Raw genomic sequence first — 57671 nt, 5'->3', positions numbered from 1 at the left:
GGGTAACGTCAGTTTTGCGACAACTATCTTCTCGACCGGTTCTAGCCGGTTAGATGATGCCAACATTCAAGGCATCACGAGTTCAACGAATCAAAACACTCTGATTTTACTCAGCAAAGGAACGTTAACAATCAATCGTGTCAATAAGTTTTCCGCACCTAAAACAACCGCACCGGACATGAATGCCTTTCTTTACAGTGATTCGCCTACCTTGAATCGCATTTATTCAGTTGGGTCGACGATGAACTTACAAGGTGGAATCTTCACAAAAGGACAGCTTGAGGTTAATGCGTATCGCGGGACGCTGGACTTACCGGAAGCGCTCTACCCGGCAGACGTCACCGCGTTGACCACTTTGATGAACACGAAAAAATCTGCTGACGCGGTACAATCTCGTCTCCGCCTGAAATATGATGCGAGTGTCCTGAAAAATCCGACGTCGATGCTTCCACTCAGTCGGGCTGTCAAAATGTATGTTGAGACTCCGAAACGAACAACTCCTTGACGCAAAAAACCCCTCGACATTGATGGATGTCGAGGGGTTTTTCATTGAAATGTTGTCGCACCATACGCTCGTGCCAACTTTTTGACTTTTGTCTTCTTGACTTCTGCACCTTGTTTTACCAACAACTGATAAATATCCTGTCGGTCTTGTTTGACTGCTTCATAAATCGGCTGATGCTTTCCGACGTTCGGATTTGCTCCTGCTGCCAGTAACTGCTTAATCACAGTCTCATTTTGATCGACCGTCGCATAGTAGAGAGGCGAATTTCCAGCTTTATCGAGCGCATTGATATTTTTTCGTGTAGCTTCTTTAATCAATAAAGCATAAGCATCCGCAGGTTGGTTCACGCTCGTCGCAACATGCAGGACTGTCTGTTGTTGCTCATTCGTTTGCTCGACGGAAGCCCCTCTAGCAAGCCATTGCTTGACTACAGAAGCTGGTCCGAACCGGGCGACATAAAACCAGTTAACTTGATTTTTAACACTCGTGTCGTCCAGCAAAACGAGTGCTTTGTCATAGTCGAGTGCTTCTTGGAACTGCTGAATGTACTGATTCCGGTCTTTTGTCGATAAAGAAACGTGTTCGACTGCTGACGCAAATGCGTTAACATCTGACGTATCGATACTCTTTTCAAACGCTTGCTGGTTTCGCTGTTCGATCAACAAGTAGGTCGTTGCTCCAATTCCGATTAGAAACAGGAGAACGACGCTAATGATTTGCTTTTTCTTCACGTCATTTCCCCCGTCACTTAATAGACATCCGTATCTGGTGAAGTGTTCGAACCTTCAGAAGAAATCGTCACTTTAAAGGTCGCCGTCAACGGTTGTTTCTCCGTCGCACCGGTTTTGATGACTTCAAGGATCGATTGATCTGCTTTTAATGCCGTCACTTTGACACGTGCGACACCTGGGCGAATCGGTTTTAAGGCTTGTGCCGATGAATCAATCTTCACATACTCTTTTCCCTGAAGCACTTCCAACCGATAAAAACGCTCTGTCGCCGTCACGGGTAACCAGTTCAAGACAGGCTGCTTTTGAACATCCTGCATGGAAAGTGTTAAATCGTTCGCCGTCAAATCAGTTGGATTTTCACGTACCATGATTTTCGTGATGGCTTGTGTCGCTGTAAAATCTCGAAGTTTCAATAAGGCGTCGACTGGACCAGCCGGTGTCCCCGTTATTCCCTTGACTGTGTAACCAGCCGCCGTTTGAATGAGTTCGATTGCCGGACTAGACGTCGAAACGGTGAACGGTAATCGAATACTCGGTGTAAAGGTCGCCGTGACATCTTGTGTCGTGTTGACCCATAACTCTAGGTTATTCGGTGTTACGGCTAGTTCCGGTAATTTAACTTCAATCGTATAGACTTGCGACTGTGCTAAATAGGTCGTGCTGCCGCTCGATGCCGGAACAACGGCTTGAACGGTCATTGTGCCTGTTTTTTTTCCTGTTAGCGATAACTCATCTGTTGTCAGACCGGTAGCCTCGACTAAATCGTTGTTCGTGACAAGCCATTTAATCGGTGCATCCGTCCCGGACAACATGGCTGCTTCGCCCGTCATCGCTTTCGTCTGTCCGACGTATAACTCGCTTGGTACACCACGGACGATCAATCCACCAAAGACATCGTTAATCGTCAACTTCGAAGTCGCGACTAACTCACGTCCATTCGCGACGGGGACAATCAATTTAATTTCCGTCGTTCCGATTTTCTTCGGTTCGATGATGCCTTGATCGTTAATCTTCGCAATGCTCGTATCTTCAATCGACCATCTCAATGTGCCGTACTGGCTACCTGCCGGATTGATTTCTGGCAATACCTTATAAGACGGCGTGTTGATATCCATCCGGACAGCTGGAATTTTAGCTTCCGTCGCAAAGCGGGTCGATAAGGCATATCCTAGTCTCGGGAACGACTGGACATCGTTCGCAAGTGAAGTCGATTTATCGACGCCATTTTTTTTATCACGGTAAATGGTCTTCGTTGAAACAATTGTATTCTCTTTTTCATCGAAGACATGAACACCTGCCGCATCCTTCGCTCGTACTTTTACGGTAAAAGTCAGTTCCGACGGCTTTGCAATCCATAATCCTTTGTGGAGCCCTTCAATCGCTTCATCATATTCGATGTCCGGTACATTCCCCGTCAATGTTTGATTGACGATTTTCGCACCGTTAAGACCTGTTGCTGAGACGACTTCGACATTACTCGGGAAGTTTTCTGTAAACAAAATATCTTCCATCGTTACTGAAAATTGTCCCATGATGTAGCCGTTGTTACCGATTGCATCTTTTTGAAGCATCGGGCTTGTTTTGACCGTATACGTAATCGTTGCTGTTTCCCCTTGCGGAATCGTTGCCGGATCGATTGACCGTGATAACGTGAACGGAGATGAAGCGGATGGCTGAACGATTTGGACGGTACGTGTCTCAATCGTTTTCGCCCCCCGTTGATCCTCTGCTTCGATCCGGATTGTCGCGGTTGTTTTCCCTGTCAACTTAGCATCGAAGCTTTGGCTGACAAACGAATTGTTTTTTAGTTTATTATTTTCATACACTTTTTCATTGTCGATGTAGATTCGTGTCTTCAATTCCCGATCGCGTAAGTCATAGTCATTAACCTTATAAGATACCGTGATTGGTTCATTGTCTAAATAACTCGCTTGATTGGCTGGCAGGATATTTTTAATGAGCGGTTTATGATTCGCCCCGATAAAGGCGCGGTACATCGTGTTCGAGAACAGTTCTTTTTCCTGTTGTTGGTTGAACGTCGAGGTATGTCCTGCACCAGAATACGTCACATTGCCTTTTGTATACATGTAGTAATGGTTACGGGCATCGCCGATTGTGCGTCCGGCTGACTGATTCGAATCAGCCGTACTATTTTCCCGAATGTTGTACCACGGAATTAAATCGGGTTGTTCTAAATCAAGACCAAAGTATTGGTCATGGGTTGTTGCGATTGAGACTTCATCCGCTAACGTAAACGGATACGACGTCATGACACCGTCATTTTGTTTGACCGCCTTCCCTGACGTCCGCTGTGCTCCGTACCCCATGTTCGTGAAGTTCTTTTGTCCGGCAAGTCCGGCAAATTTCTTTTCCCAGAACAGTTCCGGATTCGCTGACTGACTTGGACGGAAAATCGTATCGTGGGACAACATCAGTCCTTGCCCGGTGTTCGTGAAATCAAGGATTGCATTCGAGGCCGCATCATTCAGCGACGCCGCTCCGTACGAATCTTGAAATCCAAAGATTAACATGTCGTACGTCGTATTTAAGTTTCGTGATGCGTACGTACTGTTAAATGTATCTGCCGTAATGACTTCGACGTTAAAATCATAGTACCCGGTTTCTTTCAATAACGTACCGGTGTTCATGAAGCCATTGATTGAACCCGTCGATCCACTGCGCGTCACCTGTAAGATTTTTGCTTCTGCGACTTGGTCCTTCATTAAGAAACTACCTGTTTTGTAGTCGGTCAGTCCGTCGCTACTCGACACACGGATCATCCAGTTCCGCGGTCCCGTGTAACTCGGGGCATCGAAATTATAGCTCAATGCCCCCGTTTTGGTAGCCGGCTTCTCATCAACCTTTTCCGACTCTTCAAATTGGTCATTGCTATCAAAGTCGATATACAGTTGCGCTAACTGATTCGTGTTCTCGAGCGTCGTCGTGTACATGAAGTCGATTGGAACGTTCGGAACAGCTGACTTCCCTTTATCAATTCCTGTTAATGACACACCGTTTTGTTTGACGGAAACACCTTCTAGCCGCGGACGGATGACCTTTTGAGTCTTTAACTTCGTCATGACTGTCTGAATATCCGTATATCGCATCAATGCATTTGATTTAAGATCTTTAAAGATGGCATTAAAATTGCTTGACGTATGTGTCAAGACATCTTGATGTAGAAAAACCGGCAGCCCTTTATTGACGAAGGCACTGACGATTTCATTTCCTTTTAACTTCGTGATGTCGTTCTCAATCTTACTCGTATTATGTGCTTTCTTCGTATCCGAGATTGTCATTGAATAACGGTCGGTTCCTGTGAAGACGGATGGATCAAAGACAACAGCATCAAACGCACCATCTAACGGAAAACGAGAAGCGTTCAATTCTTTGACCGTCATCATTTCAATCTCATAGCGGGTCGAATCGAGCCCGTTGAGCAATGAGGTGATTGTCGTATTTGGATCAATCCGGTTCGTCGTCGACCATGCATCCCGGATTTCAAGAATTTTCAACTTATCTGCCGCAGCAGCCTTCGTATGTGGTTCCTGTATATAATTAAAACTCGTAAAGATCAGTACACTGACTAAAAACAGACGTAACCACCGTTTCATCTTCCATCGTCTCCTCGTCGTAAGATCATAAAATATAGGACTATATTACCCCAACCTTAGTATACAAGGACTTTTAGCGTTTTCCCTTTTTTGTAAAACGTTGTCGCAGTATTTTTTCACGAACGACACTGATGAAGTAAAGAGAACCTGTTACGATGAGTGTTTGATTGGTTCCTTCGTATTCAGCAAGAAACGAATCGAGTTCTATGACATTTTCCCCATCCGCAGTCAGCTCTTCTAGCGACCGGGCTCGCGAAAAATCAAACGTCGTCTCCATAATCGTCGGTGTCACTTCCTGAAATTGTTTAATCATCGCAAGGCGATCTTTATCCCGCAAAATGGAACAGAGGATGACGATTGGCATTGTTTCCTGTTTTAGACGGTCGACGAGCGCTTTAACACCTTCCGGATTATGAGCCCCGTCTAAGATGATGCGCGGCTCGCGCGAAATCGTCTCAAACCGTCCCGGATGTTTGGCGTTTCGGAGACCACGACGAATTGCCGTCTTCGACCAACCGAGTTTCTTTGCACAGATGACGGCGTTCGCTGCATTTTCGACTTGATGGTGCCCTTCGAGTCCAAGTCGTGTTTCGGGAATTCCTTCATACGTCGCCCATGTTCCGGTCGCATTCAGTCGGTACGAGACGATGGCTTCCTGACTCCACTTCAACGTCGCTGCCCGGTCGCCACAATAGGCCATCAACGGGACCGTCAATTCCTCTTGCAGTTTCCCGGCAATGACCGATGTTCCCCGTTTGATGATGCCGAACTTTTGAAGGGCAATCTCTTGGAGCGTATCTCCGAGAATCGCTTGATGATCGTGACCAATCGAGGTGATGATGGCAGCAATCGGTTGCTTCAGTACGTTCGTCGAGTCATAAAGCCCTCCGAGTCCGACCTCGTAAATGACGAAGTCTGGCCGAACTTGATTGAAATGATAGAAAGCAAGTGCCGTCAACGCTTCAAATTCCGTCACTGTACCAATCGTCGGCTCAAGCTCGGTCATCGCTTGCTTCACTGCATTTGCTGCCTTAACGAGATCCGCTTCAGCAATCGGCACTCCGTTCAGCATGATCCGTTCCTCGAACTGAATGATGTATGGGGATGTAAACGTCCCGATGTGTAACCCTTCCGCCATTCCCATCTCCCGTAAGAAGGCGACGGTCGACCCTTTCCCGTTCGTCCCCGCGACATGGATCGTCGGAACAGCATCCGGATCAATCTTTAGTTCTTCTAGTAACGCTTCCATCCGACTTAGTCCCGGTTTGATACCGAATGCCAGTAACCGTGACAACCACTCTAATACGTCTTCTCTCGTCTCCACTCTGTCCCCGCTCCTTTAAAAAAAGTGGCTCAAGGAAACTTGAGCCACTGTTGAAATTATTGAGATAGTTCGTTGATCCGCGCTTCGACTGCCGCACGTTTTTCGTTATAATCCTGTGCTTTTGCCTGTTCTTCTTCGATGACATGTGCCGGTGCTTTTCCGACGAAACCTGGGTTGTTGAGTTTTTTCTCGACCCGTTCGACTTCCTTCGTATACTTGACGAGTTCTTTGTTCAAGCGGGCGATTTCTTCTTCGATGTTGATTAAGTCAGCCAACGGAATGAACAATTCTGCGCCGGTCACGATGGCACTGAGTGCTTTTTCCGGTGCCGCCATGCTGCGTTCGACAAGTAATTCGGAAGCATTCGTAAACTTCTTCAAGTACGAGACGTTCGTCTCTAAGTCATGCTGTACTTGGTCGTCACTCGTCGAAATCATCAACTGGATTTGTTTTGACATCGGTGCGTTCACTTCGGCACGAATGTTCCGGACCGACCGGATAACATTTTGGACAGCTTCGAATGCCGGCACTGCTTGCGGGAAGTCGAGTGTCTCATTACGTGTCGGCCAAGCCGCACGCGTGATCGTTTCTCCTTGATGCGGCAAGTGTTGCCAAATCTCTTCCGTGATGAACGGCATGAACGGGTGCATCAGACGCATGATTTGGTCGAGCGTGTACGCAAGAATCGAACGCGTCGTCAATTTAGCGGCCTCATCTTCACCGTTCAGCGGTAACTTCGCCATCTCGATGTACCAGTTACAGAAATCTTCCCAGATGAAGTGGTAGAGGACTCGACCGGCTTCACCGAACTCATACTTATCGGATAATCGTGTCACATCAGCAATCGTCGTGTTCAGACGTGTCAAAATCCACTGATCGGCTAATGATTTTTCGCCCGTCAGATCGATTTCTTCATACGTCAGACCATCCATGTTCATCAGTGCGAAACGGCTTGCGTTCCACAATTTATTCGAGAAGTTCCATGTCGCTTCGATTTTTTCCCAATAGAAACGTAGGTCGTTTCCTGGCGTCGAACCTGTCGTTAAGAACCAACGGAGTGAATCGGCACCATATTTTTCGATGACGTCCATTGGATCGATTCCGTTCCCGAGTGATTTCGACATCTTCCGTCCGTCCGAGTCACGAATCAGACCGTGAATCAACACATCGTTGAATGGACGTTCGCCTGTGAATTCATACGATTGGAAAATCATCCGCGATACCCAGAAGGCGATGATGTCGTACCCCGTAACGAGTGTCGACGTCGGGAAGTATTTTTGGTAGTCCGCAGCATCCGTATTCGGCCAACCCATCGTCGAGAACGGCCAGAGCGCTGACGAGAACCACGTATCGAGGACATCGTTGTCCTGCTCCCAGTTTTCGATGTCGGCAGGTGCTTCTTTCCCAACGAACACTTCACCTGTTTCTTTATGATACCAGGCTGGAATACGGTGTCCCCACCAGAGTTGACGGCTGACACACCAGTCACGGATATTCTCCATCCAGCGGACGTAGGTGTTTTCGAACCGTTGTGGGACGAAGTTGATTTTATCCTCGCCCTGTTGTTCAGCAAGTGCTTTTTCAGCGAGTGGCTCCATCTTGACGAACCATTGCAGCGACAAGTACGGTTCAACGACTGCATCCGACCGTTCCGAGTGACCAACCGAGTGCAGGTGCGGCTCGACTTTAATCAAGACGCCCGAGGCTTTCAAATCTTCGACAATTTGTTTGCGGCACTCGAAGCGATCCATACCCTCGTATTTACCGGCGTTTTCGTTCATCGTTCCGTCTTCGTTCATGACGAGGACACGTGGTAAGTCATGACGGTTCCCCACTTCAAAGTCATTCGGGTCATGGGCAGGCGTGATTTTAACGACACCTGTTCCGAATTCCATATCGACATATTCGTCAGCGACGATCGGAATTTCTCGTTCGACGATCGGGAGCGTGATCGTTTTACCGACGAGGTGAGCGTAACGCTCATCTTTCGGATTGACGGCGATTGCCGTATCCCCAAGCATCGTCTCCGGGCGCGTCGTCGCGAGTTCAACGTGACCTGTTCCGTCCGTCAACGGATAGCTGAGGTGGTAGAACGCACCTTCGATATCTTTATAGATGACTTCGATATCGGAAATCGCAGTTTTCGTCGCCGGGTCCCAGTTGACGATGTATTCGCCACGATAGATCAAACCTTTTTCATACAGCTTAACGAATACTTCCTGGACCGCTTCAGATAAACCCTCGTCGAGCGTAAAGCGCTCGCGTGAGTAATCCAGACCAAGTCCGAGTTTCGCCCATTGCGCACGAATCGTTGACGCATATTCTTCTTTCCATGCCCATGATTGTTCGAGGAATTTCTCACGTCCCATTTCTAAGCGCGATTGTCCTTCTGCCCGCAATTTTTGTTCGACTTTCGCTTGCGTCGCGATTCCCGCGTGGTCCATTCCCGGCAAATACAGGACGTCGAACCCTTGCATCCGTTTCATTCGTGTCAGCATGTCTTGCAGTGTCGTATCCCAAGCATGACCGAGGTGTAGTTTCCCTGTCACGTTCGGTGGGGGGATGACGATCGTGTACGGTGCTTTCTCCGGATCTTGATCGGCTTTGAAATATTCCCCTTCCAACCAAAAATCGTACCATTTTTCTTCCGTCGCCTGCGGATCATATTTCGTCGGCATTGATAATTCCTGCATCTAAATCGCTCCTTTTATCCATAATAAAAACGGCTACTCTCGTCCTCATCTAAGGACGAAAGAAGCCGTTGCTCTTCCGCGATACCACCTTAGTTCACCCCGAAAACGGGAGTGCCCTCTAGCCCGCGTAACGTGCGGAATCCGGATATCGCTCGCTCGCGCTTACGATACCAGCTCGTGGGGTGACCTTCGTCAGGACACACTGTCACATCTCTCAGCCGGTGGATGTGTTCTCTCTTACAGTCTGTTGTCTGACTACTCTTCCCGTCAACGCTGTTTCCAAATTATTCTTTCCTTATTTTATCCGAGACGTCCATCACCCGTCAAGAACTCCTTAACGGCTAAATTCGACCTGGAGTTCTTTGAACGTCAGTTCAACGGCTTCAATCGTCCGTTTGATATCATCATCCGAGTGGACGGTCGATAAGAAGAGTCCCTCGAATTGTGACGGTGGGAGGAAGATTCCGCGCGCCGCCATCTTTTGATAGTACGAACGGAACATCTCGAGGTTCGATGTTTTCGCTTGTTCGAAATTTGTCACGGGTTGATTAGTGAAGAAGACACCGAACATTGCTCCGGCCCGGTTCGTCGTCAACGGAATGTTATATTTCGCAGCAGCCTGTAAATAGCCTTCTGCTAGACGATTTGCTTTTTGGTCAAATTCTTCATAGTGCTCCGGTTTTAATTGCGTTAAGGTCGCAAGCCCCGCTGCCATCGCAAGCGGATTCCCCGACAGGGTACCTGCCTGATAGATTGGACCTTGCGGCGCGATTTGCTCCATGATGTCACGGCGTCCACCGTAGGCACCGACGGGCATACCACCACCGATGACTTTACCGAGACATGTGATGTCTGGCGTGACACCGAAGTATCCTTGGGCACAGTTGAAACCGACACGGAAACCCGTCATGACTTCGTCGAAAATTAATAACGTACCGTGTGCTTCCGTGATTTCACGAAGCCCTTCGAGGAATCCGGCTGCCGGCGGGACGAAGCCCATGTTCCCTGCTGCCGGTTCAACGATGACACCTGCGATATCGTCACCATGTTTTTCAAAGGCAGTCCGGACAGCGTCCATGTCGTTATACGGAACCGTCAACGTCATGCTGGCGATTTGTGCCGGAACTCCCGGTGAATCGGGAAGACCGAGCGTCGCGACGCCTGAACCGGCTTTAATCAACAACGAATCGCCGTGTCCGTGGTAACATCCTTCAAATTTCAGGATTTTCGTTTTGCCTGTAAACCCACGCGCGAGACGTAATGCCGCCATCGTTGCTTCCGTCCCCGAGTTGACCATCCGGACGACCTCGACGGACGGGACACGACTGATGACGAGTTCTGCCATCGCTGACTCGATTTCAGTTGGTGTCCCGTAACTCCAACCGCGTGTTGCCTGTTCTTGAATCGCCGCCGTGACGATCGGATCGGCGTGACCTAAAATCATCGGTCCCCATGATAAAACGTAATCGATGTATTCTTTCCCATCGATATCGTATAATTTTGAACCACTTGCCCGTTCGGCAAAGATTGGTGTCATACCAACTGATTTATAGGCACGGACTGGACTGTTCACGCCACCAGGCATGAGTGGTAATGCCCGCTCAAAGGCAGCTTTTGATTTTGAGTTCTGATTGGTTAAGCTCATTTCGATCCCTCCAAGTAACGACAGATGTCTTTCGCGAAATACGTGATGATTAAATCTGCTCCAGCACGTTTAAAGCCAAGCATCGTCTCCATGACGATTCGTTCTTCATCAATCCAACCGTTGAGTGCCGCTGCTTTGACCATGGCATATTCCCCTGAGACGTTGTAGGCGACGATTGGTAAATCAATCCGCTCGCGCACGTCCCGAATGATGTCCATGAAGGCAAGCGCTGGTTTGACAATCATGAAGTCTGCCCCTTGTTCTACGTCAGACGTTGCTTCCCGGAATGCTTCACGGCGGTTCGCCGGATCCATTTGATATCCTTTACGATCACCTTCACCCGGTGCTGAATTGGCTGCGTCACGGAATGGCCCATAATAGGCAGAAGCGTACTTAACGCCATAACTCATGACCGGAATATGGCTGAACCCATTCTCATCAAGCCCTTGACGGATCGCAGCAACAAAACCGTCCATCATCGAGGACGGAGCAATGATGTCTGCACCAGCGCGTGCTTGTGAGACGGCTGTTTGGACGTGCAATGGAAGTGATGCATCATTATCGACCGTGCCGTCCGCGACGATACCGCAATGCCCTGTCGATGTATATTCACAGAGACACGTATCCGCGATGACTGTCAACTGTGGTGCGAGTTTTTTGACGAGACGTGTGGCTTCTTGAACAATTCCGTGATCATGGAATGCTCCTGTGCCTTGTTCATCTTTTAAGTGATCATGCGGGACACCGAACAGAATGATGGATTCGATGCCAAGCGCAACGATCTCGTTGATTTCTGCTTCGAGATGGTCAAGTGACAAGTTGAACACACCAGGCATCGAACTGACTTCACGCTTAATGTCTTCTCCTTCTGCGATAAACAGTGGATAAATCAAGTCTGATTTATGCAAATGATTTTCTCGTACGAGCGAGCGAAGTGAAGCCGTATTTCGTAAACGGCGGTGGCGTGCGAATTCTAATGTGTTCATTCCAGTTCCTCCTCTAAAATGCAGTCAATCAATCCGTCGAGCGTAAACGTCTTTGCGCTACGTAGAGGTCTCAGTCCTGCTCGTTGTGCAGCTTGTTCTGTGACGGGACCAATCGCGATATACGTCGCATGCGTTTGAAGAGCTAACGAAGCCAGTGCTTCGACGGCAGATGGACTTTGTAATCCGATATAAGTTGCGCCAGACAAACGTTCTCTCGGAATCTGTCGGATGTTCGTTTCATACGTCACGACTTCGGAGACGTCAGCTGAGACGAATTGTTTTAAGCGTTCGAGTGGTTCTTGGCGCGACCGATTCCCACGGGCAAAACAGATCCGTTGCTTCGCCAATAGTTGATGTTGTAACTCGTCGACGAGCACATCACCCGTAAAAGCAGATGGAATGAAATCCGCGCTTCGACCTGCCTGTTCAAGAGCCTGTGCCGTTTTTGTACCAACAACAGCAATTTTCGTTTTTTGTAATCGTGGTAAATCGGCCTCGATTCGTTCGACGCCTGTCGGGCTCGTCACGACCAACCAATCAAGTGCCGGCGGCAATTCGAATGCAACCGGTACCGTCTCGATACTTGGTTCGTGAATGACTTCAATCTGTCGTTCCGCTAAACGCTGCACTTGCTGCGAGTTCGGTGGCCGACTCCCGGTCAGGACAAGCCGTTTATAAGTCATCCGGCAACGATGCAAGAATTTCGCGACCGCCGGCATCGAGTAACCGATCCGCGACGAGTTGACCGAGTTGCATCGGGTCAAGCGAAGTTTCGCGTTCGAGCAAGATTTGTGTCCCATCGACTGAACCGATGAAACCGACGAGTGTCGTCGATAAATCTTCGTTGATCGTCGCAAAACCACCAACCGGGACGTGACAGCTTCCTTCGATCGCGGATAAGAATGACCGCTCGGCAAAGGCCACTTTTTCAGTCATTTGATCATGAATTAAATTTAAAAGATCACGGATTTCCTGGTCTTGTTCACGGCATTCGATTGCCAAGATACCTTGACCGACAGCAGGAATCATCTCGTCCGTCGAAATGTATTCCGAGACGATTTCATCTGACCACCCCATCCGTTGCAGACCAGCTGCCGCAAGTAAAATCCCGTCGAATGGTCCTGTCTTCAACTTTTCGAGACGTGTATCAATGTTTCCGCGAATCGATTCAATCTTCAAATCCGGACGAAGTTTAAGCAATTGTGAGCCGCGGCGTAAACTGCTCGTCCCGACCGTAGCACCTTCAGGCAGGGTCGCAAGTCCGCCGCCTGTTGTTGTGATGAGCGCATCCCGTGCATCGACACGTGCAGGTGTTGATCCGATGATAAGACCTGCCGGAAGTTCTGACGGAAGATCTTTCATGCTATGGACAGCGAAGTCGATTTCTTCATCCAGCATCTGTTGTTCGATTTCCTTGACGAACAATCCTTTCCCGCCGACTTTAGACAATGTCACATCAAGGATGCGGTCCCCTTTAGTGATAATGTTTTTGATTTCGAATTCATATGGAGCACCCGCTTGTTTCAATTGCTCGATGACCCATTTCGTCTGTGTCATCGCTAGTTTCGAACTGCGTGAACCTACTATGATTTTTCGCATGCTAAAATCCCCCTGTACAATAATAAAGGGGCGGCACAAGTCCGCCCCATGCTTTTCTATTGTAACACAATTACAGCTTTGTTCACCGATTCACAGCTTTGCGTGGTTCAGAAGTTTCGTCTTGTAACACGACGTCTTCGACCGACGAATCAAACAGTTCTTCATCGAGTGCAAAGGTGTCCATGAACTGTGCAATGCGTTGTTCTGCATCTGGTTTTGCCGCGGCATCTTTAATGTATGAGAGCGGTTCACGTAATAATTGATTGATAATTGATTTCATGTGTTTTCCGATGACGGCTTTTTCACGGGCCGACATGTCCGGCAGTTTCCGTTCGAGGCTTTGCATCGTCTCTTGCTGAATTTTAAGCGATTGATCGCGCAGTTCCGTAATGATTGGAACGACACCAAGCGTCGTCATCCATCCTTCAAACTCAGCGATGGCAGCTTCAATCCGTAACTCGATTTTAGCCGCTTCTTTCATCCGTTCCGCCATGTTCTGTTGGACGATTGATGTTAAATCATCGACGTCATATAAATGAACACCAGGTAAGTCACCCGCTGTCGGCTCGATATCACGTGGTACCGCGATGTCGATCAACAGGAAGGGACGGTCACTGCGGAACAGTTGAGCAGCGGCGATATCTTCCCGCTTGATGATCGCCCGTTTGGCACCGGTAGAAGAAATGACGATATCAGCGCGAAGAAGACCACATTGCATTTCGTTAATCGAATGTGCAGACCCTTCGAAACGATTCGCAACTTCTTCTGCTTTCGCAAGCGTTCGGTTAAAGACCGTGATATCTCGCGCACCGGCCTCATACAAGTTCAACGTCGTCAATTCACCTGTCTCACCGGCACCGATGACGACAATTGATTTATCTTCAAGAGAACCGAGCAATTGTTCTGCAAGTGTCACGGCAGCAGCACTGACAGAAACGGCACTCTCCCCGATTCCTGTTTCAGCATGGGCACGTTTCGCAAGCGTTACCGCTTCCTTAAATAGTTTGTTGAAGACCGTTCCCGTCGTTTCTAATTTTTGCGCTGTAAAGAAACTTGTCTTCACTTGACCTAAAATTTGCGTTTCCCCGACGATCATCGAATCGAGACCACTCGTCACTCGGAACAAGTGCTTCATCGCATCAAACCCTTCATGGATGAATAAATACGGTTCAAGTTCTTCCATCGTCAAACCGAACCAGTTCGCAAGAAAACGTTTTGTATAGTAGCGTCCTGTGTGTGGTTGATCCGTCACGACATATAATTCGGTCCGGTTACAAGTCGACACGATGACGCTCTCGAAAATACTCTTTTCATCTCGTAACGCCACGACCGCTCCCTTCATCTCATGTTCCCCAAATGAGACTTGTTCGCGTATTGATACAGGCGCCGTCTTATTATTTAAACCGACAACTACGATATGCATGCGCTCTACCCCTTACGTCTAAAGATTTCATTCTCCTCTATCTTTTGTTCTCTACTCTACATTATAACCATTATAAAAAAGATTCCAATCAATTTATAAACTAAAATGAGTCAAAGTTGTGAAAAGTATTCTTTCATCCTATCCCTCTCTCGGATAAATCACAAACCCTCTGCTCGAATGTTTCAGCAGAGGGCTTATCGTTAGGATTTGGAAGAATCGGTAATGATTGTCGAGCTCTCGGTCTGCAAGTCGAACTGTTGCTGACGTAAACGATAAATACGAGCAATGTTCTGGATGACGACTTTGGAGACAGCATATGTCGGAACAGCCAAAATGACGCCGATGATACCGGCGATTTTACCGGCGACGAGCAAGACGATGATGATCGTCAACGGATGAACTTTTAACGTTTTCCCTTGAACATACGGAGAAATTAAATTCGATTCAATCTGTTGTGCGATAACGATCGTGATGATTGCATAAAGCGCCTTGATCGGATCATCGATGAATCCGACGATGACGGCAGGAACAGCCCCGATATATGGTCCAAGATACGGAATGATGTTCGTCACCGTACAAAATAATGCGAGTAACAAAGCGTATTGAATATCTGAGATGAAGAAACCGATTAACGACATCAATCCAACGCAGAGTGAGACGATGACTTGACCATTGACGTAGTGCTTAACCGTCACGTGCATGTCATGTAAGATGTTACGTGTTTCTGCCTCATAGCCTTTCGGTAAAAGTTTAACGACCGAGTCAGGAAACTTGTACCCGTCAAGCAGCATGTAGACGAGAATGAACGGAACGAGCACGACGATTAGAACCGTCGAAGAGATGACACCGAAAATGGTTCCGACAGATGCCGAAACGGACTTGAAGAGCGTTCCGATATATGACGTCGCTTCATTCGTCCACTCGTCAAACAATTCCGTATTGTGTTGAACCCAGTTCGAAATAAAACGATTGTCCATCAATTGATCGCGTAGATTCAACGTTTGATCACGTAGTTCTACGACAAGATTCGGGATGCTCGTGACAAACTCCGTCACCTGTTTGACGAGGATTGGACCAATCAACGTAATGATGAGCGTCAAAATCCCGACAAAAGCGAGTAAAACAATCAGGACGGCAAGTCCACGTTTTTTGACACGTTTTTGTAAGGCATCAACGATTCCAAGCGTAAAGTAATAAAAAATTCCTGCAATGATAAGTGGTGGGAAAATTAACGCAAGCATCACTTTAATCGGTTGGAATAAAAACGAGATTTTCGTCCCGACCCAGATGACTAAGAAAATCGTTAGTATCCAAAGTAATGCTTTAAACCATTTGTTTCGAAGTAAGTCCACGGGTAAGCCTCCTACAGTTTTCAATTCCGGTATAGCATATTTTTTAAAGCTGCTATTCCATTAATTTGTTATTATTTCATCTTTTTCGTCAAAATTTACGCTGGATGAAAGCTATGCCCAAAAGAGAACTGGAAATAATCTTTATCTTTTTACAATATTAAGTATAGATACATCGCTATTTTTTATCTATATTATTTTCGAAATAATAAATTAAAAGGCAATGTTCATCTTGTGAACATTGCCTTTTACCTTCAATCAGTTGTACCTCTTACAAATGAGCATAAATCGCTTCCCATGCCGCATCGACACCTTCGCCCGTTTCTGAAGAAAACGGAATGAATGTATCTTGACCATCAAATTGCAGTTTCCGCTTGATGGCTGCGATTTGTTTATCCCGCTGACCACGCTTGATTTTATCAAGTTTTGTCGCGACGACGATGACGGATAAATCATAGTACTTTAAGAAGTCGTACATGATGACATCATCTGCCGATGGTTCATGACGAATGTCAACGAGTAAGACGACACCTTTTAGTATTTCACGTGTCGTGAAATACTTCTCCATCATTTTTCCCCAGGCTTCCCGTTCCGTTTTCGAAACTTTCGCGTAGCCGTATCCGGGTACATCGACAAACATGAGCTCATCATTGATATTGAAGAAGTTCAACGTTTGTGTTTTCCCTGGTTTTGATGAAGTACGCGCGAGCGCCTTCCGCTGTACGAGCTTATTGATGAACGACGACTTTCCGACGTTCGACCGTCCCGCAAGTGCAACTTCCGGAAGAAGTGGTTCCGGATAATGCTCCGGATTGACACCACTTGTAATAAAATCTGCTTTATAAATTTTCATGTTACTCTCCTTTTAATGCATGTTCGAGTACTTGGTCCATCGTAGCGACCGGAATGAATCGAATCCCATCTCGAACGGTTTCTGGAATCTCATCGATATCGCGCGTATTGTCTTGTGGCATTAAAATCGTCGTCAATCCTGCACGATGTGCCGCGAGCGATTTCTCTTTTAGACCACCGATTGGTAAGACACGACCACGTAACGTGATTTCGCCTGTCATTCCGACGTCGCGCCGGACTGGACGTTTCGTCAGAGCAGAAATCAAGGCTGTCGCAATCGTAATCCCAGCTGACGGGCCATCTTTCGGTACGGCGCCTTCCGGTACGTGGATATGAATATCCTGTGTTTCATAGAAATTCGGGTCAATTCCAACTGTTTCAGCGTTCGCTCGTACGAAGCTGTATGCTGTCTGAGCCGACTCTTGCATGACGTCACCAAGTTTACCCGTTAATTGCAATTTTCCTTTACCTGGCGCAAGACTGACTTCAATCGTCAGTGTGTCGCCCCCAAATGCAGTATACGCTAAACCGGTCACCGCGCCAATCGTATCTTCTAATTCTCCTTGACCATACCGGTAGATCGGTTTCCCTAAGAAGTCTGGTAAGTTCCGTTTCGTCACCGTGACACGTTTCTTTTCACCCATCGCGATTTGTTTCGCCGCCTTACGACAAAGCGACCCTAACACACGTTCCAAGTTCCGGACACCGGCTTCTCGTGTATACCGTCGGACGACTTCCTCGAGCGCGTCCGGTTTGACTGTTAATTGACTCTTTTTCAAGCCATGTTCTTTGATTTGTTTCGATAGCAAGTGACGGACGGCAATTTGTGCTTTCTCTTGCTCCGTATAACCACCGATTTGAATCAATTCCATCCGGTCAAGTAAAGGTCCTGGAATGTTCGAGACATCATTCGCCGTTGCGATGAATAACACGTTCGATAAATCGAACGGTTCTTCGATATAGTGATCAGAAAAGCTATTGTTTTGCTCAGGATCGAGCACTTCAAGCATCGCAGACGATGGATCCCCACGGAAATCATTCGACATCTTATCGATTTCGTCGAGTAGGAAGACCGGATTGTTCGTACCTGCTTGTTTCAGTCCACGAATGATTCGTCCCGGCATCGCTCCGATATAGGTCCGGCGATGGCCGCGGATCTCTGCTTCATCTCGTACACCACCAAGCGATACACGGACGAACTTCCGTTCAAGAGCGGTAGCGATGGAACGTGCAAGTGAAGTCTTCCCGACCCCCGGAGGACCTGCGAGACATAGAATCGGTCCACGTAACGAATCTGTCAATTGACGGACAGCTAAATACTCGAGAATCCGTTCTTTTACTTTTTCGAGACCGTAGTGATCTTCATCGAGTTGTTCTGACGCCGCTTCGACGTTCAAGAAATCATCCGTCGCCTCATTCCATGGAAGCGAGAAGAACCATTCCAAGTAATTTCGAATGACACCATGTTCCGGACTCGTCGCCGGTACGACGGCTAACCGATTGATTTCTTTTTCAACGTTTGCAACGGCTGTGTCTGATAAATCTAGCATCGCTAGCTGTTCTTTATACTTCACAGCATCACTTTCAGCAGAAACTGCTTCCCCTCCGAGTTCTTGTTGAATCGTTTTCAACTGTTCCCGAAGGTAATAGTCACGTTGGGATTGTTCAATCGTTTTTTTCGTCCGTTCCCGCATTTCTCGCTCTAGCTCAACGACTTCATACTCATGCTTCATGACATCGAGCAACATCAAGCCCCGCTCGACCGGATCATTTTCTTCTAGGAATTCTTGTTTTTTTGCAAGTTCAATCGGCAATTTCGACGTGATGTAATCCGTCAAAGAATCCAGGCGTTCATACGTTTCAAAACGACGTCGTTCGTCTGTCCCGATGCCTTTGATACGGGAGACGAGTTGACCGAATTGTTCTTTAATCAAGCGGACGAGCGCCTCTTGTTTTGCACCTTTGATATCGATTTTCTCAATCGGTTCGATGGCTGCTTGATACCCTTCATCCGTTTCACTGACTTGTTCAATCCGAACACGTTCCTTACCGATGACGCGGACGCGGACCGTATCATTGCCAAGCTCACTCATCTTCGCGATTTGGACAAGTGTTCCGATTGTATGCAGTCCGTCAACCGATGGTTCTGCTTCTGGGTCGCGTTGCGTCACGACGACCAAATCAATTTCATGTTCCTTTGAAGCGAGTAATGCTTTTAGTGAAACTGGTCGACCAACATCAATCGTCAAGCCGATTAATGGATAGGCGACGACGCCACGAAGTGGTAAAAGTGGATATTGTTTTGTCTTCATCAAATTCCTCCTAAACAAAAAAGGCTCGGAAAGGCGTACAAGTAGCCTCCGAGCCGATTTGTCACGGTGTTACGCCGTTTCTTTTTCTTTACCTTGTTCAATTGTACCATCTTTCAACTCAAGCGTCGGACCACGCTTACCAGTCAACGTTTCAGCTGTAATGATGACTTTTGCGATATCTTCACGTGATGGTATTTCGAACATGATTTCAAGCATCGTTTCCTCAATGATCGAACGTAAACCACGTGCACCGGTTTTCCGTTTGATTGCGAGTTTCGCGATTTCAATTAGTCCTTCATCTGTGAAGTCGAGTTCGACATCATCAAGTTGAAGCATTTTTTTATATTGTTTGACTAACGCATTTTTAGGTTTCGTCAAGATTTGGACGAGTGCATCCTCATCGAGTGGTTCGAGTGTCGCCATGACTGGCAGACGACCGATGAACTCGGGGATTAGTCCGAATTTTTGGAGATCCTCTGGTAATGCGGCAGCAAGAATTTCTTTTTGCGTAAAGTTACGGTTTTCAGAATCATTTCCGAATCCGATGACTTTTTTACCAAGACGACGTTTAATCGATTGATCGATTCCATCAAATGCTCCACCGACGATGAAAAGAATATTCGTCGTATCGATTTGAATGAATTCTTGATGTGGATGTTTACGTCCACCTTGTGGCGGTACGCTCGCAACTGTTCCTTCTAGGATTTTAAGAAGTGCTTGTTGCACCCCTTCTCCTGATACATCACGTGTGATGGAAGGATTTTCAGATTTACGGGCAATTTTATCAATCTCATCAATATAGATGATTCCTTTTTCTGCTTTCTCGACATCGTAATCAGCAGCTTGAATGAGTTTCAAGAGGATGTTTTCAACATCTTCCCCAACATATCCAGCTTCCGTTAAACTTGTCGCATCCGCAATCGCGAAAGGAACATTTAAGATACGTGCCATTGTTTGTGCAAGAAGTGTCTTACCACTACCTGTTGGTCCAATCATGACGATGTTAGATTTAGAAAGCTCGACATCATCTGCCCGACCACCGGCGTTGATTCGTTTGTAATGATTGTACATTGCGACAGACAAAGACTTTTTCGCTTTCTCTTGACCAATGACATAATCATTTAATGTCTCACGAATTTCATGCGGTTTTGGTACGTTCTTTAGTTCGACTTCTTCTTCTGTACCAAGTTCCTCTTCAACGATTTCATTGCAGAGTTCGATACATTCATCGCAAATGTAAACGCCAGGTCCAGCAACAAGTTTGCGCACTTGCTCTTGTGTCTTTCCGCAGAAAGAACATTTTAGCTGACCTTTCTCTTCGTTAAATTTAAACATAAAGGTCCACCCCTTTAACGTGGAAGTTGTATAGATACGTTTCGCATCCAATCTCACGTTTTACTATTAATGATTGTAGCACGAACAAGGAAAGTCTTTCAAATCTTGGACGAGCGTTTTACAGTTTGATTTGAAGATTTTGATAATGTTTGTCCTTGTTTGACCTATCGTACAAAAAAAACGACTTCAAGACCAGAAATAGGTCTTGAAATCGTTTAGTTCAGTTAAAAAACTTATTTCGTTTTAGCATTATCAACGAGAACGTCGATTGCTTTACGGAACTGGAGATCACCTTTAAGCGTGTCGAGACCACCTTGTGGCGCGAGCATCGTTTCAAGTTGATCAGCAGGGATGTTGTAGAGTTCAGACATCGATTGAAGTTCAGCTTGCGCTTCTTCTTCGTTCACTTCGATGTTTTCATCTGCAACAATTTGTTTCAGAACGAGACGTGCTTTAACACGTTCTTCTGCTTGTTCTTTCATTTCAGTACGCATCGCTTCTTCTGTCGTTCCAGTTAACTGGAAGTACATGTCGAGTTCGATACCTTGTGATTGAATGCGTTGTGTGAATTCTTGGACCATACGCTCAACTTCGTTGTCGACCATAACTGCAGGAAGATCAACTGTCGCGTTTTTAGTCGCTGCTTCAACCAACTCATCACGCATTGAAGCATCAGCTTCTTGTTTACGTGTGTTTTCAAGACGTGTACGAATTTTTGTTTTCAACTCATCAAGAGAAGAAACTTCTTCGTCCATTTCTTTAGCGAACTCATCTGTCAATTCAGGGAGTTCTTGTGCTTTCACTTCGTGGATTGTTACTTTGAATACGACTGGTTTACCAGCGAGTGATGCTTCATGGTACTCTTCTGGGAAAGTAACGTCGATATCTTTTTGCTCACCAGTTTTCAGACCGACCATTTGCTCTTCGAATCCTGGAATGAAGTTTCCTGAACCGATGACGAGTGAATAGTTTTCAGCAGTTCCGCCGTCGAATTGGTTGTCCCCATCAAAACCTGCGAAGTCGAATACGACCGTGTCGCCATTTTCGATGACGCCGTCTTCTTTTACGACGAGCTCTGCTCCACGCTCTTGCATTGTTTTGAGTTCAGCATCGACATCTTCGTCAGTAACGTCAGTTTCGACAGCTGTGTACTCAAGACCTTTGTACTCACCAAGAGTTGCTTCAGGTTCGATGACGAACGTGATTTTAAACTCAACCGGTTTTCCTTTTTCGAGTGTTTCAACGTCGATGTTTTCAAGCGCGATTGGCTCGATACCTGATTCGACGACAGCACCTTCGATTGTATCTTGATACAAGATATCAAGAGCATCTTGATAAAGTGCTTCTTCACCGTACATTTTGTTAAACATTGTGCGTGGCATTTTTCCTTTACGGAAACCAGGTGTGTTCAAAGTCTTAACGACTTTCTTGAACGCTTGGTCTACCGCTTTATCAAATGCTTCAGCAGGCGCTTCATACGTGAGAACGCCGAGGCTACCTGATTGTTTTTCCCATTTTGCAGTCATGCTGAGTCCCTCCAAAATTGTCAATTAGCGTACATGTGTGTACAACAAGTCACATTATAGCACATCCATTCCGAGCATTACCACTGTTGAACGAATGGATTCCTCGCATTTCCTATATCGCCGTCTTCTCGTACGCTTTTCCCTCTTCTAACATCTGATGAGCACTATCGTATAAGTCACGCGCAAGTGCCCCGAGTTCTTTTTCGGGCACATCACGTTCGAACGTCATTCCAGCGAGTGCATCAAGCGTTTCAATCATCTCGACCGGATCCATATCGAATAAATCGACTTCCTGATTGAGGTGGAGCATTTGATGCCAGGACAACATTAGTAGCGCTCGAAAAGGATCGAGCCGTCTTAAGCTAAATAAAACTTCTTGCACTCCGAGCAGTTGCGCCTGCTGTTGTTCCAACCGTCTACGTAGCTGCTCGGCAGAATCGAATGTCACGTCAAGCTGCAAACGTTCGATTCGAAGCGTTAAAGGAAAACATGAGTCGTCCGTCATTAATTGCGATAATAACGTATGAAGGACGATCAAACTTTGCTGTCTTACGTCCTCACCGATTGCATAAGAGGTGCAAAGATACCGTCTCAATTCAAGCGCCTTTTCAAGCGTCAGTCCACGTAACTGCTCGAATTGTTGTTCGTACGTTCCTGTTTGAAAAACGTTTATCCATTCCGCTTCCGACTTTCCGACCGATTTCCGCGTTAAAAACGATTCGTCCGAACGTGCTTCCCTGTCTGGTTCCGTTTGCCGTCCAAGCATTGATGCCGCTTCCTCCAACTTAACTGCTAGACCGTATGGTAAGTATGGTGAGGCTGTCCGAAGCGCGACACGAAGCGGGTATGCCTGTCCATGCTCAAAGAGGAAGAGCGCAAGCACTTGCTCAACTCCTTCGACTGTCAAAAACGATTCCGCTATTTTGATGAAGCGTTCTCGTTCTTCTTTACTCTCAGAAAAAGCATCTTGCATCGTATATACCCTATACAAAATGTCGTCATCACTCATCGCCACGTCATCGAGTCGCTTCATCCGTTCATCTCGCTCGACCCTCGTTATCCGTGCGAGTCGCATCCGTTCCTGTTCCAGCGGTCGTTCCATCCAACGGGATTCACTCATGCGCTCTCCTCCTCTACCAATCATTCTTATTTTGTGAAGGGATCGAGTCGTTCCGTCCAACTAGATATTGCGTCTTGCAGTCGTTGCCCTTGTTCGACTCCAAGCTGATTCAACGTATCGAGCGAGACGTCCGTCTCAAGAAGACGTGTCATCGACTCTGATTGATCGACATACTGCTTTAACTTATCACTCAAACTCTTTAGTTCGGCCGGCGGACTGTCGAGACTAGACAGACGCTCGTCGATTTGATCGAGCTCTTTCTCTAACTTTTGAACCGTCTCATCATTTTTCAGCTTTTCCATTTGTTGATCCAGTGTTTGTTCTGGATTTGCCGATTCGCGTGCCTTCTCCGCTGCTTGATCGAGCTTAGCCGAGAGCTCTGACGTGACACGTGATGTATCTTTCGCAATCGTTTGTAGTTCCGCTGCATAATCAACATTATTTTTCACTTCGACGACTTGTTGTTTTGCGTCGTCGACCGTATTCGTTATTTCGCTACAACCAGCTAGAGCAACTGTCAGAAGGAGGATTCCACCGATTCGTTTCCTCATTGTCCACATCCCCTTTTTAAGTTCATGATACCTTGATTATAATCGAAAATCATAATAAAAAAAAGAGACCACCCTCGTAAGGGCAGTCTCTATTTTAATTATAGCGTCCCAAGAGGGATTCGAACCCCCGACCGACGCCTTAGAAGGGCGTTGCTCTATCCAGCTGAGCTATTGGGACGTGTCAACACGAATAAACTATACTAAAACAATTCTTTCGTGTCAATCACATTACAAAAAATCTTTTCTTAAAGCGTGCCTTCTAAATGTAAAGCATTAATCTGTTCACCTGTCAGATCGTAAAAATCAACGGAATACGCATCTTCTTCAAGCGTCAAAATCGCATACGTTTTTTCAGGACGGTGTCGCGGCATACGAATCGAACCCGGATTGATGAAGAGTTTACCATCCTTTTGTTCCGCTTTCGCCACGTGCGAATGACCGTACAACACGACCTGTGCTGCTTTTTGATCCGCACGATGGACTAATTGATCGAGGCTGTATTTCACGTCTTGACGATGACCATGGACACATAATAGATTGACTGCGCCAAAAGGCTCAAGTACCTCATCGGCAAAGTCGTTACCATAATCACAATTCCCTTTAACGACACGATAGGGATATAATGATTCGTCCATCCGTGTCAACTGTGAGTCTCCACAATGATACGCAACCTCTGCTTCCGGATGCCGTTCGACGATTGTCAGAAGTTCCGATTCGAGACCATGGCTATCACTAACGATTAATGCTTTCATCGTTGATCACTCTCCTAAAAAAGTAGTCAGTGCTAATTCAAGTTTTTTCAACGCATTCCCGCGATGACTAATCGCCGCTTTCTCATCTTTTGTTAACTCGGCGGCCGTTTGATTTCGAGATGGGACGATGAACAAAGGATCATAACCGAAACCATGCTCACCTTTCGCTTCGAATCCGATGAGACCTTCCATCGTACCGCGTACAGTCAACGTCTCCCCAGAAGGTTTCGCAAGTGACAATGCACAGACGAAGCGCGCTGTCCGCTCTTCGATTGATCGATTGCCCAATTTCTCGAGCAACAATGCATTATTCGCTGCATCTGATTTTTCTAGACCTGCAAAACGCGCTGAGTAAACACCAGGCGCCCCGTCGAGCGCGTCGACTTCGAGTCCCGAGTCGTCGGCAAGAACCGCGTGACCGAAGTAAGCAGCTGCTTCTTTCGCTTTCAGTTCAGCATTTTCTTCAAAAGTTACACCCGTTTCATCCGTCTCAGGTGCAGCTTCGTAATCCAGTAGAGAAGATACGTCATAACCTAGTTTCCCGAGCATCACTTCGAGTTCTTTCACTTTCCCGGCATTGCGGGTCGCGACGATGATTTTCATCGATGTTCCCCCACTTCTTCTCCAACATACCACCACGAAGCACCTAATGCGTCTTGACCGGCACGCAGGAGTTCTTCAATACCCTTTTCCCCAAGTTCGAGCATATCGAGCATTTCCCGTTTCGAAAATGTCGCCTCTTCACCTGTCGCCTGCATCTCGACGATTTTCCCGGAAGAGGTCATGACTAAGTTCAAATCAACATCGGCTGCAGCATCCTCTTCATAACAGAGATCAAGGAGCAGCTCTTGACCGACCTTTCCAATCGAGACGGCTGCGATTCCTTCTTTGATTGGTGTATCCGTCAGTTTCCCGCTTTGAATCAGACCGTCTACTGCGAGGACGAGGGCAAGAAAACCGCCTGTGATCGCAGCCGTTCTCGTTCCGCCATCCGCCTGAATGACATCACAATCAATCCAGACCGTCCGTTCACCTAGTTTTTCTAAGTCGACGACAGCACGTAACGCCCGACTGATCAAACGCTGGATTTCCATCGTCCGACCTGTCTGTTTACCACGGACCGACTCGCGCGCTGTCCGTTGCGCCGTCGCACGTGGTAACATCGCATATTCCGCATTGATCCAACCATGACGTTTCCCCCGTAAAAAGGGCGGGACTTTCTCTTCGACCGTTGCCGTACACAAGACCCGCGTGTCTCCGACTGCGATCATAATGGAACCTTCCGCATGTTTATTCACGTTCGTCTCAAACGCAATCGCACGCATCATCGTAGATTCTCGTTGATCGATTCTCATGTCGTTTCCTCCGTTCCGAGTACTAATCGTTTTGCTTGGATTGGTTGACTCAACCAATCGGTCGCGATCCGTTCAAAGGAACGCGTGTCACCTGTCGCATGATACACATGTTCCGGTATAAAATCATTTCCTGCTGCAATTCCATTGTAATCGAGGAGAGCCGCGACTTCGAGCGCCGTCTCGTCTCCTGAAGAAATCAATTGGACGTCTGGTCCGATGACTCGTCCAATGACATCTGCGAGCAGCGGATAATGGGTGCACCCTAAAATCAACGTGTCCATGTCGTACGAAAGCAATGGACGTAATGTATTAGCGACGACACGTTCGACGTAAGCACCTGTCGTCTGTGAGGACTCGACGAGCGGGACGAACGGCGGACATGCAAGTGATTCGACAACAACTTGCCCTTCGACATGTCGTAATGCCTTTTCATAAGAATTGCTCTCTACCGTCATCTTCGTCCCGATGACACCGATTCGTTTCGATCGCGTTACCTTGACTGCCGCCCGTGCTCCTGGGTCGATGACGCCAATGACTGGAATCGTCAATTTTTCCCGTGCTTCTTTCAGGACGACTGCCGTCGCTGTATTACAGGCGATGACAATCAGTTTGACATCCTGCGCGACAAGATAATCAATCATCTCCCATGTAAATTGCCGGATTTCTTCTTCCGGTCGTGGTCCATAGGGACAGCGTAATGTATCCCCGACATATATGATTTGTTCATGAGGAAGCTGCCGCATCAGCTCACGCGCGACCGTCAAGCCGCCGACCCCAGAATCTAATACTCCAATTGGTTTGTTCACGTCATATCTCACCTTCCTATCCTCTATGGTAACAAAAAAGGACGACGGTGCAAGACCGGCGTCCGAGAATGTAGATAAAAGGATTACTGAGCAAGACCTTCGCTTGTCAGCATGTCTGAAAGAGTCGTGATTGCTTCAGAAGCATCGTCACCGTTTGCAACGATTTTGATGTCTGAATCTTTAGCGATACCGAGTGAAAGTACACCCATGATCGACTTAAGGTTAACAGTCTTTCCGTTGTACTCCAAGTTGATATCTGATTGGAATTTTGAAGCTGTGTTGACAAGTTGTGTTGCAGGACGAGCATGAATGCCTGAATCTGCGATGACTTTGAATGTTTTTTCCATGATTAAGAAATCTCCCTCCACTAATAACGTACTAGTGAGTCGTTTTCGAATATGTGAACTCATTATCAAATGATAACGGATTCGAATCGATTCTGCAAGGAATTTTTATAGGCTTCATCCCATGGAAAAGCATTCCCAGCACGATCGATTTGTACCATCGATGTTCGTCCTGTAAACATCAGTTGCTCTTCGTCATCGAATGCCGCGTAATGGACGTCACACGAGGCTTTTCCGACTTGAACAGGATAGGCGTAGACTGCAAGCCGCGTCCGTGGATAAACTTGGCGGATGTAGTTACACTGCGCATCCGCGACGACGACGATTCCGTCATCTGCTAACGAGTAGCCTGTCTCTTCAAGCATCAACGTCCGGACATCCTCAAAATAGACGAACGGGACCCGATTGTTCATATGACCGTAGGCATCCGTCTCAGCGAAGCGAACCGCAACATCGAGTTTCGTCCCGTGTTTCATTTGACTTAACCACCCATCTAAATCTTCGATATAACTAGGTACACGCACGTAAATTCCCTCCTGAATATAAAAAGAAGGAGCAGCGCCCCTTCTTTTTTATGAATTAATTGCTAACCGCTTCTCCTGTACGACCTTCGTCGCTACCGAAGAATTTTTTGAACGAGTGTAATGTCGTCTGACGGTTCATTGCCGCAATCGATGTCGTAAGCGGAATCCCTTTCGGGCAGACCTCAACACAGTTTTGTGCATTACCGCATTGCATGATGCCGCCATCTTCCATCAATGCTTCCAGGCGCTCTTCTTTATGATAGGCACCTGTCGGGTGTGAGTTGAAGAGACGAACTTGTGAGATCGACGCCGGTCCGATGAAGTTCGAACGGTCATTGACGTTCGGACATGCTTCAAGACAAACGCCACACGTCATACATTTTGAAAGTTCATACGCCCATTGCCGTTTGTTCTCTGGCATCCGTGGTCCTGGACCAAGGTCATACGTCCCATCGATCGGAACCCATGCTTTTACTTTTTTGAGTGCGTCAAACATCCGTTGACGGTCAACTTGTAAGTCGCGCACAATCGGGAACGTCTGCATCGGTTGCAAACGAATCGGTTGTTCGAGCTTATCGACGAGCGCTGTACAGGATTGACGTGGTGTCCCGTTGATGACCATCGAGCACGCACCACATACTTCTTCAAGACAACCCATGTCCCAGTTGATCGGTGTCGTTTTTTCACCTGCCGCATTGACAGGATTCCGGCGAATCTCCATCAATGCTGAAATGACGTTCATGTTCGGACGATACGGGACTTCGAAAGCTTCATCATAGGCTTTTCCGTCTGGTCCATCCTGACGTTGCACGATGAACTGAACCGGTTTTTGTTTTGTTTCTTGTTCGAGTGGTGTCGCCATTATGCTTTCACCTCTTTCTTCGACTTCTTGCTGTAGTCGCGTTTGCGTGGTGGAATCAGTGATGTATCGACTTCTTCGTAATAGATTTCAGGATGACCGTTTGTATAACGTGCCATCGTCGTTTTTAAGAACCGCTCATCATCACGCTCTGGGAAGTCTGGCTTGTAGTGGGCACCACGACTCTCGTCACGTTGAAGGGCACCGAGTGTGATCGCTTCCGCTAAATCAAGCATGTGATCGAGCTGACGGATGAAGGATGCGCCCTGGTTACTCCAGCGTGCCGTATCCGTCGCCGAGATCCGCGTGAAACGTTCCCGTAATTCCTTAATCTTCGTCAACGTCTGTTCGAGCTTATCGTTATACCGGACAACGGTTACGTTATCCGTCATGACTTCACCGAGCTCACGGTGGATTTGATACGCATTTTCTGTCCCTTCCATCGCCAAGATATCATTGAATCGATCGATTTCAGCGATTTTATGCGCTTCAACGACCTCTTCCGGCATATCATGGACAGAAGTTTCAAGTTCGTTCATATAGGCAATCGCTGCTGGACCCGCAACCATTCCGCCATAAACGGCAGAGAGAAGTGAGTTCGCACCGAGACGGTTTCCACCGTGCATCGAGTAATCACACTCACCAGACGCGAACAATCCTGGGATGTTCGTCATTTGATCGTAATCGACCCATAATCCACCCATCGAGTAATGGACGGCCGGGAAGATTTTCATCGGTACTTTTCGTGGATCGTCACCAACGAACTTCTCATAAATTTCTAAGATACCGCCGAGTTTGACATCAAGCTCTTTTGCGTCTTTGTGTGAGAGATCGAGATACACCATGTTCTCCCCGTTGACACCAAGCTTTTGATTGACACAGACATCAAAGATTTCACGTGTCGCGATATCACGCGGGACGAGGTTCCCGTATGCCGGATATTTTTCTTCGAGGAAGTACCACGGTTTCCCGTCTTTATACGTCCAGACACGTCCGCCTTCACCACGTGCCGATTCGCTCATCAGACGGAGCTTATCGTCACCAGGAATCGCTGTCGGGTGAATCTGGATGAACTCACCGTTCGCATAAATCGCACCTTGCCGGTAAACAGCCGCTGCCGCTTGTCCCGTATTGATGACCGAGTTCGTTGATTTACCGAAGATGACACCGGGTCCACCCGTCGCTAAGATGACCGAATCCGCTGCAAATGCTTCGATTTCCATCGAACGAAGATTTTGACACACCGCACCACGACAAATCCCTTCTTCATCAATGACTGCGCGAAGGAATTCCCATCCTTCATATTTTTCTACCAAACCTTGCGCTTCAAACTTACGTACTTGCTCATCAAGTGCGTACAGTAATTGTTGTCCTGTCGTTGCTCCCGCATAAGCCGTCCGATGATGGAGTGTTCCTCCGAAACGCCGGAAGTCGAGTAAGCCTTCCGGTGTCCGGTTAAACATGACGCCCATCCGGTCGAACATATGAATGATTTTCGGAGCCGCTTCTGTCATTTTTTGAACAGGCGGTTGGTTCGCGAGGAAGTCGCCACCATACACCGTATCATCTAAATGCTGGTAGGGTGAGTCACCCTCCCCTTTTGTATTGACCGCACCGTTGATGCCGCCTTGGGCACATACAGAGTGTGATCGTTTAACGGGTACGAGTGAGAATAACTTTACTGGTACTCCTTGTTCTGCTGCTTTTATCGTAGCCATCAACCCGGCAAGCCCTCCACCGATGATGACAAGATTTTTGTTCGCCATGTTGTCAGTTCCCCTTTCCTTACAACACGCCTGCAAACGTTAAAATCGAGCGTACGCCTACAAACGATAAACCGATGAATACGAGGGCCGCCACATAAGACATCGCGCGTTGAGACGCTGGTGACTGTGTGATTCCCCATGTGATGCAGAACGTCCAAAGTCCGTTCGCAAGGTGGAATGTCGTCGCTAGAATCCCGACGATATAAAACGTGAGCATGAATCCGTTATCGACGATGTTTTGCATCATGCTTGCATTAACTTCCGTCCCCATTGCTGCCGCAATCCGCGTTTCCCAGACATGCCATGTAATGAACACGACGAGGAAGACACCTGTGAAGCGTTGTAAGACATACATCCAGTTCCGGAAGTATGTATAACGTCCTGTGTTCGCGGAACCTGTGAATGCGATGTAAACACCGTAGACACCATGTAAAATGATGGGTATGAAGATGACAAACACTTCTAGAAACAGTCGATACGGAACGTTCCCCACGAATTCCGCAGCCTTATTGAAGTCTTCCTCCCCTCGAACGATGAAATAGTTCGTCGTAAGATGAGAAAGTAAAAATAACCCGATTGGAATGACGCCGAGCAGTGAGTGTATTTTACGACTCACGAAATCACGATGATTCGCCATCCAAATCCCCCCTTTTGTTTGCCAATCAAACGTTGGCGCATTTTGGTAGAAAAGCGCTTTCATAAGGAAATTCGTCTTTTCATCACTTATTCTACTCCTGTCCTTTTTATAAGACAACCCGAGCCGTTGCATTTAACTGCAAATAACTGCAAATTTTTTTAGGAAAACAATGACCATCGAGAATTAGCTCGCTATAATAGTTTCAGAGATAGGAGTGAATCATCATGGAATCAACACCAAACACTGCGCCAACATTCGGCATCGAACTGATCCGCGATTACGTGTTAAGCGATCTACTCGGTAACGACTATCGTCAAGTCATCTACTGGGCAGGTAAGCGACTTGCCCGGCAATTCCCCGTGTTGAACGAGGACGAATTAATTCCTTTTTTCGTAGAGGCCGGTTGGGGTACCCTCTCCCTTACGAAAAAAAAGGGGACGACTTTTTCTTTTGAACTTTTACCACCGGAATCAACTAAAGCCGAGCGACCGACCGGCTATTTTCAACTTGAGGCAGGCTTTTTAGCCGAACAGGTTGCCAAGTTGAACGGATTTGTCGCTGAAGGATATGCTGAGATGGGGAAAGAGTGCGTACATATTACCATCCAATTCGATCCGAAAGATCCTCTTGATCGTTCGAACTGATACGTATTTCTCTAATACGATTCGTGTTAGCATGAAACTTTTTTCGTCACGTAATCGTATAAAGTAGTCGATCATATATTCGAGGAGGAATTACGATGTTCAAGAAATTAGCAGCAGACTTAACAGGATTCAGCGATATCGGTCAAGTCATTCATCCGGACGATTTTGATAAAGCCGCCGCCGACGATTACGTGCTCCATGAGGACGGCGAAAAAATTTATTTTTTAATCAAATCCAAAAGTGATGAGTACTGCTTTACGAATTTAGCATTGATTCACCTCGACGGGGAAAGCGCCGTCAGTTCAAAGCGTGTCCTCTATCGCTATCCGTACGCCCATTATCCGATTCGTCATGTCATGTTCGAAACAGCAGGAACGGTCGACTTGGATGTCGAGATCAAATTCGAAATCGGCGGAAAGCATTACTCGATCGACGTCGATAAAAAACAGCTCGAACATGTCAAAGACCTTTATAAAGCACTTCTTGCGATTGCTGAAAAGCAATATGAAGGACAAAAGATGCTCGAGTTCGCCAATAACTCGCTCAATCATTCCGTGACGATTCTCGGTGGCATCCGGCAAGCTGAAATGGATGTTCCACAAGCCTTTAAAGCATTATCACAAGAATCGTTTGATTGGTTAGAAGGACATTACCACCGTTGGAACCAAAAAGACTTCGGAGCGTTTTACGAAAAATATATCAACAACTAATTTCGTTAACGTAGAGCAATGCATCTTCAGATTCTAATGCACACCAGTAGGGGACCTCCGTCAATCGGAAGTCCCCTACTTTCATTCTTCATTTTCTTGACTCAAATATTCCGCGACCGATTCAGCCAATTTTACAGGTAGACCAGCTTCCGTCAACTGTTCGATATTCGCTTTCTTTAAGCTGCGCATCGAACCGAAATGGCGAATCAACTGCTGACGGCGTTTTGGGCCGACACCCGGTATGTCATCGAGTACCGAGCGGGTCATCCCTTTCGAACGTAATGATCGGTGGAAGGTGATTGCAAAACGGTGAACTTCATCTTGCATGCGCTGGAGAAGATAAAAGGCACTCGAGCGCGGATGGAGTTCAATCAGTTGCCCACCTTCACCGAATAATAGTTGGCTCGTCCGGTGTTTATCATCTTTTTTGAGCGAACCGACGGGTAAATCCAAACCGAGCTCGTCTTGAATGACTTCCAGCGCTGCATTCAATTGTCCGAGACCCCCATCAATCAACACTAAATCGGGAAGACGTGCCCCTTCTAGCAATAAGCGACGATATCGACGACGGACGATTTCGCGCATCGATTCATAATCATCCGGTCCCTTGACCGTCTTAATCTTAAATTTACGATACTCTTTTTTAAGAGGTTTTCCGTCTTCGAACACAACGAGCGCCGAAACGGCGTCCGCCCCTTGGATATTGGCATTATCGATGATTTCAATTCGCGATAACGGATGAACATCAATCGCGTCAGCCAGTTCCTGGACTGCCTGGACCGTTTTCTTTTCATCACGCGCAATCAATTCAAACCGTTCTCCAATTGCGTTTTCGGCATTCTTCGTCGCTAGATCGAGTAACTTCCGCTTCGATCCACGGACCGGTACATGAACGCGAATTCCGATTGCCTCTTTCAATAACAGTTGATTAACGAGTGGCGGAACATACATCTCGCTCGGTTTGATATTCTTTTCGTAGAACTGAACGATGAAACTTTCTAATTCTTCCGCAGGTGTCCCGTAAATCGGGAACAGAGACACGTCTCGTTCAATCATTTTCCCTCCCCGTAAGAAGAAGACCTGGACACACATCCACCCTTTGTCGACGTAAATTCCAAAAACGTCACGGGACGTCAAATCTGCCGTAATCATGTTCTGTTTGTTCATGATGGAGTCGATGGCGCGGATTTGATCACGTAGTTCGCCTGCCCGTTCAAATTCCATCGCTTCTGCCGCTTCGCCCATCTTCGTCTGTAAAGATGCGACGAGCTCTTTTGTTTCTCCCGATAAAAAACGACGGATTTCTGAGACGAGTTCTTTCTGTTCCGTCTCTAAACCCTGAATTTCGCACGGTCCAAGACATTGTCCGATGTGGTAATAGAGACAAAGTTTCTTCGGCATCGGCTGACACTTACGTAGCGGATAAAGGCGATCAAGCAGACGCTTCGTCTCGTTAGCGGCATACGCATTCGGATAAGGTCCGAAATAATGTCCTCCATCTTTTTTTAACTTCCGGGTCGTAATCAGCCGCGGATACGTTTCATTCGTAATTTTTAGGTACGGATAGGACTTATCATCTTTTAACATGATGTTGTATTTCGGATCATGTTTTTTAATCAGCGTCATCTCGAGGAGTAACGCTTCGAGTTCGCTCCCTGTGATGATATATTCAAAATCACGGATATCCGCGACAAGTCGTTCTGTTTTCAAATCATGCGCTCCTGTAAAATAGGACCGGACCCGATTCTTTAGATTTTTAGCTTTTCCGACATAAATGACTTCTCCAAATTCATTTTTATGCAAATAACAACCTGGTTCGTCAGGTAAGAGGGATAGTTTCGCCTTGATATGTTCTTGATGGCTCACAAAAATGTCTCCTTCCACCGTTTTTAGTTTTGCCTTATAGGGTAAACATCTTACAACGATTATGACACATGGAGGATAAAATATGCGTACATATGATTGCATTATAATTGGAACAGGCTCTGCTGGGAATCAAGCAGCTTATAAATTCGTCGAGAAAGGACTTCGCGTCGCGATAATCGAAAATTTCACTCCAGGTGGAACATGCGCTCAACGTGGGTGTGATGCAAAAAAAATTCTTTTGACTGGCAGTGAAACGAAAGATGCTGTCGAGAGATTGCTCGGTTATGGTCTTAAAGGACTCATCTCCATCGATTGGCGTCAATTGATGGAACGAAAAAATGAATATACACGTGCCATCCCGGAACAAACACGTGCGCGTTATGACGAGATCGGAATCGACTATTTCCACGGTGAACCCCGATTTCTCTCGAAGGAACGGATCGTAGTCGATGACACTGAACTCGAAGCGAAACACTTTTTGATTGCCACTGGCTTACGACCACGCGAATTGTCGATTCCAGGAAGCGAACGCTTCTTGACGAGCAATGAATTTTTAGAATTACGAGATGTCCCGCGGCGCCTTGTCTGCATCGGCGGCGGATATATTTCATTTGAGTTCGCTCACCTCGCCCGCATCGCCGGGGCAGAAGTCACGATCGTGTTACGGTCCCGTCCTTTAAAACAGTTTGAACAGGAACTTGTCGAAGTGTTGCTCGAAGCGACTCAAGCACTCGGGATTAAAATCGTGCATAGTGCAGAAGCTGTCTCCTATCATGGCACGACGCTTCAACTATCAAATGATACGACGGTCGAAACCGATGTCGTCTTAAATGCTACCGGTCGCGTCGCGAGCGTCGACCAGCTCGACCTAGAAAAAGCAGGTGTCGAATACGAAGAAAAAGGCATCCATGTCAATGAATACCTCCAGTCGTCTACTTCAAACATCTTTGCTGCAGGTGATGTCGCGCTCAGTGGCAATCCTGCCTTAACCCCGTTTGCAGGAACCGAAGGGAGTCTTGCGGCACATAACATGATTGAAGGACCTTCTCGAAAACTGGAGTTATTACCGGTGCCGAGCGTCGTCTTTACTGCACCGAACGTCACGCAAGTCGGGCAAACGGAAGCGGCTTTGAAAAAAGCCAACATATCTTATCGCGGTCACTTGATCGATACCTCTTCCTGGCAGACGAATGTCCGCATCAAAGATCCCTTCGCGCGTGCTAAAGTACTGATTGGTGACGATGATCAAATTCTCGGCGCTCATTTCATCGGGGTTCACGCCGCTGAACTTGCGAACTATTTTTCATTCGCAATGCAACACCGAATCCCAAGTTCCGCCTTGCAACAAACGCGTTTCGCTTATCCGACACCCGCTTCCGATATTTCTTCGTTACTCGTTGATTAAATTTTTGTCAGGAGGTTCCGATGATTCGTTACGGCTATACGATCCTTTACATTGATGACCCCAAACAGACATTGATGTTTTATCATGAATTATTAGGTCTACCAATCAAAGCGCAGCATGGAAGTTATGTCGAATTTGACACGGGCACGACGACACTCGCCTTTAATACGAAAGAAGATGTACGAACGCTGATTGCGTACGACATCCCGGACAAGACCGGACCGCAGTCCCTCGAAATCGGATTCGTTACTGATGATGTTAAGGACGTATACGAACGAATCATCGTAGCAGGATTCCCTTCAATCCTCGCTCCAACGGTTAAACCGTGGGGACAAACCGTCGCTTATGTGCTTGACCCGGACGGTCACCTCGTCGAGCTTTGTTCACCGATGTCTTGACAATGCGCCGTTAGACAATCGTCAGCGACATCTTTCGGCGGGATCGTCCCACTCGATTAAACGAACGACCAAAAGAGTGCCTCCGTAGTTCAGGAGGCACTCTCTTTGCGGCGTATGGACAAACTCTTATGAAGCTACAGCAAAGCTGCAGGGTCGCGACAGCTTGCAATCTAAAGCGTCTGTAAGCATGAGTTTCCTTCACGGTATGACCTAAAAAGCGTCACGTTTCGTTGACTCCTACGGGAAAACGTGCGTTTTCAACGCACGTTCAGAGGCAGGCAAGACCCTGCTCGTTGGCCGTGAGGACCAAGGAGCAACGGCTTGCGCCTCGCCCGAGGAAAGCAACGAAAAAAGACGCTGGATCTTCCAATATCACGTTGTTTACAGTCTGAAAAAAGAGTGCCTCCGTATTTCAGGAGGCACTCTCTTCTTTATGAAACATTCAACGAATTAGTTTGATTCAACGAATTCTTTTAATGCATCTTTAGGCATGAAGCCCATTGTTTTATTAACCGGCTCACCGTCTTTAAAGAGAACGAGTGTCGGGATACTTTGTACTTGGAACGCGCCAGCGATTTCTGGGTTAGCGTCGACATCAACTTTAACGATTGTTACGTCTTGCATGTCCGCATCGAGTTCTTCGAGAACTGGAGCGAGCATACGACAAGGTCCGCACCAAGTTGCCCAAAAGTCAACGAGGACGAGTCCTTTTTGTGTATCTTCTTTAAATGATTGGCTAGTTGCGTGTACGATTGCCATAAAATATTACCCCCTAAATTTTAGATTCATTTCATGTTTGCTACAGCAAAAGTGAAATCAACCTGTTTACTGATTTGAGTATAGCACAGCGATGTCGTTCGATAAAAGAAACTGCTCACGACGATTTTTACGCCGCCCACCGTGCAGAAAAAGAGGAGCAGAGGATGATTCCTCCACCCCACTTTTTAAATTAATGAACGAGCATTTTCTTGAATTCTGCTGTCAATAATGGCACAACATCAAACAAATCTCCGACGATGCCATAATCTGCGACCGAGAAGATATTCGCTTCCGGATCTTTGTTGATGGCGACGATGACTTTCGCATTCGACATGCCTGCCAAATGTTGAATCGCTCCGGAAATGCCACAGGCGATGTAGAGATCCGGTGTAACGACTTTCCCCGTCTGGCCAATCTGTAACGCATAGTCACAGTAATCAGCGTCACAGGCGCCACGAGAAGCACCGACTGCCCCGCCAAGTAAATCCGCTAATTCCTGTAACGGTGCAAACCCATCGGCACTCTTGACACCACGTCCACCCGCAACGATGATTTTCGCCTCTGATAAGTCGACCCCGCCCGTTGCTTTACGAATGACTTCAGAAACGATGGTCCGTAAATCTTTTAGTTCGACCGTTACTGCTTCAATCGATCCGTCCGAACTGCCTTCCGCTAACGGTTCGATGTTATTTGGTCGGACCGTAAACAGTGTTTTACCTTCTGTGACTTTTACCTTTTCAAAGGCTTTCCCTGAGTAAATCGGTCGGATGAACAACGCATCCGCTCCGCTTCCCTCGATTGATGTGACGTCACTGATTAAACCGGCTTCGAGCTTCGCTGCGATTTTGGGTGACAAATCTTTTCCGAGCGACGTGTGACCGAAGACAAGTACGTCCGGTGACATACGGTCAATCAGTTGCATGAAGACTTGTCCATAACCGTCCGGTGTATAGTGAAGAAGACGTGCGTCCTCTACGACGAGAACCTGGTTCGCCCCACGCGTCGCGAGTTGTGCCGCATCTTTTGCTACGTTTTCCCCAATCAAGGCGACGACGACTTCATCTGCTACAAGTTTCGCGGCCGCAATCGCTTCAAACGAAACATTTCGTAAATTACCATCACGTGATTCTGCAAGTACAAGTGCTTTTGACATATCGTTCATTCCCCCTTAGACTACTTTTGCTTCGTTTCGTAATAGCGCAGCGAGTTCTTCGACTTGTGTCGAGATCTCCCCTTCGAGCACTTTACCAGCGGCTTTGTTCGGTGGTAAAAAGCGTTCGACTGTCTCGAGACGTGGTGCTAGTTCATCTTCGTCCAGTTCAAGATCTGAGAGATCTAATTCTTCAAGTGGTTTCTTTTTCGCTTTCATGATTCCAGGAAGACTAGGGTAACGCGGTTCGTTTAACCCTTGTTGTGCCGTGACGAGTAACGGTAACGACGTTTTGATGACTTCCGTGTCCCCTTCCGAGTCACGTGTGACGACAGCATCCGTTCCGTCGATCTCTAACTTCGTGATCGTCGTGACATATGGTATGTCAAGCAACTGTGCGACACGTGGTGCGACTTGTCCGCTTCCCCCATCAACCGCTACGTTCCCGGCGATGATTAAGTCAACGTCTTGTTCCTTCAGATAACCTGCAAGGACTTCAGAAACCGAGAAATGATCCGCTTCTTCTACATCGTCCTCAATCGAAATACGAACCGCTTTGTCAGCCCCCATTGCAAGTGCTGTTCGTAATTCTTTATCCGCATCTTCCGGTCCTACTGTTAAGACGGTTACGACTCCCCCTTGTGCATCCCGCACCCGAATCGCTTCCTCGACCGCATACTCATCATATGGATTGATGATGAACTCTGCTCCGTCTTCCTCAATCTTACCGTTTTCGAGCTGGATTGCTTCTTCCGTATCAAACGTCCGTTTTAATAACACATAGATTTCCATCACTAGCTCCCCCTTGTCAACTTCTATTCACCATCATCCGTTGTATCCGCTTACAAAAAGCTTGTCTTGAAAAGGGCTTAACTCAGCCCTTTGATCAGCATTCGATGAATACCATGTTGCGTTTCCAATAAATCATATTTAAAGCCACTCGCCATCCAACTCGTGACGACTTCATCAATCGTCCCGAAGACCATTTGTCTCGCCAACCGATAATCCAGTTCGGCTGAGAACTCGCCTGATGCGATCCCATTGTGAATGACACGGTCAATTAAATGAAGATATGGTTTGAGGACGGTCGCAATCTTTTGCCGCATCTCTTGATTTGACTGCCGTAACTCGATTTGTGTGACGACGGCCAAATCATAATCGACGGATAGTTGCTCCAAATGTGCCTCAATCAATGCAGCGAGTTGTTTCGTCGCTGATTGATGATTCGCGATTTGAGCTTCTGAATACTCGATGAAACTCCCCATCTTCGCTTCGAACAAAGAGATCAACAGGTGTTCTTTGTTTTTAAAGTAAAGATAAATCGTCCCGTCTGCGACACCTGCTTCTTTCGCGATGGCTGTTACTTTCGCGCCATGATAACCGTTTTTTGCAATCACTTTGACTGCTGCATCAATGATGCGATCACTCTTAGACATTGTTCTTTTCATAAAAGATATCTCCTAACAAATAAAATGAATGATGGTTCATTCATATTTATTCTACCATGTCTTTCTTTACTGTCAACTGCTTTCTTCCAGCTGTTTTGCCCGTTCTTCTTCGACTAGGACACGGCGGAGAATCTTCCCGACAAATGTTTTCGGCAACTCTTGTCTAAATTCGTAGCGTTTTGGTACTTTGAACGATGCTAAGTTTTTTCGACAGAACTGATCAAGTTCTTCCTCCGTCACGCTCATTTCATCTTTGAGGACGATAAAGGCCTTCACTGTCTCACCTCTATACGCATCAGGTACACCAATCACGACAGCCTCTTTGACTGCAGGATGTTCATATAAAATTTCTTCGACTTCACGTGGATAGATATTAAATCCTGAAGCGATGATTAAATCTTTTTTCCGGTCGACAATCCGGAAATAATGGTCTTCCCCCACATATCCTAAGTCCCCCGTGTGCAACCACCCATCACGCAAGACTGCCTGCGTATCTTCTGGACGTTTCCAATATCCCTTCATGACTTGCGGGCCTCGGACAAGAATCTCACCAATCTCACCTGGTGCTGCTAGCGTCTCACCATCGGCTTGAACGATTTTTGCGATCGTGTCTGGAACCGGAATGCCAACTGATCCTGGAACGCGTTTATCCCAAATGCAGTTCGTATGTGTGACAGGGCTCGTCTCTGACAAACCATATCCTTCGACGATCCGTCCACCCGTCACACTTTCAAATTTCTCCTGGACTTCGACCGGAAGTGGTGCCGAACCGGAAATACAAGCCTCGATGGACGAAAGATCATATTTTTTCAGTTTCGGATGATTTAATAAACCGACGTACATCGTCGGTGCACCCGGGAACAAGTTCGGTTTTTCTTTATCAATCGTTTTCAGCACTTGTTCAATATCAAACTTTGGTAAGATGATTTGCTCATACGCATTAAAAATCCCAAAGTTTAAGTTGCAGGTCATGCCATACACGTGGAAATAAGGAACGACCGCTAATAATTTACGCCCATCACCGCGTGAATATTTATAGAACCAGTGCCCAATTTGTTCGACGTTCGCGCTTAAATTGAAATGCGTCAACATGACGCCTTTCGGTGCTCCTGTCGTGCCACCGGTATATTGTAAAACAGCAATATCTTCTTTTGGATCAATCTCGACCGGTTCAATCGGAGGGTGCTCTCGGTGTGCCAAAAAAGGAATGGATCCCGTCGTATCGACGATGATGTTGTTGTCCTTGCGTGATTTGATTGGATATAGTTTGTTTTTTGGAAATGACAGATAGTCTGCGATGCTCGTCGTCACGACCGTCGTCAAGGGCGTCGATGACTTGACTCGTGTCGCCTTCGGGTAGAGAAGATCGAGGGTGATGAGCATTTTCGCAGAAGAATCGACTAGAATTTGCTCGAGCTCACGGTCCGTATAGAGCGGGTTTACTTGGACGACTGTTCCACCGGCGTATAATACCGCATAATAACTCAGCATATACTGCGGGCAGTTCGGCAACATTAAACCGACACGGTCCCCTTTTTCGAGCCCAGCTTCTTGTAAAACGTGTGCTAGACTTCTTGCTTCTTGTCGTACTTCCTTGAAAGTCATTCGTTTCCCAAGAAAACTCAGTGCCCGTCGTTCCGGAAAATCATCTGCCGCTTCATCTAAAGCTTGGTACAACGGAATCTCACGATAGTCGATTGATGCGGGTACTTGCTCTGGATAATCCTTTAACCATACTGAATCCATTCAAATCCCTCCCTGTGACTGAATTACTATTCATTTTTATTATACGTGTTATTTCCCCTTTACGGCTACTATTGGCTAAAAAAAGTTAAAAAATTCCTCTTTTCATGAAGACAGGTTTTCTTATCATTAAGGACTTCATCAAAAAAAAGCCTACCGTTCACAACATATGAACAATAGGCTTGAAACATAACATTTAATTTTAGCCTGACCTCGCTTCATCTTATCGTGAAGGATACGTAAATCCTTCTCCGATGACTTCACGTACTTTATGAATGACGACGAAAGCTCGTGGGTCTGCTGCTTCGACAATTTGTTTTAGTGGCGCGAGTTGGCGTTTATCGACAATCATATAGAGCATGTCATTTTTTTGTTTCGTAAAATGACCATGACTATGGATGACAGTCGCACTTCTTCCGAGTGTTTCCGTCAGCACAGTCGCAATCTCTTCTTGACGGTGACTAATGATTGTGACCGCTTCTCGAACATTCAGGCCTTCACTGACGAGATCAATCAAATAAGAGCCGATGATGATTGCAATCAATGTATACAGCATCGTTTCTTCACCGAATAAGAACCCGGACGCTCCGACAACGATGACATCGATGATAAACATCGAGACTGCAATCCCGAGGTTCAAATATTTATTCATCAGACGGGCGATGATGACACCACCACCTGTCGTCCCCCCTGCGCGGATAACAAGACCGATTCCGACCCCGATCAAAATCCCTGCGTAAACTGTCCCGATCAGACGATTATCTGACGAAGTCGTGAATGATGCCGTCGTCGAGAGGACGAAGGATGTCACCGCAACCGAGATGACCGAGTAAATCATCGTTTTCCGACTTAAGAAACGATAGCCGATGATGAAGAGAATAGCGTTCGCAAGGAGCGAAACAAGTCCCGGATCCCAGCCATACAGGTAATAGAAGATCACCGTAATCCCAATTAATCCACCTTCAGATAAATCATTCGGTATCGTAAAGTAATTGACGCCAAATGATAAAATGGCGGAACCAACGATAATCCAAAAAATATCTTTCCACGAGATGGCTTGCATGGCTTCGAATGCACGTCGTCTCGTTTCATTTGTTGTTGTTTTTCTGACATTCATTCAATGTTCCTCCTTCATATGAAAAGTAGTCCTCACTCCATAAAAATTCCGCACTGAATGAAGTTCAGTACGGAATGATCACTTAGCAAAGCCAGTTCTTTTAATTCATAAAGATCCATAACAATCCGACGACTAAAAAAGCAATCGAGACACCAAACATAATTTTTGCTAACCGTTCTAACACAAGTTCACCCCACTAACGCAGAACCGATGACGAATGACATCCCAATCGAGAGAGCACACGCAATGATACCGACTGCGATGTTTCCTTTTTCGATTTCTCGGTCTACTGGGAGATTAGGTGTCAAGAACTCAAAAATCCAATAGGTCGAGATTAACAATAAAAATCCAAAGGCACTCTCTAAAAAAATTGCCCCGACACGTTCTTCACTTTGGACAGCGAAATGAACGATGTTTGCGAGTCCGATGATTTTTCCGCCTGTCGCTAGAGCAACAGCGATGTTTCCACTCTTGATATGTTCCCAGTTCCGATACCGTGTTGTCAACTCAAACAGTGCAAGACCCATGATAATTAAGAGACCCGCAACTGAATAGAGCGCCGTCGTATAGACGTAGACGTTTTCAAAGATGTTCATTCGCGTTTCCTCATTTCAATTCGATGATTGTCACGCCATGTCCACCTTCACCTTGACCACCGAGTCGAGACGTCTTCACGTGACGATTGCCACGCAAGTATTCCTGCACGCCTTGACGCATCGCACCCGTCCCGAGTCCATGAATGACACGGATATGATCATAGTTCGACAATAACGCCTGATCCATGAAACGTTCCAGTTTCGATAGACCTTCTTCTACCCGTACACCGCGTAAATCGAGTTCGGCTGACGGAGACGATTGTTTTGTGATACTTGAACTTCCTGACCGTTTTGTTGTCTTCTGGGTTGGTTTGGCTGCTCCGATTTTAGCGAGATCACCGGGCTTGACGTTGACTTTCATGATACCGACTTGAACCGTGTAGTCGCCGTTCGAGTTTTGATTGATGATGTAGCCTTTTTGATTGAAGGTCGTCACTTTGACTTCTTCACCTTTAGCAAACGTCGGCGTTTTATCATGTTTCGCTTTTACTTTCGCAATCCGCTGATCTTGTAAGGTCGGTTTTGCTTGTTCGAGCTGCTTGCGGGCTTCAATCAATTCATGTTCCTTGACGGCACCTGCATCACGGAGTTCTTTCAGGCGTTTGATAACAGCCTCCGCCTCTTTTTGAGCGCGTTCGACGGCTCGTGTCGCTTTTTCTTCTGCTTTCGCTAAAATTTCATTTTTCTCCTCAAAAATTTCAGCTTGTTCCTGTTCGAACTGTTCGCGCTCTAATGTCAGTCGCTCTTTTTCTTGTTGTAGTTCTTGCTCGAGCGATTCGGCACGTTGTTTCGCTTCCTCGAGTCGACCAATCATCGTTTCGACAGACTGAGCATCGCTTCCGACTTGACCACGCGCTGCCTCAATCACCATGTCCGATAAGCCAAGTCGTTTCGAAATTTCAAAGGCATTCGAGCGACCTGGGACACCAATCAGTAAACGATAGGTCGGGCTGAGTGATTCGACATCAAATTCCATCGAGGCATTGACGACACCTTCACGATTATAACCATAAGCTTTCAGTTCCGAATAGTGAGTCGTCGCGGCGACACGTGCTCCGCGACGCTTGACTTCATCGAGAATCGCAATCGCGAGTGCCGCCCCTTCCGTCGGATCAGTTCCTGCTCCGAGCTCATCAAATAGGACGAGGCTCATGAAGTCAATCTTCTCCATCATCGAGACGATGTTCGTCATGTGTGAACTAAACGTCGAGAGATTTTGTTCAATCGATTGTTCGTCACCGATATCTGCATAAATCGCGTCAAAGACACTCAGTTCCGTTTCGTCGGCTGCCGGCACGTATAATCCGGACTGGACCATCAGTTGCAGAAGACCAATCGTCTTCAACGTGACGGTTTTCCCACCGGTGTTTGGTCCAGTGATGACGAGTGATGTAAATTCGCCACCTAAGGAAACGGTGATTGGGACGACATCTTCATCCGCAATAAACGGATGGCGCGCTTCTTTTAAGACGATTCGCCGCTCTTCATTCAAGCGTGGCTCGACGGCACGGATTTGATGACCATACAACGCTTTCGCCATGATGAAATCGAGTTCTGCCAACACATCGAGATTAATCCGTAACGAATCTCCGACGGCACCGACAAGTGCCGATAACTGGGCTAAAATGCGTTCGATTTCGGCACGTTCTTTGAGACGCGCTTCTTGGATTTCGTTATTTGCGGCAACGACGGCTTGTGGTTCGATGAACAGTGTTGCTCCAGACGCTGATTGATCGTGGACAATCCCGCCAAATGCTTGACGGTATTCTTGTTTGACCGGGACACAATAACGGTCGTTTCGCATCGTGACGATGGCATCCGACAACATCTTCGATTTACTGCGTAAGACACCGTCGATTTTCGAACGGACTTGTCCTTCGAGTGAGCGCAGCTGACTTCTTAACGACCGTAATTTGTCACTCGCAGAGTCTTGGACGACGCCTTGGTCATCAATCGCATGACGAATCCCTTGTTCGATTTCAACGAGCTTCGTAATTTGCTCGATTCGGCTGTCGAGTGCCGGCAATCGTAAGTCGGGATTGTCCTCGTGCAGCCGTTCTTGAAAAGCTTTCACTTGGCGTCCGGAGTAAACGACGTCTGCTACAGCCAACAATTCACTCGTCGAGAGGATTGAACCAATCTCAGACCGTTTGACTTCACTACGCACATCCGTTAAACCGCCGAACGGATAACGGTCGCGTAGACGATAGACCGTCGTCGCTTCCGTCGTCACGGCTAAGAGTGCTTTGACTTGTTCATAATCTTCTGACGGTTGCATATTTTTGACGAACTGTGCTCCGAGCGAGCTAGCCGTTTGTTTGATGAGTAAGTCTTTCAATTTATCATATTCTAAGACGCGTAATGCGTTAGCATTCATTTAATCCACTCCTAAACGTTTTCGATCAAAGAAGGCACGCGCCTCCTGCGCCGTCCACGTATTGATGACATCTGTTGGTTCCAAGTATGCTTTACGTGCATGGAGGACTCCAAGTTTCATGTCTTCTAACATTTCTGGACGGTGTGTGTCCGTATTAATCATGATTTTAACACCCGCTGCCTTTGCTTTCGCGAGCGAAGCCGCCGTTAAATCAAAACGTGCCGGGTTCGCATTCAGTTCAAGCGCTGTCCCTGTCTCTGCCGCCAGTTCAATCAGGCGATCAACATTGACGGCATAACCTTCGCGCCGACCGATGATTCGTCCTGTCGGATGGGCAATGAGTGAGACATAAGGATTACGACAAGCATTTTCTAACCGTTGCATAATTTCAGTTTCCGTCTGATCAAACTTCGAATGAATCGAGGCGATGACGTAGTCCATTTCCTGCAAGAACTCATCCTCATAATCAAGTGATCCATCCGGCAAGATATCCATCTCGACACCACATAAGATTGTCATGTCGGGATGTTTCTTACGCGCGGCTTCAATCTCAACACGTTGTTTGCGTAAGCGATCTATCGTCAATCCGTTGACGAACTTCATGTATTGGCTGTGATCCGTGATGGCCATCCACGAGTAACCGCGCGCAGCACAAGCATCGACGAGTTCTTCGACTGATAAGGTTCCGTCCGACCACGTCGTATGCATATGGACATCCGCTTGGATATCTTTTTCCGTAATCAGTCGCGTCAAATCTTGTTCAAACTCGTGGCGCCCGCTACGTAACTCTGGTGGGATGAACGGCAAGTCATACCGCGCGAATAATTCATCCTCTGTTTGTGGTTGGAACAAACCGTCTTTCGTCTCGACACCGTATTCCGAAATACTCTCACCACGTTCTTTTGCGAGTTGACGCATCCGAACATTATGATCTTTCGACCCTGTGAAGTGATGTAACGTCGAGGCGAATGCTGCGTCGTCGACTAAGCGGAAGTCGACTGCGATATAGTTCGTATCGCGTTTTAAGACGACCGATACTTTCGTCTCACCTGCCGCGATGATTTCATCGATTTGCTCAAGCTCGAGTAATTGTCCTTTGACGACTTCTGCTTGATCTGTCGACAAAATAAAATCAAGATCCTTGCACGTCTCTTCCGCGCGACGGAAACTTCCGCCAACTGCGAATCGGATGATTCCTTCAAATGCCGTTAGCGTCTGTTCGAGTTCACTTACGATTTTTCGCATGACACCGTACGGTAAACGTTCCGGTCGTGTTTCAAAGGTTTCGAGTGCCTTCACGTATTTTTCGACTGTCTTTTTCCCGAATCCCGGCATCGCTTCGACTGTACCATCCTCCAGTTTTTCGGCAAAGGAATCTGCATCGATGACACCGACATCATGTAATTTTGCGAGTTTTTTACCTCCGAGACCTGGAATCTTCAGTAGCGCAATCAGACCTTCTGGCACTTCTTGTTCCAGTTCCGAGAGTGCTGTACTCGTGCCTGTCGTCCGGAATTCTTCAAGGACCGCCGCTGTTCCTTTGCCAATCCCTTTCATCGCTGTGAAATCTTCAATGTCCATGAAATCGTGTTCTGCCGCTTCTAATATACTTGCCGCCTTACGAAAGGCATTGATTTTAAATGGGTTTTCACCTTTTACTTCGAGATAAACGGAAATCCGTTCTAAATGTCGAATCGCATCTTGAGTCGTTCGCATCGTCAATTCTCCCCTCAAAAAAAGCCCCCAGTTAACGGGAGCGCGTTATTTTATCAAACCGACTTTCGTCATGAGCCATTCCGCTAATAACGGTGTATGTTGAATCATGAATGTCGCCAAGCTCGAATTCGCAATGGCATCTTGAATCGATTGGACTGGCGCAAAGGCTGCCAAAAATAGAATCAAGAACACGAAAATATACATCTCGATGAATCCAAATATACCGCCGAGTAAACCTTTCACTTGTTTTAACACTGGAATGTTCGTCAAGGAATCAAACATCGATAAAATCATTGATAAAATGATTTTTGTCCCGAAAAACAGAACGATGAACCAAAATGCTTTATAAAATACTTCATCTAACCCAATTGAGCTCGGAATTGAAAACATCGTTAAATCAATTCCAGCATCGTCGAGTGTTGATGGATATGGAACCCATAATTTAAATTTTGCAGCTAACTCATCATAAAACGAGAGTGCCACGATGAACGAGATCAACAGACTCAGTAAATGCCCTGCTTGCAAGACAACGCCTCGACGGACACCTGTCATCGTTCCTAATGCGAGAAATAATAAAATAACAAAGGTAATCATAGTTTAAAGTTCACCCAAATTCTTTTTGATTTTTACGTAATCACTACCAATATTGAGAGCCGCTAAAACGGCAATTTGACGAACGTCGAGTTGTGGTGCTTGGTCTCGAATTTCCCGAATTTTTGTATCGACGAGGAGACCCACTTCACGTACGTGTTCTGGCGACTCCGTCCCGACAATCGTATAATCATTACCTGCGATATGAATCGTCGTCCGGTTCAGCCCTTCTGAATCAGCCATTATTCTGTCCTCCTCATACTTTGCTTCTTTCATATAGTACCATCATTTTTGAAATAGGAAAAGAAGTCCACCATCGGTCTAGAGGATGGTATGCTTGTTGTCTGAAAGGATGATCTATTTATGGGAACCGTCGTTTTAAAATTACCAAAGGATAAACAAGAAGTCGTTATTTCTGATTTTCAAGCTTCTCGTATCACATCGCCACCATATGCCCGCTTTGTTGCACGCACGAAAACCTGTGTCGTCACCATTTATAATTCAGGAAAAGTAATGTTCCAAGGCACAGAAGCTGAGGCGATTTCTGCCCGTTACGGAGCCCCGCTCTTAAAGAAAGCCCCTTCTACTGCGAGTGGACTGCTTCCGAGAGACTTCTCGACTTGGTCAGTCATCGGTAGTGATGAAGTCGGGAAAGGAGACTTCTTTGGTCCGCTCGTCGTCGTTGCCGCCTATGTAGATGCACAACAAATCGAGCTCGTCCAAGAACTTGGTGTGCGTGATTCCAAAAATGTCTCGGACATCGAAATCCGAAAGATTGCCCGCGACCTTCATGCCGTCATTCCGTACGAATTCCGAATCCTTCATAATCCAGACTACAATCGGATGCAGCGTACGATGACACAAGGAAAGATGACGGCACTTCTACACAATTCAGCGCTAGGTGGTCTGCTCGAAAAGCTCGAAGCCACTCCAAAAGCGATTCTAATCGATCAGTTCGCAGAAAAAGCGACCTATTATAAACACTTGTCTGGTGAAGTAAACCAAGTCAAAGAGAACGTTTATTTTTCGACGAAAGCAGAAGGACTTCATGTCGCTGTCGCAGCAGCATCCATCCTCGCCCGCGCGATCTTTTTGAAAGAGATGGATGTACTCAGTCAACAAGCGGGTACAGAAATTCCGAAAGGTGCAGGTGCAAAGGTCGATCAAGTCGCTGCATCACTTTTATTGAAACACGGTCCAGATCAATTAAAGAACTGGACAAAATTTCATTTTGCTAATACAAAAAAAGCGACACAATTAGCTGAAAAACGAAACCGACCATCATCCTAAGGAGTGGTCGGTTTTTAAATGGCTGACTCTTTTCCTTTCAAACGCCCTAACTCCGCGAGAAGAATTTTCGTTTCATTGAACGGGACACCTTCAGTCCCGATTCGCTCGATTTCTTCGTGTCCTTTTCCGACAATTACAACGCGTTTTCCTTCGAGCGCAATTTCAGCTGCCGCGAGCAAGGCATTTTTTCGATCTACGTGACAAGAAATGATTTTATCAGACGAAATATCCACGCTCAGTTCATCAATAATTTGTCTTGGATCTTCTCGTCTCGTATCGTGAACCGTGACGATAATTCCTGCACAATATTGTGCTGCAATTCGTCCCATTTCCTGACGTTTCGTCCGGTCACGTTCACCCGCTGCACTTAATACGACGTATAATGCCTCATTCGAAACGGATAGCGCTTCTAAACATTTTCTTAACCCGTCTGGAGTGTGCGCATAATCGATATAAATTTCCGTTCCTTCAAACGATAGCCGCTCGAGTCGCCCTTTGGGTAAACGAAGCGACGGGATATGTCGAATTAATTCATACATGTTGACCTCGCCTGTTTTCATCAATCCGATCGCGGCTGCTAAATTGGCCGCATTAAAGTTTCCGAGTAGCGCGATCGGGACTTCAGTAGTCGTTCCGTCAATTCGAACATTTACAGATTCCTCTCGCCACTCGACTACAATTGATGCTTCCGATTCTATCTTTGTCGAATACCACGTGACAGGAACATTTGCCCCGGCCCGCTCCATGACGTGACTCGCCGCATCTTCCTCATTTAAGACGAGTCCCTTCCCGTCATTCCTCGCTACTTGTTGAAACAACATGCCTTTCGCTTCCGCATACTCTTCCATCGATTGATGATAATCCAGGTGGTCATGTGAAAGGTTCGTGAACGCCGCTGCGTGGAAGGATACACCTTCTACACGTCCCTCAACTAACGCATGTGACGATACTTCGAGCATGCAGTCCGTTACGCCATTGTTGACCATTTCGTGTAATAAACGATGTAAGATGACAGCTTCCGGTGTCGTATTTGGTGTCTCAAAACGTTGCCCATCAATCAGAGCACCTACCGTACTGATCATTCCCGTTCGTCTTCCGGCAGCTCGAAACAAGTCGTAGGAAAGTTGCGTCGTCGTCGTTTTCCCATTTGTTCCAGTAATACCGTAGACTCTCATCTTTTGACTCGGATGGTCATAAAAAAAATCAGCAATCTTTCCTGCTGCTTGTTTCGTATCCGGTAAGAGAATCGTTGGAATCCCTACTACCCCGACTTGTTTTTCAGCAAGAATCGCAACCGCTCCGTTATCTTTTGCTTCTTGTACATATTGATGCCCATCTACCGTATAACCACGAATGCAAATGAACAGGCTCCCCGGCTTCACTTTGCGTGAGTCCGTTTCAATGCTTGTAATCACTGGGTTTTCTTCAGTCGTTAACTGGAAAGGCGAAAGCAAGTCTGACAGTAATTTGTGTTGATGATTCATGGTGTTCGCTTCCCTTCTATGTTCAAAATCCGAATTTGATTTTGATCCATTCTAGCATTTTCTAAACAGTCTTCCAGTAATCTTCAGTTAAACTTCAGGTAAGTATGCTACAACTAAAGTTGAGGTGAAAACTATGACACATATATTAATAGCAGAAGATGAATTCGACATTCGTGAACTGCTTACGGAATTACTTGAATCAAGTGGATATAACGTTTCCTGTGCCACAAATGGGATGGAGGCATTAAAGTTATATCAGTCCGATTCATTCGATTTAATCATTTTAGATATCATGATGCCCTATTTTGATGGTTTTGAAGTCGCACGCAACATTCGAAAGCAATCACAAACACCAATTATTTTTTTGACGGCCTTGCAGGATGAGGAAAATCAAGTGAAGGGATTTGACCTTGGAATCGATGATTACATCGCCAAACCCTTCTCACTTCGGATTTTACTACGAAGAATTGAAGCGATCATCAGACGAATCCAAACGAACTCTGAAGAACAACTCTCTTTTCGAGAGATTACCCTATTTCCGTCAAGCTATAACGTTTTAATTTCAGGAATTCAAACGACGTTGACCCTCAAGGAATTTCAAATCCTTCATTTATTACTTGAAAATCCTGGACGAGTCTTAGAGCGCGAACAGTTGATTCAACAACTTTGGGGATTCGATGCATTAGGAGATACACGTTTTTTAGATACACATATTAAAAATTTACGTAAAAAAATTGATTTACCTTACATTCAAACCGTGAAAGGGGTCGGCTATAAACTTGAAGCGACTAATTAAACGTCCACGCATCACGGGAAAACTTTTTTTCCTGACGATGAGTTTGTTGATTGTGGCAGTTCTTTCGACGATTGGTTTTTTATATGCGACATTACCTTCTTATTATCAAAGTTATCGGGAAGAGCAATTTCACGCGACGATGGCTTCTCTTCAAGAAGAGAGCACGCATCTCTCGAGCGAAAATCTCCTTCCGCTGCTCGATCAGTTAACGGCAAAAGGGATTCGTTTTTCCTTATGGACGGAAGAAGATCAATTGTTATACGCACCTGGTTTTGGACGTGGACCGGTTCGACGAACTGCCAATACTTCTCCTGCTGGAATAATTCAAGATTCAATTCCGCTTCAATTAGTAGACCAAACTGTCATTTTAGATGTCGATCAGATGATTCAGCCAATCGATGAAGTGAAAAGCGTTATTTTAAAATTAGCGCCCTATATCGTCTTACCCTTGCTTCTGCTAGCAGGTCTTGCCGCCTATCTGTATTCGCGCATCATCTCACGCCCACTCTTAACAATTAATCAAGCAACAAAAGAACTGGCGAACTTGAATTTTTCCGTCCGAACCCATCATACTTCTGCCGATGAACTGGGTGATTTGTCACGAAACATTAACCAATTGGCGACTAAACTTGAAGTCACGATGGAGTCGCTTCAAACATCCAACGAACAATTGCGGTTCGAGTCCGAAAAAGACCGTAAGCGCGATGCGGAACGTCGTCAATTATTCCTCGCCATCTCACATGAACTCAAAACACCCGTCACCATTGTGAAAGGTCAAATTGAAGGAATGCTGTTAAACCTCGGTGCCTATCGTGACCGGGATCATTATCTAGCTCGGGCGGGGCACGTCATCGAAGATATGGAGCGACTCATTGCCGAATTGTTAGAAGTCGCTCGTGTTGAGCAAATGAATCTTCAACTCACACCAATTAACCCACTCACATTAATCAAGCATCAATTGCAACAGTTCGATCAGTTAATTGTCGATCGCAACCTCGACATCGTCCTCATAGAAAACGAGTTGACTGTTCAAACCGATGCCCAGTTACTTGAACGGGCACTCCATAATCTCTTGATGAATGCGATTTCCTATACCGCTGTTAATGGAACGATTCATATCGAGTTCGAACAAGGAGACGAGTTGACGTTGCGCATTACAAATTTCCCGACGACCCAAGATTCGAGTGAGACCGCTGCCTGGTTTAATCCTCTCGAACGCTCTGAGCAATCCCGAAATCGTATGCATGGTGGCAGCGGGCTCGGACTTTATCTCGTTCATCAAATCATGGAACGACTAGACATCGATGCTACTCTTCAAGGAAGTCCCAATCAGGTTCAATTTGCAGCACGGTTCAAATCAATCGTTTAAGATTTCCTCCTTGCCAAACACTAACTTCATTCGTTATACTCCTTTAAGTTAACTAGTTAACTTAAAGGAGGTTTTTTAATGTCATCCCAACAAGAAGATATTCTTGGTCAACTTTCAAAAGTGGCACGGCTCGTCAAACGAGATATCGACGCCGTCCTTGCCCAACATTCTTTGCACACTGGTCAATGGGCATTGTTAAAAGCAGTCTCCTTACTTGAACCGGTGTCGCAAATCACCCTCTCGAAATACTTAATCATCGAAAAACCAGCTGTCACGAAAACGGTCGTTCGCTTAGAAGAACTAGGCTTCATCTCTCGGAAATCCGTCGGACGACAACGCCTTGTTGAATTGACACCACAGGCAAGAGCTGCTTTCAATGGTATCGATGAAGCAGTCCAGGCAGCACATCGCTTGTTCCTAGGTGAACTATCAAAAGAAGAACAACATTCTTTAGAGATTTTGATGACCCGTCTGCTGGCGACCCACCGTCCTGTCGAACAGGAGGAATCTTCTTGAATCGTTTATTCCACCGTCACTATGTAACGACACTCGTCGTCAATCTACTGTTGTTCATCACCTTCTATTTATTGAATGCTTCCTTACCTTTACTGGCCGCACAACAGTTCAATGTTTCTCAAAGTTCGCTCGGTTGGGTCGTAACGGCATTCATTTTAGCAACGGTTTGTTCACGTCCTTTAATCGGACATTGGCTCGATCGTTATGAACTCAAACGAATGTTACTGCTGTCCGCTACATTTTTCATGATTGTCAGTTGCTTATATCTCATCGTCTTACCGCTCGAATCATTCAGCCTATTATTGATCATTCGTGTCTTACACGGGTTTAGTTTCGGAATGATTTCTTCTTCACTAAGCCTAAGCGTAACCACGCTGATTCCAACACCTCGTCAAGGGGAAGGGATGGGCTATTTCGTCCTCTCGATGAACCTTGCTTCCGTTCTCGGGCCGGTCATCGGATTGACGTTGATTGCACACGATGCGCTCGTTTGGTACTTCGTAACGATTGCCCTGCTTGCGATTTGTTCGTTTAGTTTCATCTGGCGTTTACCATTAACGAGTAGTCACGTTACGAGTTCCGCACCATTTCGTTTACGGCAGTCGTTATTCTTATCAAGTCCTGTCTTGCTTCTTGCAACTGTTCTTGCTGGTATTGCGATTTCAAGTACATCCGCGTTCATTTCGCTGTATGCAGATGCGATGGACCATGTCACTTATGCCTCTTACTTTTATGGTCTTGCTGCACTCGGCATGGTTGCCATTCGTCCTTTTGCCGGTAAGCGGTTTGATCGACGTGGACCAGCCTCTGTATTGGTGCCATCGTATGTTTTATACGCCGTCGGTTTTTTAGTACTCGGACTGTTCCCGACACTTCCCGGATTATTGTTCGCCGCCCTCATCATCGGAATTGGTTCCGCTTCGATTTTCCCAGGGTTACAAACCGTCATGTTGACCTATGCGGCTCCCGCACAAAAAGGCAAGGCGATTTCGACATTCTTTCTCGCTTACGATAGCGGGTTCGGAATCGGTGCTTTTCTTTTGTCAGGCATCGCCGCGAAAGTGGGTTACTCGAACATGTTTTTGATGTGTAGCCTCATCGTCGTCAGTAGTGGACTCTTATATGGTTATTTCCGTCGATCAACGTTGCTTTCAACTAAACAAAATATTGCTTCTTAAAGCGCTCAAGGAAAAACTCTCCCGTCTAAAGACGCGAGAGCTTTTCCGGATCAACGTGCAGGAACGACCTCGTCTTCTGTAACACGTTTCTTCTCTATAAAACGCTGTTTCTTCAACTCAATGATGTGATCGGCAGCGCGGGCGACTTCCGCAGAGTGCGTCACCGCGATGATGCAACGGTTAGAACGGTGAGCAAGTTCTTGAAATAGCCGAATGATGTCCGTCGCAGTTTTTTCATCGAGCGCTCCCGTCGGCTCATCTGCAAGAATGATTGGGGCTTCCGTCGCAAGGGCACGTGCGATGGCGACACGTTGCTGTTGACCACCACTCAACTGCAGTACATTTTTTGTCGCATGGGCTTCGTCGATTCCGACCTGTTCAAGGAGATTTTGGGCATGTTTCTTTTTTCCTTTTATGCGTTGTCCACTCAATTCGAGTGCGACAATCACGTTATCCAATGCGTTCATATACGTCAATAAATTAAACGATTGAAAAACGGTCGCAGCATGTCGTGAACGATACGTCGTCAATCCGATTTTTCGAATATCGCGACCTTGATACGTAATCTGTCCTTCTGTCGGTGAATCAAGTCCACTCAACAGACTGAGAGCCGTCGTTTTCCCGGAACCTGATTCACCGAGAATTGCATAAAACCGTCCAGCCTCGAACTGCATCGAGACATCGTTCAAGATCCGTTGTTGCTTGCTTCCTGATGTATAGGCATAGGTGACGTTCGTCATTTCTAAAGTCGTCATAGTATTAATCCTCCCGTAATAGAATTTCTTTTGGATTCATCCGTAGTAAGGCAAGTGAAGGTAACAAGACAGATAAAAAGACGATTAGACTTCCAATTTCGATGACTTGAAGTAACGTCGTCCAATCAATCTTCGTTGTCATCTCTGTAATTTGTGGAATGCTATCTAACACTTGTTGTCCGCCGCGTCCACCCGGACCGCCAAAACCAGTCTGCGTTGCGACCGAACTAGCCGCTTCCGTCACCTCGCGGTTCAAAAGCTGATCTGTCATGAATTGTGATGTCATGCCACCTGTCGCATACGTGACAAGGAAAGCAATTGCCGCAATCGCAAACGTTTCAATTAGTAATTGCCCCATTAATTTCGAGCGTTTTTCACCCATCGCCAGTAAAATACCCATTTCTTTTCGACGTTCCCGGACGGATAATAAAATCAACAGCGCTAAAATCAAACCACCTGCGATACTAACAAGATAGACGACAGATTTTGAGAAGGACGCGACTTGTTCAATCGGTCCAACCATTTTTTGATAAGCAGCATCATTCGCATCCAGTGTGAACGTATCCCAGTCGAGTGGTGAGACCGCCATCGCTTCTTTTTTGAACGTATTGATTTCAGATGGATCTTCTAGCGCGTATACGACACTCGATACACTGACCGTTCCTTCTTCAGTCGAGAAGCTCGCGAGTGTATCATTTGCAATGTACATCTGGTTCATCGGGTCCATGAAGCCTGCCGCTCGGAAATTCGCATCGGATGTCGCTTCCGTCGATGCCGATAATCCAATGATCGTCACTGTTACGGAATTTTCGGTCGTTGTCGATGTCAGCTTAAACGTATCCCCGACTTTGAGATCATTTTCAGTCGCTAAGTTTTCATCGATGACAACACTTTTTTCTTTAGCATCGGTAGTCAATGCTTCTCCATCCACGATTTTCAATGTACCGTTCGTGTATGTATCAAGTAGTTCCATGTTCGTCACACCATTTAAAGAGAAATCTGGCATCGTCATCCCTTCAGGCATCTCTCCCCCTCGCCCACCACCTGAGTTCGTTGATTCACTCTCAATCGGTGTGAGATCACTTGATGTCGCTGTCGTTTGTGCCAGGTAGTTGACGGACTTGACTTCATCTAGTTGTTCGATTGCTTCAACATCCGTCGTATCAATCGCTACTTCTTCTGGTCGTCCACGTTCACCTGACGCTTGTCGTTCCTGCATTTGCTTTTGTCGATCGACTTGTAGTGTCACTGTCGCCCCTAACTCTTTTCTCGCCTCTTCTTCCGCCGATTTAGCAGCATTCTGAATCGCGAATCCTGACAGTACGAGTGATCCGATTACCGTCAAAATAATCAACATGATCATCGTCTTTCCCTTTCGCGCTACAATACTTTTTCCTGCCCGCTTCAAAAAATTCATTTTTCGTGTTCCTCCTTTAATCTTCTAAGCTCATCTTATGCAACGTATCTGTAGTCTAGCTGTAGTTCGACTGTATCTTGAACGAAGAAACGGCCGAAACGCAAAAAAAACGAGAATGACAGTGACGTCATCCTCGTTTTAACTCATGTGATTCGATTGACCGGTTACGCACGAAGTTCTGCGTCGAACGCTTTTGTTAAAGCCGATACGACATGTTCGTGTGCTGCTGTGACTTCTTCATCGACCAAAGTCCGTTCCTTATTTTGATAACGGAGCGAGAAGGCGAATGATTTTTTGTTTTCACCGACGTTATCGCCCGTGTAGACATCAAATAATGTGACATGTTGTAAAAGCGGACCTGCTGCTTGCATGATCACTTGCTCCACTTCGCTTGCTGTGACCGATTGATTGAGGACAATCGCGATGTCGCGCGTCATCGATGGGAAACGGGACATCTCTTGATAGACGACCGGCTCTTTCGAGTGAAGTTTCATGGCATCGAGTTCAAAGACGTAGACTTCTTTTAAGCCATACTGCTCTTTCGAGAGTGCTGGATGCACTTGTCCGACGAACCCAATCGCTTCACCGTCCATCAACACACGTGCCGTCCGACCTGGATGCATCGAATCGATGACCGCCGCTTCGTATGTCAACTTGACATTGAATGCCTCTGCTAACGTTTCGACGATTCCTTTGACAACGAAGAAATCCGTTTTGACCATTGTGCCATGCGCACGGTGTTGTTCCGCTAGTCCGACAGCGACTCCGGCGACCAGTTCTTGTTCGATCGGCAACGTCTCAAGTGACGCATCACGCTGGAGGTAAACGCTCCCCAGTTCGTAGTAGGCGAGATCGGCATGTTGACGTGCGACATTGTGTTGCGCGACTTCGAGTAACCCTGGAATCAATGATGTCCGAAGTGTCGAACGTGCTTCGCTGATCGGCATCGCCAACTTAACGGGGTGGAGATCTGTTTGTTCATTGAATTGCATCGCACGTTGTTCACTCGTCAGTGAGTACGTGATGGCTTGCGATAAACCGGCACCCTGTAAGAGACAACGGATTTGACGGCGATGTTGATTCCGTTTCGGCAAGAACCCGCGGCTCGCTTCTTGCGGTAAGCTCGATGTCAATGCATCATACCCATAGAGTCGTGCGACTTCTTCCGCGATATCAGCCGGAATCATCAAGTCTTGGCGACGTGTCGGTACACTGACCGTTAGTGCATCTCCTGATAACTCAACTTCGAGTCCAAGGCGTTCTAATAACTCTTTCATGACCGTACCTTCGATTTTCATTCCGAGACGATGATTGATATACGAGACACTCGCTTCGATTAAGTGATCATCGAGTTGAAGTGTACCTGCTTGGACCGTTCCAGCAAGGACTGTTCCACCAGCAAGTTCAGCAATCAATGCGGCTGCCCGGTCGAGTGCTAACAAGACACGACGTGGGTCGACCCCTTTTTCAAAACGTGAACTGGAGTCCGAACGTAGTCCAAGGACACGACTCGTCTTCCGGACAGATGTCGGTGCGAAATAAGCCGATTCGAGGATGATTGACGTCGTTGTTGCGTCGACTTCTGTATTTGCACCACCCATGACACCTGCAAGTGCGACGGGCTTTTCGCCATCTGTGATGACGAGCATCGAAGGATCGAGTGTCCGTTCGACTTCGTCAAGTGTTTGGAAGGACTCTCCCGTTTTCGCTGGACGAACGACGATTTGCTGCCCCAGTT

51 protein-coding genes and 1 tRNA gene (2 of these 52 only partly in view) are annotated in these 57671 nt (G+C 46.6%); 10 read left to right on the top strand and 42 right to left on the bottom strand.

The features are described from left to right. On the top strand, positions 1-505 hold the 3' end of the coding sequence (locus tag KNP99_RS06645) for a type II secretion system protein (RefSeq protein WP_215193126.1). 1067 nt of this gene lie to the left of the window's left edge; the window shows 505 of its 1572 coding nt (coding positions 1068-1572); its start codon lies beyond the left edge, outside the window; the stop codon is at positions 503-505. Between the two features lie 41 nt (positions 506-546). On the opposite strand, the gene KNP99_RS06640 is transcribed toward KNP99_RS06645, so the two are convergent. The 26 genes from KNP99_RS06640 to KNP99_RS06515 form a co-directional block, all read right to left on the bottom strand. Further along, entirely contained in the window at positions 547-1236 is a 690-nt protein-coding gene (locus KNP99_RS06640) for an ankyrin repeat domain-containing protein (RefSeq protein ID WP_215193125.1), read from the bottom strand. 17 nt (positions 1237-1253) lie between these two features. Next, a complete protein-coding gene (locus tag KNP99_RS06635) occupies positions 1254-4850 on the bottom strand; it encodes a DUF5057 domain-containing protein (RefSeq protein ID WP_215193124.1) in 3597 nt (1198 codons plus the stop codon). Between the two features lie 73 nt (positions 4851-4923). Continuing rightward, positions 4924-6174 (bottom strand): bifunctional folylpolyglutamate synthase/dihydrofolate synthase, encoded by a 1251-nt coding sequence (locus KNP99_RS06630; RefSeq protein WP_215193123.1) that lies wholly within the window; start codon positions 6172-6174, stop codon positions 4924-4926. A gap of 56 nt (positions 6175-6230) precedes the next feature. Continuing rightward, positions 6231-8867 (bottom strand): valine--tRNA ligase, encoded by a 2637-nt coding sequence (locus KNP99_RS06625; RefSeq protein ID WP_214804387.1) that lies wholly within the window; start codon positions 8865-8867, stop codon positions 6231-6233. A gap of 334 nt (positions 8868-9201) precedes the next feature. After that, positions 9202-10512 (bottom strand): glutamate-1-semialdehyde 2,1-aminomutase, encoded by a 1311-nt coding sequence (gene hemL / locus KNP99_RS06620; protein WP_214810636.1) that lies wholly within the window; start codon positions 10510-10512, stop codon positions 9202-9204. Continuing rightward, positions 10509-11498, bottom strand: coding sequence for a porphobilinogen synthase (gene hemB / locus KNP99_RS06615; RefSeq protein WP_214810634.1), 990 nt, complete (start codon positions 11496-11498; stop codon positions 10509-10511). The genes hemL and hemB overlap by 4 nt, the downstream gene beginning before the upstream one ends. Next, entirely contained in the window at positions 11495-12181 is a 687-nt protein-coding gene (locus KNP99_RS06610; RefSeq protein ID WP_215193122.1) for a uroporphyrinogen-III synthase, read from the bottom strand. Before KNP99_RS06610 ends, hemB begins: the two co-directional genes overlap by 4 nt. Beyond that, positions 12171-13097: a hydroxymethylbilane synthase gene (hemC, locus tag KNP99_RS06605; protein ID WP_088837553.1), complete on the bottom strand. Its 927-nt coding sequence runs from the start codon at positions 13095-13097 to the stop codon at positions 12171-12173. The genes KNP99_RS06610 and hemC overlap by 11 nt, the downstream gene beginning before the upstream one ends. A gap of 82 nt (positions 13098-13179) precedes the next feature. After that, positions 13180-14520 carry a glutamyl-tRNA reductase gene (gene hemA, locus KNP99_RS06600; RefSeq protein ID WP_088837554.1) on the bottom strand — a complete coding sequence of 447 codons (1341 nt, stop codon included), beginning with the start codon at positions 14518-14520 and terminating at the stop codon, positions 13180-13182. Between the two features lie 200 nt (positions 14521-14720). Continuing rightward, positions 14721-15872 carry an AI-2E family transporter gene (locus tag KNP99_RS06595; protein WP_214766512.1) on the bottom strand — a complete coding sequence of 384 codons (1152 nt, stop codon included), beginning with the start codon at positions 15870-15872 and terminating at the stop codon, positions 14721-14723. A 268-nt stretch (positions 15873-16140) separates the two neighbouring features. Beyond that, entirely contained in the window at positions 16141-16722 is a 582-nt protein-coding gene (yihA, locus tag KNP99_RS06590) for a ribosome biogenesis GTP-binding protein YihA/YsxC (RefSeq protein WP_088837556.1), read from the bottom strand. Between the two features lies 1 nt (position 16723). Further along, positions 16724-19033, bottom strand: a complete 2310-nt coding sequence (lon, locus tag KNP99_RS06585) for an endopeptidase La (RefSeq protein ID WP_088837557.1) — start codon at positions 19031-19033, stop codon at positions 16724-16726. A gap of 69 nt (positions 19034-19102) precedes the next feature. Continuing rightward, a complete protein-coding gene (clpX, locus tag KNP99_RS06580) occupies positions 19103-20368 on the bottom strand; it encodes an ATP-dependent protease ATP-binding subunit ClpX (RefSeq protein ID WP_088837558.1) in 1266 nt (421 codons plus the stop codon). Positions 20369-20601: 233 nt separating this feature from the next. Next, complete coding sequence (gene tig / locus KNP99_RS06575) at positions 20602-21894, bottom strand: trigger factor (protein ID WP_088837559.1); 1293 nt, start codon at positions 21892-21894, stop codon at positions 20602-20604. Positions 21895-22006: 112 nt separating this feature from the next. Continuing rightward, the gene (locus tag KNP99_RS06570) at positions 22007-23014 is read right to left on the bottom strand and encodes a hypothetical protein (RefSeq protein WP_214804378.1); all 1008 of its coding nucleotides are present in this window, start codon (positions 23012-23014) and stop codon (positions 22007-22009) included. A gap of 26 nt (positions 23015-23040) precedes the next feature. Further along, positions 23041-23565, bottom strand: a complete 525-nt coding sequence (locus tag KNP99_RS06565; RefSeq protein ID WP_235195165.1) for a hypothetical protein — start codon at positions 23563-23565, stop codon at positions 23041-23043. A 104-nt stretch (positions 23566-23669) separates the two neighbouring features. Continuing rightward, a tRNA-Arg gene (locus tag KNP99_RS06560) sits at positions 23670-23743 on the bottom strand. A 67-nt stretch (positions 23744-23810) separates the two neighbouring features. Then, positions 23811-24317 (bottom strand): metallophosphoesterase family protein, encoded by a 507-nt coding sequence (locus tag KNP99_RS06555; protein WP_214804376.1) that lies wholly within the window; start codon positions 24315-24317, stop codon positions 23811-23813. Positions 24318-24323: 6 nt separating this feature from the next. Beyond that, positions 24324-24920, bottom strand: a complete 597-nt coding sequence (locus KNP99_RS06550) for an XTP/dITP diphosphatase (protein WP_214802118.1) — start codon at positions 24918-24920, stop codon at positions 24324-24326. Continuing rightward, the gene (gene rph, locus KNP99_RS06545; protein WP_214766520.1) at positions 24917-25672 is read right to left on the bottom strand and encodes a ribonuclease PH; all 756 of its coding nucleotides are present in this window, start codon (positions 25670-25672) and stop codon (positions 24917-24919) included. Before rph ends, KNP99_RS06550 begins: the two co-directional genes overlap by 4 nt. Then, entirely contained in the window at positions 25669-26478 is an 810-nt protein-coding gene (gene racE, locus KNP99_RS06540) for a glutamate racemase (RefSeq protein WP_214766522.1), read from the bottom strand. Before racE ends, rph begins: the two co-directional genes overlap by 4 nt. 83 nt (positions 26479-26561) lie before the next feature. After that, complete coding sequence (locus KNP99_RS06535; RefSeq protein WP_012371023.1) at positions 26562-26825, bottom strand: phosphocarrier protein HPr; 264 nt, start codon at positions 26823-26825, stop codon at positions 26562-26564. Between the two features lie 65 nt (positions 26826-26890). Then, on the bottom strand, positions 26891-27346 hold the full coding sequence (locus KNP99_RS06530; protein ID WP_214804372.1) for an acyl-CoA thioesterase: 456 nt from the start codon (positions 27344-27346) through the stop codon (positions 26891-26893). Between the two features lie 55 nt (positions 27347-27401). After that, a complete protein-coding gene (gene sdhB, locus KNP99_RS06525; RefSeq protein WP_088837567.1) occupies positions 27402-28208 on the bottom strand; it encodes a succinate dehydrogenase iron-sulfur subunit in 807 nt (268 codons plus the stop codon). Continuing rightward, a complete protein-coding gene (gene sdhA / locus KNP99_RS06520; protein ID WP_159173051.1) occupies positions 28208-29971 on the bottom strand; it encodes a succinate dehydrogenase flavoprotein subunit in 1764 nt (587 codons plus the stop codon). The genes sdhB and sdhA overlap by 1 nt, the downstream gene beginning before the upstream one ends. A gap of 19 nt (positions 29972-29990) precedes the next feature. Further along, positions 29991-30608, bottom strand: a complete 618-nt coding sequence (locus KNP99_RS06515) for a succinate dehydrogenase cytochrome b558 subunit (protein ID WP_029331096.1) — start codon at positions 30606-30608, stop codon at positions 29991-29993. Positions 30609-30832: 224 nt separating this feature from the next. Between KNP99_RS06515 and KNP99_RS06510 the strand changes: the two genes are divergently transcribed. Together KNP99_RS06510 and KNP99_RS06505 are read left to right on the top strand one after the other, a co-directional pair. Further along, on the top strand, positions 30833-31252 hold the full coding sequence (locus KNP99_RS06510; protein ID WP_214766528.1) for a YslB family protein: 420 nt from the start codon (positions 30833-30835) through the stop codon (positions 31250-31252). Positions 31253-31347: 95 nt separating this feature from the next. Next, positions 31348-31962, top strand: coding sequence for a PH domain-containing protein (locus KNP99_RS06505; protein WP_088837570.1), 615 nt, complete (start codon positions 31348-31350; stop codon positions 31960-31962). An 81-nt stretch (positions 31963-32043) separates the two neighbouring features. Here the strand turns inward: KNP99_RS06505 and uvrC are convergent, their stop codons facing one another. Then, positions 32044-33828, bottom strand: coding sequence for an excinuclease ABC subunit UvrC (gene uvrC, locus KNP99_RS06500; protein ID WP_214766530.1), 1785 nt, complete (start codon positions 33826-33828; stop codon positions 32044-32046). An 82-nt stretch (positions 33829-33910) separates the two neighbouring features. Between uvrC and KNP99_RS06495 the strand changes: the two genes are divergently transcribed. Then, entirely contained in the window at positions 33911-35233 is a 1323-nt protein-coding gene (locus tag KNP99_RS06495; protein WP_214766532.1) for a dihydrolipoyl dehydrogenase family protein, read from the top strand. A 20-nt stretch (positions 35234-35253) separates the two neighbouring features. Beyond that, complete coding sequence (locus KNP99_RS06490) at positions 35254-35631, top strand: VOC family protein (protein ID WP_214804366.1); 378 nt, start codon at positions 35254-35256, stop codon at positions 35629-35631. Between the two features lie 450 nt (positions 35632-36081). Here KNP99_RS06490 and trxA read toward each other — a convergent pair whose 3' ends face one another. The 11 genes from trxA to zapA form a co-directional block, all read right to left on the bottom strand. Further along, positions 36082-36390 carry a thioredoxin gene (trxA, locus tag KNP99_RS06485; protein WP_029331102.1) on the bottom strand — a complete coding sequence of 103 codons (309 nt, stop codon included), beginning with the start codon at positions 36388-36390 and terminating at the stop codon, positions 36082-36084. 190 nt (positions 36391-36580) lie between these two features. Continuing rightward, positions 36581-37543 (bottom strand): electron transfer flavoprotein subunit alpha/FixB family protein, encoded by a 963-nt coding sequence (locus tag KNP99_RS06480; protein ID WP_088837574.1) that lies wholly within the window; start codon positions 37541-37543, stop codon positions 36581-36583. Between the two features lie 15 nt (positions 37544-37558). Beyond that, positions 37559-38332, bottom strand: a complete 774-nt coding sequence (locus KNP99_RS06475; protein WP_214766538.1) for an electron transfer flavoprotein subunit beta/FixA family protein — start codon at positions 38330-38332, stop codon at positions 37559-37561. Between the two features lie 77 nt (positions 38333-38409). Then, positions 38410-38988, bottom strand: a complete 579-nt coding sequence (locus KNP99_RS06470; protein WP_051667299.1) for a fatty acid metabolism transcriptional regulator FadR — start codon at positions 38986-38988, stop codon at positions 38410-38412. 72 nt (positions 38989-39060) lie between these two features. After that, on the bottom strand, positions 39061-40734 hold the full coding sequence (locus KNP99_RS06465; protein ID WP_088837576.1) for an AMP-binding protein: 1674 nt from the start codon (positions 40732-40734) through the stop codon (positions 39061-39063). A 220-nt stretch (positions 40735-40954) separates the two neighbouring features. Then, positions 40955-41848, bottom strand: a complete 894-nt coding sequence (locus KNP99_RS06460; RefSeq protein ID WP_034800851.1) for a YitT family protein — start codon at positions 41846-41848, stop codon at positions 40955-40957. Positions 41849-42036: 188 nt separating this feature from the next. Further along, positions 42037-42444 (bottom strand): DUF350 domain-containing protein, encoded by a 408-nt coding sequence (locus KNP99_RS06455; RefSeq protein ID WP_029331108.1) that lies wholly within the window; start codon positions 42442-42444, stop codon positions 42037-42039. A gap of 10 nt (positions 42445-42454) precedes the next feature. After that, complete coding sequence (locus KNP99_RS06450) at positions 42455-44821, bottom strand: endonuclease MutS2 (RefSeq protein ID WP_214768714.1); 2367 nt, start codon at positions 44819-44821, stop codon at positions 42455-42457. Then, entirely contained in the window at positions 44822-46537 is a 1716-nt protein-coding gene (gene polX / locus KNP99_RS06445; protein ID WP_088837578.1) for a DNA polymerase/3'-5' exonuclease PolX, read from the bottom strand. Positions 46538-46582: 45 nt separating this feature from the next. Continuing rightward, on the bottom strand, positions 46583-47131 hold the full coding sequence (locus KNP99_RS06440) for a CvpA family protein (RefSeq protein ID WP_088837579.1): 549 nt from the start codon (positions 47129-47131) through the stop codon (positions 46583-46585). Positions 47132-47134: 3 nt separating this feature from the next. Then, entirely contained in the window at positions 47135-47371 is a 237-nt protein-coding gene (zapA, locus tag KNP99_RS06435; RefSeq protein ID WP_012371043.1) for a cell division protein ZapA, read from the bottom strand. 120 nt (positions 47372-47491) lie between these two features. On the opposite strand from zapA, the gene rnhC reads away from it, so the two are divergent. Next, a complete protein-coding gene (gene rnhC, locus KNP99_RS06430; protein ID WP_215193121.1) occupies positions 47492-48418 on the top strand; it encodes a ribonuclease HIII in 927 nt (308 codons plus the stop codon). A gap of 14 nt (positions 48419-48432) precedes the next feature. On the opposite strand, the gene KNP99_RS06425 is transcribed toward rnhC, so the two are convergent. Next, positions 48433-49902, bottom strand: a complete 1470-nt coding sequence (locus KNP99_RS06425; protein ID WP_088837581.1) for a UDP-N-acetylmuramoyl-L-alanyl-D-glutamate--2,6-diaminopimelate ligase — start codon at positions 49900-49902, stop codon at positions 48433-48435. 133 nt (positions 49903-50035) lie between these two features. Here KNP99_RS06425 and KNP99_RS06420 point away from each other — a divergent pair, with 133 nt between their 5' ends. The 4 genes from KNP99_RS06420 (at position 50036) to KNP99_RS06405 (ending at position 53761) form a co-directional block, all read left to right on the top strand. Beyond that, on the top strand, positions 50036-50698 hold the full coding sequence (locus KNP99_RS06420) for a response regulator transcription factor (protein WP_088837582.1): 663 nt from the start codon (positions 50036-50038) through the stop codon (positions 50696-50698). Then, on the top strand, positions 50682-52067 hold the full coding sequence (locus tag KNP99_RS06415) for a sensor histidine kinase (RefSeq protein ID WP_214766544.1): 1386 nt from the start codon (positions 50682-50684) through the stop codon (positions 52065-52067). The genes KNP99_RS06420 and KNP99_RS06415 overlap by 17 nt, the downstream gene beginning before the upstream one ends. 78 nt (positions 52068-52145) lie before the next feature. After that, positions 52146-52583: a MarR family winged helix-turn-helix transcriptional regulator gene (locus KNP99_RS06410; RefSeq protein ID WP_214766546.1), complete on the top strand. Its 438-nt coding sequence runs from the start codon at positions 52146-52148 to the stop codon at positions 52581-52583. Beyond that, positions 52580-53761 (top strand): MFS transporter, encoded by a 1182-nt coding sequence (locus KNP99_RS06405; RefSeq protein ID WP_215193120.1) that lies wholly within the window; start codon positions 52580-52582, stop codon positions 53759-53761. Before KNP99_RS06410 ends, KNP99_RS06405 begins: the two co-directional genes overlap by 4 nt. 50 nt (positions 53762-53811) lie before the next feature. On the opposite strand, the gene KNP99_RS06400 is transcribed toward KNP99_RS06405, so the two are convergent. From KNP99_RS06400 to pheT, 3 genes are all read right to left on the bottom strand, one after another. Next, positions 53812-54516, bottom strand: coding sequence for an ABC transporter ATP-binding protein (locus KNP99_RS06400; RefSeq protein WP_215193119.1), 705 nt, complete (start codon positions 54514-54516; stop codon positions 53812-53814). 4 nt (positions 54517-54520) lie between these two features. Then, positions 54521-55933 (bottom strand): ABC transporter permease, encoded by a 1413-nt coding sequence (locus KNP99_RS06395; RefSeq protein ID WP_215193118.1) that lies wholly within the window; start codon positions 55931-55933, stop codon positions 54521-54523. 164 nt (positions 55934-56097) lie between these two features. Beyond that, positions 56098-57671, bottom strand: the 3' portion of a protein-coding gene (gene pheT, locus KNP99_RS06390; protein ID WP_215193117.1) for a phenylalanine--tRNA ligase subunit beta. Its footprint extends 823 nt past the window's final position; only the last 1574 of its 2397 coding nucleotides appear in the window; its start codon lies beyond the right edge, outside the window; it ends in the stop codon at positions 56098-56100.

The organism is Exiguobacterium sp. s95 (genome assembly GCF_018618655.1).
In the GTDB taxonomy this organism is placed as follows: domain Bacteria; phylum Bacillota; class Bacilli; order Exiguobacteriales; family Exiguobacteriaceae; genus Exiguobacterium_A; species Exiguobacterium_A oxidotolerans.
This window is presented reverse-complemented; position numbering and strand designations above follow the sequence as displayed.

Excerpts from the sequence above, each read along its gene's own strand:
- KNP99_RS06635 (WP_215193124.1), bottom strand. The coding sequence starts at position 4,850 with ATGAAACGGTGGTTACGTCTGTTTTTAGTCAGTGTACTGATCTTTACG.
- KNP99_RS06625 (WP_214804387.1), bottom strand. The coding sequence starts at position 8,867 with ATGCAGGAATTATCAATGCCGACGAAATATGATCCGCAGGCGACGGAA.
- hemL (WP_214810636.1), bottom strand. The coding sequence starts at position 10,512 with ATGAGCTTAACCAATCAGAACTCAAAATCAAAAGCTGCCTTTGAGCGG.
- hemB (WP_214810634.1), bottom strand. The coding sequence starts at position 11,498 with ATGAACACATTAGAATTCGCACGCCACCGCCGTTTACGAAATACGGCT.
- KNP99_RS06610 (WP_215193122.1), bottom strand. The coding sequence starts at position 12,181 with ATGACTTATAAACGGCTTGTCCTGACCGGGAGTCGGCCACCGAACTCG.
- hemC (WP_088837553.1), bottom strand. The coding sequence starts at position 13,097 with ATGCGAAAAATCATAGTAGGTTCACGCAGTTCGAAACTAGCGATGACA.
- hemA (WP_088837554.1), bottom strand. The coding sequence starts at position 14,520 with ATGCATATCGTAGTTGTCGGTTTAAATAATAAGACGGCGCCTGTATCA.
- yihA (WP_088837556.1), bottom strand. The coding sequence starts at position 16,722 with ATGAAAATTTATAAAGCAGATTTTATTACAAGTGGTGTCAATCCGGAG.
- lon (WP_088837557.1), bottom strand. The coding sequence starts at position 19,033 with ATGAAGACAAAACAATATCCACTTTTACCACTTCGTGGCGTCGTCGCC.
- clpX (WP_088837558.1), bottom strand. The coding sequence starts at position 20,368 with ATGTTTAAATTTAACGAAGAGAAAGGTCAGCTAAAATGTTCTTTCTGC.
- tig (WP_088837559.1), bottom strand. The coding sequence starts at position 21,894 with ATGACTGCAAAATGGGAAAAACAATCAGGTAGCCTCGGCGTTCTCACG.
- KNP99_RS06570 (WP_214804378.1), bottom strand. The coding sequence starts at position 23,014 with ATGAGTGAATCCCGTTGGATGGAACGACCGCTGGAACAGGAACGGATG.
- KNP99_RS06565 (WP_235195165.1), bottom strand. The coding sequence starts at position 23,565 with ATGAGGAAACGAATCGGTGGAATCCTCCTTCTGACAGTTGCTCTAGCT.
- KNP99_RS06555 (WP_214804376.1), bottom strand. The coding sequence starts at position 24,317 with ATGAAAGCATTAATCGTTAGTGATAGCCATGGTCTCGAATCGGAACTT.
- KNP99_RS06550 (WP_214802118.1), bottom strand. The coding sequence starts at position 24,920 with ATGAAAATCATCGTCGCGACCCGCAATGCCGGGAAAGTGAAAGAACTC.
- rph (WP_214766520.1), bottom strand. The coding sequence starts at position 25,672 with ATGAGAATCGATCAACGAGAATCTACGATGATGCGTGCGATTGCGTTT.
- KNP99_RS06535 (WP_012371023.1), bottom strand. The coding sequence starts at position 26,825 with ATGGAAAAAACATTCAAAGTCATCGCAGATTCAGGCATTCATGCTCGT.
- sdhB (WP_088837567.1), bottom strand. The coding sequence starts at position 28,208 with ATGGCGACACCACTCGAACAAGAAACAAAACAAAAACCGGTTCAGTTC.
- sdhA (WP_159173051.1), bottom strand. The coding sequence starts at position 29,971 with ATGGCGAACAAAAATCTTGTCATCATCGGTGGAGGGCTTGCCGGGTTG.
- KNP99_RS06515 (WP_029331096.1), bottom strand. The coding sequence starts at position 30,608 with ATGGCGAATCATCGTGATTTCGTGAGTCGTAAAATACACTCACTGCTC.
- KNP99_RS06510 (WP_214766528.1), top strand. The coding sequence starts at position 30,833 with ATGGAATCAACACCAAACACTGCGCCAACATTCGGCATCGAACTGATC.
- KNP99_RS06505 (WP_088837570.1), top strand. The coding sequence starts at position 31,348 with ATGTTCAAGAAATTAGCAGCAGACTTAACAGGATTCAGCGATATCGGT.
- KNP99_RS06495 (WP_214766532.1), top strand. The coding sequence starts at position 33,911 with ATGCGTACATATGATTGCATTATAATTGGAACAGGCTCTGCTGGGAAT.
- KNP99_RS06490 (WP_214804366.1), top strand. The coding sequence starts at position 35,254 with ATGATTCGTTACGGCTATACGATCCTTTACATTGATGACCCCAAACAG.
- trxA (WP_029331102.1), bottom strand. The coding sequence starts at position 36,390 with ATGGCAATCGTACACGCAACTAGCCAATCATTTAAAGAAGATACACAA.
- KNP99_RS06480 (WP_088837574.1), bottom strand. The coding sequence starts at position 37,543 with ATGTCAAAAGCACTTGTACTTGCAGAATCACGTGATGGTAATTTACGA.
- KNP99_RS06475 (WP_214766538.1), bottom strand. The coding sequence starts at position 38,332 with ATGGAAATCTATGTGTTATTAAAACGGACGTTTGATACGGAAGAAGCA.
- KNP99_RS06470 (WP_051667299.1), bottom strand. The coding sequence starts at position 38,988 with ATGAAAAGAACAATGTCTAAGAGTGATCGCATCATTGATGCAGCAGTC.
- KNP99_RS06465 (WP_088837576.1), bottom strand. The coding sequence starts at position 40,734 with ATGGATTCAGTATGGTTAAAGGATTATCCAGAGCAAGTACCCGCATCA.
- KNP99_RS06460 (WP_034800851.1), bottom strand. The coding sequence starts at position 41,848 with ATGAATGTCAGAAAAACAACAACAAATGAAACGAGACGACGTGCATTC.
- KNP99_RS06455 (WP_029331108.1), bottom strand. The coding sequence starts at position 42,444 with ATGAACATCTTTGAAAACGTCTACGTCTATACGACGGCGCTCTATTCA.
- KNP99_RS06450 (WP_214768714.1), bottom strand. The coding sequence starts at position 44,821 with ATGAATGCTAACGCATTACGCGTCTTAGAATATGATAAATTGAAAGAC.
- polX (WP_088837578.1), bottom strand. The coding sequence starts at position 46,537 with ATGCGAACGACTCAAGATGCGATTCGACATTTAGAACGGATTTCCGTT.
- KNP99_RS06440 (WP_088837579.1), bottom strand. The coding sequence starts at position 47,131 with ATGATTACCTTTGTTATTTTATTATTTCTCGCATTAGGAACGATGACA.
- zapA (WP_012371043.1), bottom strand. The coding sequence starts at position 47,371 with ATGGCTGATTCAGAAGGGCTGAACCGGACGACGATTCATATCGCAGGT.
- rnhC (WP_215193121.1), top strand. The coding sequence starts at position 47,492 with ATGGGAACCGTCGTTTTAAAATTACCAAAGGATAAACAAGAAGTCGTT.
- KNP99_RS06425 (WP_088837581.1), bottom strand. The coding sequence starts at position 49,902 with ATGAATCATCAACACAAATTACTGTCAGACTTGCTTTCGCCTTTCCAG.
- KNP99_RS06420 (WP_088837582.1), top strand. The coding sequence starts at position 50,036 with ATGACACATATATTAATAGCAGAAGATGAATTCGACATTCGTGAACTG.
- KNP99_RS06410 (WP_214766546.1), top strand. The coding sequence starts at position 52,146 with ATGTCATCCCAACAAGAAGATATTCTTGGTCAACTTTCAAAAGTGGCA.
- KNP99_RS06400 (WP_215193119.1), bottom strand. The coding sequence starts at position 54,516 with ATGACGACTTTAGAAATGACGAACGTCACCTATGCCTATACATCAGGA.
- KNP99_RS06395 (WP_215193118.1), bottom strand. The coding sequence starts at position 55,933 with ATGAATTTTTTGAAGCGGGCAGGAAAAAGTATTGTAGCGCGAAAGGGA.